This window comes from Nitrosomonas eutropha, assembly GCF_900116685.1.
GTDB lineage: Bacteria > Pseudomonadota > Gammaproteobacteria > Burkholderiales > Nitrosomonadaceae > Nitrosomonas > Nitrosomonas eutropha_A.
Map to the genome: position 1 here is coordinate 1 of NZ_FPBL01000012.1, position 40,876 is coordinate 40,876.

Below are 40,876 nucleotides of genomic sequence, written 5' to 3' on the forward strand. Positions count from 1 at the left end.
TGGCGCGGCCCGAGAGAAATTGGGGCGCAACGCTTGCAGCACGTTCCTGATCGTGGATGCGCAGAGCGCAGAGCGTGAAGAACACGGACACGGCGGGCCAGAAGGGCTATGACGCAGGCAAGAAGGTATCAGGCATCAAGCGTCATATCGCGGTAGATACCTAGGGTTTGCCGCATGCGATTGCGGTAACCACGGCAGAAGTGACTGATCGTAAAGGAGCGTTACAGGCTCTCAAGCGCTGCAAACCGAACTTGAAGCAAATCCAAAGTCTGCTGTGTGATAGCGGCTACGTCAGTCAGCCTTTTGCCCGGGACGTCAAGGACATCCTGGGCGAGCACGTGACAGTGCAGATTGCCAAGCGTAGTAAGTTGCACACGTTCAAGGTTATCCCCAAACGCTGGATCGTCGAGCGCAGCTTTGCCTGGCTGGAGAAGAATCGACGACTGTGGAAAAACTGTGAGCGCAAACTTAACACCAGCTTGCAGTTCATTCATCTATCTGGCCTTCATAGCACTGATACTCAGAAGATCATAAACAGATTCTTAATGATAAGAAAGTTATTACATTATTGATCGATAAATGGAATTAGATTTACTGCACGAGACCTACAGCTTTGTCGGCGCACCAGGTGCTGATCCGTCGCGTGCACTGCCTGCACCACAAGCAGACTTGATTTCGGCATTGGCACAAGGCGTGATCGAGAGCAGCATCGACTGGAATCTACTTGGTTTGGACGCGCTGATTGGAGTTGCGGCTGTAGTCATTGATGAACTGCTGTGCTGACACGCACCCAAACAGCTATCAGACTGCCACCACTGGGCGTGGGACTGGGAAATGTATCTGCCGACATCGACTACGCTGATAGTAATGTCAGGCGCTTTGGGCGACGCTGTATTCAATTATTGTGCTGAATGTAAATCGGGCCGCACACTGATACTATCAAACAACTAGGTGTGTTGCTGGCATCAGAGCTGATCGTAGGTGAAAGCCTGATAGGCGTGGTACTGGCAGCTGTTATTACATTTTCTGGCAGGGATGCGCTATTAGCATTGGTAAGCAACGGGTTCGGCACAACTTCGCTGTGGCTGGGTGGCATCACGTTTGTGTTACTGTTGGTTGTATTGTACTGCTGGATTATGCAAATGGAATCGCAAGCGACAAATCAAAATGAACACGGCATTACGTCGTCAGCTAATGTGCGGAAGTAATCTCCCGGGATCACCAGATCAAGCAGGCCACCTGCCTGGATTTCTGAATATGAATGCCCTTCAGACAGATAATTCCTGTAATACACATCTATTTTGAGATCGTAATCGGAATTCCCAGTGATTTAGCGTCGGTAATCGTCAGCCGGAACAACACATAAAGTAACTGGAAAGCATTTCGATTCCAATGAGTATCTGCGCCGGTCGTATCCACCGTGTAATACTTTCCGTGCGAATAAGCAAACATATCAATGTCGTCAGGCTGTTTATCAGCGACAATTATGCCCATGGTTTGAGCAGGATTCTCGTTACCGGCAATGGGGGGTGTGCGCGGGTCTTTTTCTACATAATATTCAGCTTCTTCTCCCAGTGCATGGCTCAGGAAGTTCAGTATGGTATGAAAACTCCTGAGCCTGAATGCACCCTGAATTGGCCATTCTCCCCCCGGATAACCCGGACGGATATCAAAAGCGACATCATTCTCAATCCATGGATTAATCAGATCATTCAGCTCCGCACGCTCCTCACAACAAAGAATATTGGGATCATAATTGGTGATAAGAATCGGTCCGGGCAACTGCTTACTCAATGTATAAGTATTTTTTTCCTGGTCATGCTCTACAGAGAAATCTTTTTCAATCGCCTGGAACAAGCCTTCTGCTGAAATACCACTGTCAGCAATTCGCCAGCTGCGCTCAAATATCAGAGGCTCGGCGTAGAGCCGGTTTTGATCCTGAATTGCGGAAAGATGGAGAACGATACGACGAAACATCTCATAACCTGCGCGATCAGACGGGCTGTTGCGGTAGGTGGTTTGGTGCTGATGTATACGCTGCCGATAGCGCATGCGGTGTTCCTGCTCACGGGTAAGCGGAAAATAAGAAAGAAAATGACCAGCTTCGTTCTCTTTTTTATCTCTTTCCCCCACTGTACCTTTTTTAGCTCCCAGACGTATTCTGGGATAATGGTCTCGTTTTTCCAGGGTTGGGGCATTCTGAGTAGTGCTATATAATCCGGAATCAAGCAAGCGGACTTCTTGCGCCATCATACGCAGCATCAAATCGATATCAAAATGCTGGCGCAGCAAAAGTGTTAATTTGTGCTGACTGAAGGGAGTCAGCAGACGTTTGGTAAATTCATCACTGGCAATCGGATCAATGCTGAAAGTGGGACTTTCCGACACGCTTCCACCGAAAACAGGAGTCAGCATGCCGCCACGTTCTCCGGTTAATGCCGGTGTAGCGCCTGCACTGGCACTGAAATCAAATGTTGCAGCAATGCTGGAAACTCGTGTGAAATGTAGTGGTTCATGATGCTGAGCTCGCGCGATGTTGATTATAAGTTGCCTTGATTCCGCACGCAGGGCAGCCTGATCATACAATTCAACTGCCCGATTCAGGGCGATTGGCGACAAACAGCCTGGAATTGTTGCAGCAATACATATAACCAGCCCTGTACGTACCAGCAATTTCATGAAGATCCTCGTCAGAGCAAGCATAATTCAGTAATTTGGGAAGCGAAACAGGTCAGCGCATCTATTCACACCACCTCATTGTGATATGAGGCATCATTCTTTCATGGTTGCCATATAATGTGCATGCAGATGCCTCAGCAGAACCAGCAGAACCGCGCTGACCGGCAGCGCCAGCAGAATTCCGATAAAGCCAAATAGCTGGCCAAACGCCATTAATGAAAAGATTACTGCCACCGGGTGCAAACCAATCCGCTCTCCCACCAACCGGGGAGTAATCAGCATACCTTCCAGCAATTGCCCTGATCCAATCACAGCCCAGACTATTATTACGCTGCTCCACTCCTGAAATTGTGTCAAAGCGGCGAGAGTCGCCAATGTCAGGCCGGTTATTGTTCCCAGATAGGGCACAAATACCAGCACACCGGATAGCAACCCGATCGGCAAGGCAAATTCCAGCCCAACCAGCCATAGTCCCGTCACATAATAGATACTCATAATGGTGATTACCGCTGTTTCTCCGCGCATGAATTCAGCCAGCACATCGTCTGTTTCTCTGGACAGGGTAAAGATTTGTTTTTGCCAGGCCGGTGGAATTAACTCTCCCACTTGTTTAATCAGAATATTCCAGTCTCGCAGCAGATAGAACAGTACTACTGGTACTAATACTAAATTTATTAAAAATCCCAGTATCGCCAACCCACCACTTTTCAAGGTTGGTAGTACCCTGGCAGCTACTCCACCTGCACTTTGCCAGTGTTCTGTCAGCAGCTGTTTGAGCATATCAACATCGATCTGCAATTCGATATCAAAATTTCCTTCCACCCAGGGAATGAGACGATTACTCAGCAGATCGAGAAAAGAAGGGATGCGCTCAATTAGGCGCGAAATCTCTTTTTCAAATAATGGCAGCATAATCAAAATCATGGCGATAAAAATACTGATCACCATAAGCATGACAAAAACGGTACACAGCGTCCTGGGAACTCTTCTGACTTCAAGCCAGGTAACCAGCGGATTACAGATATAAGCAACAACTGCTGCCAGAAGGAAAGGAGTAAGAATGGGACTAAGCAGATAAATCAGGGCGCTAAACATGCCAATAAGCACCAGATACCAGAGCACACGAGAATCCGGGGAATATTTGTTGTCCATTTACGGTAAAATCATGTCTCAAAAGCTGCACTCTAGCCTTAACACTGCGAGAACTCAACTTGACCGTATCCAATCCCACAGATTCTGACAAAAACCAGATTTCCTACCGCGCATCCGGTGTTGATATCGATGCGGGAAACCGTCTGGTGGAGATAATCAAACCCTTTGCGCAGCGCACCCTGCGCCCGGAAGCACTGGGAGGGATCGGTGGATTTGGCGCATTGTTTGAAGTCCCTGGAAAATATCGGCAACCGGTACTGGTATCCGGAACAGATGGGGTCGGCACCAAACTCAAGCTGGCATTCCAGTATGCGCGGCATGCAACTATTGGCATCGATCTGGTTGCCATGAGTGTGAACGATATTCTGGTACAAGGTGCTGAACCACTATTTTTCCTGGATTACTTTGCCTGCGGCAAACTGGATGTGGAAACTGCCGCGCAGGTGATTCAAGGCATTGCGCACGGCTGCGAACAAGCCGGTTGTGCGCTGATTGGAGGGGAAACGGCAGAGATGCCTGGCATGTACCCGGAAGGCGAATATGATCTGGCCGGTTTTGCTGTAGGCGTGGTGGAAAAAGATCGGATCATCGATGGTTCCAGCATCCGGGAAAACGATCTTGTGCTGGGTATCGCCTCAAGTGGTCCGCATTCCAATGGATTTTCACTGATCCGCAAAATACTTGATCGTCATGCGGGGCAACCTGATACCGGGCTTGACGAAACCTGGCTCATAGATGCACTGCTGGCACCCACTCGAATTTATGTGAAATCAGTATTGGCATTGCTGGCAGAGCTGCCCGTCAAAGGATTGGCGCATATTACCGGCGGTGGATTACTGGAGAATATTCCACGTATTCTGCCCGATGGTGCCATGGCCCATGTTGATCGCAGCACCTGGGTACGCCCTCCCCTGTTTGACTGGCTGCAACAACATGGCAATGTCACAGACGAAGAAATGCTGCGTGTTTTCAATTGTGGAATTGGCATGATTGTAATCGTGGCACCGGAACATGCTTTGACTGCCATTGATGGCTTGCGCAGCGGTGGTGAAATTGTGTGGCAAATCGGTGATATCAAATCGCGTAAACCCGGAACGCCATCGATCGTCATTACCTAAAGGAAAGGATCATGAGATCAATGGTGATCCTTATTTCCGGTCGCGGTAGCAATATGCAAGCGTTACTGGAAGCCGGGTTGCCGGTTGCAGCGGTGATCAGTAATAATCCGACAGCAGAAGGGTTGGCATTTGCCCGCGAACGTGGTATTCCGGCCCACGCCATTGACCATCACGCTTTCCCTGACCGGAAAACTTTTGACAGTTCTCTGGCGGAAATCATTGATTCATACCAGCCTCACCTGATTGCGCTCGCCGGCTTCATGCGTATCCTGTCAGAAACATTCGTTGACCATTACCAAGGCAGGCTGATTAATATTCACCCCTCCTTGTTACCAGCATTCCCTGGGCTGGATACGCATACACGAGCCCTGCAGGAAGGAGTCAAAATTCATGGGTGTACAGTTCATTTCGTCACTTCACAACTGGATCACGGCCCCATTATCATCCAGGCTGCTGTACCGGTACTGGCTAACGACACGCCTGCAACACTAGGAGCAAGGGTACTAACGCAGGAACACCGCATTTATCCGCAAGCAGCAAGCTGGTTTCTGCAAGGGCAATTAACCTTGATAGAAAATCGCGTTGAAACTGGAACAGCCCGTAATGAACAAAAAGTTCTATGTTCTCCCGAGATCACACCATGAAATTTTTATTACCTATAATTCTGTTCTGGATAAGCAGTATCACTTGCGCTGCTGATTTGCCTGAACGTATTGATCTTGACTACACACTCAAGGGCCTTATCGGCCAGGGCAAGGCACATGAAACCCTGCTCGTGCAGAATGAAAATGGGGGGCAGCATTACACCATTAACAGCGAAATTTCAGCCAGCGGATTTCTAAAACTGATCAAACGTGGCAGCATTCTTCGCCGCAGTGAAGGCACAATTATTCCAAATGAAGGAATGAAGCCTCTGCATTTTTCAGATCAACGTGGTGAAAAACCTGCACGCACGGTTGAATTTGACTGGAGCAAAGAGCACATCATTTATCGCCGTAAAAGCCGTGAGATGACAGAGAATCTGCCAAAAGGAACACTGGATGAATTAAGTCTTGCTTATCATTTTATGTTCGCTCCGCTACCTAAACAGACATTGATCGTATACGAAACTGACTACCGCGTTCTGCGCCCGATTCGTTATGCTGTTACTCATGAAACACTGGATACGCCAATAGGAAAACTGGCCACGATCGTACTGACGAAACAGCAAGAGCCAGGTGATTCATTCCGCAAGAAAATCTGGCTGGCAACAGATCATCACATGCTGCCAGTACGTATTATTTCGACAGAAAAAAACGGGATGGAAGTAGACCAGCTAGTTACGAAAATAAACTATAAGTCCACACAATGACCCATTTAAGCTGCTTATGCGCCTGACTCCCGAACGACTGAACCTGCTGATTACCGCCGTACGCAAGGTGTTACCTCTACAAGCTCCGGCAGATGCGCTACTGCGACAGTTTTTCCGGGATTATCCACAGATGGGACAAAATGACCGGAGCATGATTGCAGAAACTGTATTTGGAATCCTGAGACATCGATTTTTCCTGGAAGTACTGACCGGAAAGGCAACTGCTCGCGAATTGGTATTAGCCTATCTGGCCAGATTTCAAGGTATGAATCTACGGGAATTGATCCCACTCATCCGAGAGGTAGAATCCAAATGGATCCAACAAATCAAAGCGGTAAAGCTGGAGGAACAGCCACTATTCATACGGGCAGAGTTCCCGGAATGGCTGGTGGGAAAACTACAACAATCCTGGTCAGATGAGGATATTTTGCGCCTTGGCCAGGTTTTGCAACAACCCGCTCCCTTGGACATACGTGTCAACAGCCTGCTTGCAAAACGTGAAGAAGTAATTGCTGCACTGAAACAGGAAGGAATTGAAGCTCAGCCCACGCCCTTTTCTCCCGTTGGTATCCGTCTCACTGGCAATCCGGCAATCAACCGGAACGCATTGTTCCTTTCCGGAAAAATTGAAGTGCAGGATGAAGGCAGCCAGATTCTCGGTTTTCTGCTGGCACCCAAACGAGGCGAGATGGTAGTAGATTTTTGTGCCGGTGCGGGAGGCAAAACATTGCTGCTCGGCGCATTGATGCATTCTCGTGGGCGCCTGTATGCTTTTGATGTTTCTGAAAAGCGGCTCAACAACCTCAAACCCCGGCTCAAACGCTCTGGATTATCAAACGTTCACCCGCAACACATTGATAGCGAAAAAGATATCAAGCTAAAACGATTAGCAGGAAAAATTGACCGGGTATTAGTCGATGCACCCTGCAGTGGGCTGGGCACTTTACGCCGTAACCCTGATTTGAAGTGGCGGCAAAGTCCGGAAAGTATCAATGAGCTGCAGAAAAAACAAATAGCCATTCTTACGGCTGCCGCAAAATTGCTGAAACCGGGAGGGCGTCTGGTTTATGCAACCTGCAGTCTGCTGCCAGAAGAAAATCAGCAGGTAATTGAACGCTTTTTAGCAGATCATCCACAATTTTCCATACTTAATTGTGGAGAACTGCTTGCACAACAAAAAATCAACTTGCCTGATACAGGTGAATTTTTACAGCTCTCGCCGCTATACCACAATACTGACAGCTTTTTCGCTGCTGTTCTGGAACACTCCAAAATGGAACCTGAAAATTAAAAAGGGGCCTTTTTCTCTAAGGCCCCTTCAGAAGGCAAGCAGATAACTTGAGTTACTGCTTGCAGAAATTAATTATTATTGTTATTTCAGATCGTCAATACCGGCACCAAAATTGATGTGGAATGCCGCTCCGTCGATTACAAGCGCCGGAACCGATTTTACTCCAGCTGCTTCAGCTTCACCGATACGTGCTTTATCCGTACCCAAGTGTACATTTTCAACTGTATATTTTGAAGGATCGATAGCATTGGCGACAGCCTGTTCAGCAGACACACAGACAGGACAACCGGCATGATAGAAAATAGCTTTTGATGCCACGTGTTTCTCCTTAACTAAGATTCATTAAAACGACATTCCCCAAAGCGGAAATTTCCTGATTCCTGCTCGAAACCATACTGCATTTCGAACTGCTTGCAGGCATTCCAAGTTTTCATTTTAACACATAAAATCAATGAAATGTATTCGCTATGGCGTGCTAATGCAGATGTATCAGTACGGTGGCGGTGATGGTGGATAGCCCGGCGGCGGTGGGGGAATATATCTGCCCGAAGCAGCAGGTGGATAGGAATAAGTTCCCTGGTTTACATTCCCGCCCGACCCTTCAACCAGCCCGGCAGAAACCGGGACACGATGACCATTGGCATACATGCACTGGATATAGGCAATATCATAACGCTCCTGGCTAATGGAACCAGATGACTGCGCAGTACCACTACCTGCCAGTCCGCCTCCCAGCAGACCTGCTCCCGCACCAACAGCAGCACCACGCCCGCCACCAAACGCCGCTCCCGCAGCAGCCCCCAGCGCCGCACCAACAGCAGCACTCTCCATGCCGCTGGATGCCGCTGAACTCCTTGGTGTCTGGAAATCGGTTTGCTGGCTGGCAAACTGTCGACACAAATAATCATCACTGCGAAACTGATCAAAACTTTTACCATTACCCGGTAATATCATGACACTCGGCCCGGTTGGTACATTCACACAGGCCACAAGAAGGATCGCAGCTGGAAAAACAATTAATCTGGAGAAGTAGCGCATTGTATGCTCCTGTACTATTGGGCGGGTCTGGGAGGAACTTTTATCCATCCACCTGGGCAGCGTTCCACTTCCGGATAATAGCCGGCGGGATTCTCGCAATAATACCAATAATTCGTAACGGCTGATTCAGGGGATAGTGGGGGGGATACCGGCCGGACAGGCTGTTGCTGCTGGATATAAACAGGTGGATCAGGTGGCACAATCACAACCGGAGGGTATACGACGGGAGGATAAGCAGGCCAGTAAAAACGGTTGTCCAAGTAACCGTAGGGACGGTAGTAAGGTTGCCGGTAATAGGGATAATAATGCCGCCCGTAGGTAAAATCCCCATAAATCCCGATATTTCGGCCAGGATAGCTGAAATGGCCATAAGACCCGAATGAGCCAGCCAAGCCGATACCCAGAGAAAAATTAGGCCGACTCGAATAATGGTGATGTGAACTACTGCGATGTCCGTGAGAATATCCACTATGATTATGACCATAGCCATAACTCAGCGAAACGTCACTCATTGTTATTCCGGTTAAAATCAGAGGCAGATAAAGCCAATCGATCTGTTTCACTCATTGCTCCTCATCTATCCGTGATACAGTTATCTTGAGGTGTACAGCTCTTATATTGTCCATTAGGCTGCATCCTTTAATAAAGGTTTCAAGTATACGCTGCTCTGGAAAAACACATGGTAGGCGGGTATTTTTACGAAAATAGAAAAGGCCTGCACTATTTTAATTAGAAACTGTAGCGTACGTTTTTTGGATCAGGAGTTTTAATGTCTGACTCGGGAGATTTTTGATGTCTGGATTATTCAGCGCGCTTTCAAGAGCCTCAATTAACCTTTTTAATCCACGCATGTTATGGCTGTGGAGTTGGCCCATACTGGCATCGGCTATTTTCTGGTGGCTGATCGGGATGTTTTTCTGGACGCCGCTATCAGGCTGGCTGCTGACTGTCATCCCGGCAGATACGCTCCAGAACTGGCTGGAAACTTCACATCTGCAGGTTATCGCTGACGGGGTGGAGACTGTGATCAACCTGATCATTTTCATGACATTAACGATCACAACCAGCCTGGTGATTACCGCATTGTTTACCATGCCAGCTCTGGTCAGTTTTGTAGCACAACGCTACTACCCTGATCTGGCTCCGATGCGGGGTGGAACAGTCACCGGCAGCCTGCGTAATGTCCTATTGGCAATCGCGATTTTTATCGTGATCTGGATAGCAACCATTCCTTTATGGTTTACCGGAATCGGCCTGCTGGGGCCTCTGCTGGCGGCAGCTTATTTAAATCAGCGGCTGTTTTTCTATGATGCGCTGTGTGACCATGCAAACAATTCCGAGCTAAACAAGCTATCAACCACGAATCGACCAGCACGCTGGAGTCTGGGTTTTCTGACAGGGTTACTGCAATTCATACCATTGTTAAACTTTTTTGCACCCACTCTGACTGCGCTGGCTTTCATACACTTCGAGCTGGCACGGCTGGCAAAATTGCGTCACACAATGAACTGATCGTCACATAAACCAGATTTTTCACCCTCTTCACAGAATCAAGTTTTTCCTGTCCGGGTCGATACCGAAAGATATCACGCCAGGAAGAATCTGAAATGTCATATGGAAAATTAAAACTTTTGATCGTCGGTCATTCCGAAGCTGATGTAAATCAGCTAAGTGCCGATTTCAGCCGTAGCGGAAAACAGCTGATTTACCAACATGCAAACAGCCTACCCGACGTCCGGTCGGCATTGGATACATCAAGCTGGGATGCAGTCATTGCAGAATATTCAATGGCTGGATTTGATGCCTTGCAAGTGCTGGATCTGCTTAAAATCCGCCACCAAGCGACACCTTTCATTCTATATACCTCGATAACAGATGAGCAGGTAGTACTTTCAGCATTGCGCAACGGGGCAAGTGACTGTGTACCAAAAGGACATTCGACGCGCCTGATACTAGCTATCAATCGAGGCTTTGAGCTCATGGACCTGAAACGCAGGAAACGTCAGGCCGATAGCCATATTTACCGCATGACCTATTATGACGAACTGACCGGCCTGCCCAAGCACAATCTTTTTTGTGAAAAAGCAGCCGCACTGTTGTCAAACAACGCTGTGATTGATGGCATGATCGCTGCTGTTTATTTCATCGATATCAACCGTTTGTCACGCATTAACAGCAAATATGGCTACAGCATCAGTGATCAGCTGATACAACAATTTGCCAGCCGTTTATCTATTTATTCCGACAACAGCTGTGTTCTGGCACGCACCGAAGGAGGTAATTTTGTTTTTCTCAAAACCAGCCTGGCCAGCACCAATCAAGTACAGATATTTGCAAACCAGTTGCTAAAGCTCGTCACCACACCTTTTGTCATTAATGATCTTGAATTTCATATCACCCTGACGATAGGAATCTGCCTCTACCCTCGCGATGGCAGGGAAATTGAGGTGCTGCTGGCCAATGCCGAAAACGCATTGTCTTTTACCAGAAAAACTTGGCCTAACACCTATAGATTCTATGCCCGGGAAATTGGTGAAGCTTCATTACAAAAGGTCAAGATTGAACAATCATTGCAGCAAATCATTAATGACAAAGAACTCGTTCTGCATTATCAGCCGGTAATTGATCTCATAACCGGAAAAATTATCGGAGTTGAGGCACTGGTTCGCTGGTGTCATCCGGAACTCGGGCTCCTTCCCCCGGATAAATTTGTTCCTCTAGCTGTTGAATCCGGCTCCATTGTCAAAATAGGTAAATGGGTATTACACGAAGCCTGCAGACAAGCTAAATCCTGGCAAGATGCTGGTCTTGAGCCTGCTTTCATTGCAGTCAACCTTTCTGCCATAGAACTGGATCAGCTCCAGTTAATTAATCACGTCGCTGAAGCATTACATGCGACAGGGCTTGACCCCTCGAAACTGGAGCTGGAAATTAACGAATCTGTATTAATGCAGGATATAGATGGAAGTACCAGAATCTTGAACGAATTAAAGAGAATGGGTGTAAAAATCGTGATGGATAATTTTGGTACCGGCTATTCATCTCTCAACCATCTGCGGCGCCTGCCCATCGACACCATCAAGATCGGTCAATCACTCGTTCAGGATATCGCCAGCAAATCTGACAGCTCCGTAATCATTACAGCCATTATTGCGCTTGCCCGGAATCTCGGCATGCAAATACGAGCAGAAGGTGTTCAGTCACAAGCACAACTCGATTTTCTGAAACAAGCCAACTGCCATCACGTTCAGGGATTTTTACTCACTCCTCCGGTTTCGGCAGAGCATTTTTTACCGCTTATCGAGCAACGTAAAACTGGTACTTTTTCATAACCCTGATGCACTGACGCAGTATGGCGGCGGCCGCCATACGCATGAGGATAATACGAACCACCTCCGCCTGTCCTGTCCTGTTTTCAGAACAAACCTGACAAGTAGAAATTGCTTTATTATTTCTTGTTCGGAATGCTGCTGTGAAACGGATAAATTCCACCAGCAAATCTCGAATTGTCCAATCTACCCAGCTGTGAACACTATTTTTTAGAGGTAATAATGAATGTAAAAAAACTATTGGGCATCATTTTCTCAGGATGTCTGTTTTTATCGATAAATGCCCAGGCTACCGGAGAGCATATGGCACCACACTATGTAAATGTCGCAGATGTAACGACCCTGGAAAAAATAGATACCCAAGTTGGGACCGGGGAAGAAGCCGATATTGGCAAAACCGCCAATGTGCACTATACAGGCTGGTTGTATGACCCCACCGTGGAAGACCATAAAGGCATAAAATTTGACAGTTCTCACGATCGTGGCACTCCCTTTTCATTTCTGCTTGGTGCCGGACGGGTTATCAAAGGATGGGATCAGGGAGTACTGGGTATGAAAGTTGGTGGAAAACGTACCTTGATTATCCCCTCATCCATGGCATACGGCACCCATGGCGCCGGAGGTGTTATCCCGCCCGATTCCGCACTGATATTTGATGTGGAATTGATCGGACTGGAGTAACCAGAACCAGAGCCCAAGCCCGGCAGGAAAACAGGCAAAATGCCACCTGTCGGGTTATTTGTCGCCAGCTTCCTTTATCTACTTCCCTCCAGGGAGGGATTTCTTTATGCACTTCATCAACTTATGGTAACAAGCCAACCGGCGTGAATTAAGCACCCCTTCCTGCGCTGCTTGCAATAATCTGCAGCCCGGCTCTGTAACATGCCGACAATTCCGGAATTTACACTGTTTCAGAAAAGGACGAAATTCAACAAACCCCCACGCCAATGATTCTTCATCCAGTTGTTGTAGACCGAATTCCTGAAAACCAGGGGAATCAATGATGCTACTGTTCGTATCAAGATGAAAAAGACAAGCATGGGTGGTCGTGTGTCGTCCACTAGCCAGTGCATCGGAAATTTCTGCGGTTGCCTGTTGCGCCACTGGAATAAGTGCGTTAAGCAGCGTAGATTTTCCCACACCAGATTGCCCCGCTAATAGACTAATTTGTCCGCTCAGGAACGGAACAAGTGACTGAGCGCTGGTTTCCGCACTGATCTCCAGTACGGGATACCCCAGCTCCCGGTAAAACATTAGGCTCTGCGCAGCAGCCTGCCTTTGCGCATCCTTGTCAATCAGGTCGATCTTGTTCAATACAATAAGCGGCTTAATTCCCTGATTTTCGGCAGCAATCAGGCAACGATCGAGCAGTTCAAAATTACAAGCCGGAACAACTGCCAACACAAAGATCAACTGCGTGACATTGGCTGCGATCAGTTTTTCACGAAAGGGCTCGCTACGATAAAAGAGGCTTGAACGCGGCAGGATGGTTTCGATAATACCCTGTCCATCAGCTGTTGGAAGTATTTCAACCTGATCACCACACACCACTCCCTTTTTCTTGCCGCGCACAACACAGGGATAAATAGCATGGGCAGTTTCAACTTCGAAATGACGGCCATAGGCTGCAGCCACTCTGCCAAGTAATGGCGAACCGGCTTTATTCTCGCCAGCGTCACCGGCTCTCAAGATATGAGCAACATATCGACTTTCGCCGCACAGATAAAGTCATTTTCTGATAATCCGCCAATGGCATGCGTCGTATACTCTACACGACACTGGTTGTAACCAACCATCATATCCGGATGATGGTCTTCCTGATGTGATACCCAGGCAACCGCATTGACAAAAGCCATCGTCTGATAATAATTCTTGAAAGAAAAAATCCGGCTAATTTTGTTATCTGCCAATTGCCAGCCCTGCTTCAGCTGCTTCAACAGATTTTCAGCCTCTTCTTTTTTTAATGGCGGTATACCCCCTTCACACGGTTTGCATTTCCGGTCGGTCAAATCACATACATTGGTCATGCTGCAGCTCCCATTGCAATTATTTTATTGAGATGCGCAACCCGAATTGCTGCTGGCGGGTGTGAATCATAAAAAGTGGAGTGCAGTGGATCAGGCGTCAGTGTCGCAGCATTATCCTGATACATTTTGACCAGAGCCTGGATCATATCTGCCGCCGATGATTGCTGAGCTGCATATTCATCTGCCTCAAACTCATGTTTGCGTGAATAGATACTGGATAATGGCTGCAGCAAAAAGGTAAATACCGGCATCACCAGAAAGAACAGTAATAGCGCCATGGCGGTTGACGGCACCTCAGTCACCTGAACACCCAGCCCGTTATAAAACCACGGCTGCTGCATCAGATAACCCAGCACCCATAGAAACAGCAAGCTAGCTGTAAATGACAGCATAATCCGCTTAATAACATGATGTCGCTTGAAATGACCCAGTTCATGTGCCAGCACCGCTTCGATTTCCGCAGCTTCCAAACGGTTTAGCAACGTATCAAAAAACACGATCCGCTTGGTTTTACCAAACCCGGTAAAATAGGCATTGCCATGACTGCTACGACGAGAACCATCCATAACAAACAGCCCACTGGATTCAAAACCACACTTCTGCAACAGATTTTCAATACGGGCTTTGAGTAAATCATTTTCCAGCGGTGAAAACTTGTTGAACAGCGGAGCAATCCAGTTGGGATAAACCGCCAGCAGAAACAGGCTAAAGCCTATCCAGGTCAACCACGTATATAACCACCAGTTATCGCCTGTTTTTTCCATCAACCACAGGACACTCAGTAATAATGGTGCACCCAGCAGTGCTCCTAGCGCATACTGCTTGACAAGGTCAGTAAAAAACATGGCTGGCGTCATCTTGTTGAATCCGTATTGCTGCTCAATGATGAATGTACGGTAATAGTTAAAGGGGATTTCAACTATGCTTAACAGCGCTAATACGCTAAAAATAAGCACCATTCCATGCCACAGCGAATCGCTGAACCAGGAATGCCAGAAGTCCGACAGCAACTCCAATCCACCGCCCAATGTCAACACCAGCAACAATCCTGCGTTGAGCAGAATACCTGGATAACTCAGGCGTACTTTTGCACAGGTATAATCAGCTGCTTTCTGGTGAGCAGATAAATCAATTTGTGAAGCGAAAGCATCTGGAACCTGATCGCGGTTTACCGTTATATGGCGTATATGCCGGGTAGCCAGCCATAACTGCGCTAGTGTAGTCAACATCAGCACAAGAATAAAAACAATGGTAAAAATATGCATAAAACCACCTGGAAAATTAAGTATCTGAACAGGACATGCCGGGATTTTACTCCTCATGCGCGCTCCCCGGGAAACAGGAGAAACAGACCGATTACGGCGAGTATACTTGGATGTGACACAATCCGATCTTGAAAATTCACGCAACAAACATTCAGAATTATGGCACAAGACAATAACAACCTTATCTGGATAGACATGGAAATGACCGGTCTGAATCCGAATACTGACTGCATTATCGAAATTGCCCTGGTCATCACAGACGCGCAACTCAACACATTAGCTGAAGCACCGGTACTGGTCGTTTCACAACCAGACAGCATCCTTGACGGGATGGATAAATGGAACCAGTCCACACACAGCAAATCTGGCTTGATCGATAAGGTCAAGGCTTCAACATTGAGTGAAGCCGAAGCAGAAGCACGCATGCTGGCATTTCTGGTGCCACACGTCCCGGCCAGCATCTCGCCCATGTGCGGGAATTCGATCTGCCAGGATCGGCGTTTTTTGGCCAGATGCATGCCACAACTGGAAGCCTATTTTCATTACCGCAATTTAGATGTCAGTACACTTAAGGAATTGGCCAAACGCTGGAAACCTGAAGTTGCCCAGGGATTCAACAAGCAAGGTAAACATGAAGCGCTGGCTGATATTTATGACTCAATAGAAGAACTCAAACACTACCGCCAGTACCTGTTTAATATCTGAATATCCGTGATTCATCTACTACGGGAGCTCAATGAATGACTCAACGCACCGCATTTACACTTACCGTCAATCCCAAAATACCTGAGCGCCTGGCTCGCCTGGAGGAACTGGCAAATAATCTCTGGTACAGCTGGGATCGGGCCACACGCGCCCTGTTTTCGCGGCTGGATCCACAACTGTGGGAATCAGTAGGGCATAGTCCCAAGGCGTTTCTCAGGCGGGTGGATGAATCATTACTGCTCCAGGCGGCAGAAGATCTGTCCTTTCTCAGCCATTACAACAGCGTCTTGTCCGCTTATGATTCCTATCATTTGGAGCCTTCTCGCTACCAGGCCGTCAAGGGGCTCGATATACGCGATCAGGTCGCCTACTTTTGTTTGAGTTCGGTTTTCATGAAAGTCTGCCGGTTTATTCCGGTGGCCTTGGCATTCTGGCGGGAGACCACTGCAAAGCTGCCAGTGATTTATGCCTCCCTTTTGTGGCAGTTGGGCTGCTTTACCGGCAGGGATATTTCTTCCAGACTATCGATGGCCATGGTAATCAGCAGCCTGTTTACTGCGACTCGGATTTCGAGGATCTACCAGTAAAACCTGTACTGCACGACAATGGCTCTGAAGTTCGAATATCTGTGCAATTCCCCGGACGGATCATTATCGTCAAAGTATGGCGGGCACAAATCGGACATGTCAGTTTGTATCTGCTCGATACCGATCTGCCGGAAAACTCCGAATACGACCGCCTGATCACACACCAGCTTTATGGCGGAAACAAAACCATGCGCATCGAGCAGGAAATTATTCTTGGCGTAGGCGGAGTAGCTGCACTCAGGGAAATGGATATCAAACCCACCATCTGGCACAGTAATGAAGGCCATGCCGCCTTCATGATGCTGGCACGTGCTCTCGAGCTGGTACGACAAGGATTGGATTTTGCCAGTGCAACGGAAGCAGTAGCAGTCAATACAATCTTTACCACTCATACGGCTGTTCCGGCGGGCCACGATCATTTCCCGGAAGATATGATGCACCACTATTTTCAGGATATGTATCACGAACTGAAAATTTCCCAGGAAGAATTCATGAGGCTTGGTTACACTTCAAACAATCATGATTTCAATATGACCGCGCTGGCCATCCACATGTCGCGCATGCATAACGGTGTCAGTAGAATCCACAGAGATGTCTCTGCCGATGTCTGCCGGGATTTGTGGCCACAGATCGAGCCGGAAGAAAATCCGATTGACTATGTTACCAATGGTGTCCATGTGCCAACATTTTTGGCACAGGAATGGGCAGATCTGTTTGACCGCCGCCTGGGTTCGCAATGGCGCAATAAACAACATGATCCCGAATTCTGGGCAGGCATTCATAATATTCCGGACCACATATTCTGGAGTGTACGGCAGAGCCTGAAATCGCAGCTGTTCTACAGCATTCGTGCACGCCTGAGAGAGCAGAATTTACGTAATCATGGCTCTGAAGCTCATCTCGACCGCCTGCTTAGATTTGCTGATCCGATTAACCCGAATATATTGACATTGGGTTTTGCACGCCGTTTCGCTACCTATAAACGCGCCACGCTGCTGTTTCGGGATCTCGACTGGCTGCGTAAGCTGCTGCTTGATCCCGAGCGCCCGGTATTGCTGATTTTTGCCGGCAAGGCCCATCCAGCTGATCTGCCTGGCCAGGAATTAATTCGCCGCATCTACCAGGTCGCAGACATGCCGGAATTCAGAGGACATATCCTACTGGTGGAGGGGTATGATTTGCGCCTTGCCCGGCGCCTGGTATCAGGCGTTGATGTCTGGCTCAACAACCCGATCTATCCACTGGAAGCCAGTGGCACATCAGGCATGAAAGCAGGAATCAACGGCACACTCAACCTGAGCATACTGGATGGCTGGTGGGGAGAAGGCCATGATGGTAAAAACGGTTGGGGAATCAAACCTGTTTCGGAAAATATGGAAGCCTCATTACGTGATGCCGAAGAAAGCCGGGCTTTCCATGAAATTCTGCACGATCAGGTCATCCCGCTCTACTACGATCACGGCAAGTTTGGATACTCGGTTAAATGGGTAGACATGGCTAAACACTCAATGTCCTCTCTGCTGCCACAATACGGAACCAAGCGAATGGTTGGAGAATATATCCAGAAATTTTATACACTCGCCAGCCAGCAAGGTGCGGGCTACAGCCAAGATAATTTTGCAGTCGCTAAAGATATCGCCACCTGGAAAACACGAATCAATGCCGCATGGGACGGTGTAAGTGCACGACGACTTGACACGCCAGGCAAGCAGCTTGAATTTGGTGACGCCTTGCATTTCAAGCTTGCAGTCAAATTAAATGGACTGCTACCGGAAGATGTTGTCGTGGAATTGCTGCTCTCGCGGCAATATAACAAAGTCAGGCTCAATCAGTTTCAGCATTTCCGGCTGGAATGTACCGGCACTATCGGGACAAACGAACATCAATTTGAATTGAACCATATACCGGAACTGTGTGGCAGACAGCAATATTACCTGCGAGTTTATCCCCACCACCCGCTGCTGACTCATCCATTAGAAATGGGCAGGATGGTATGGCTATGACAGTCGGCTCATTGTTATTCTTGTTATGACAATATCAGCGGGAAATTATCGATCAGCCGAATTTTATCCAGCCACGCCGCGCCCAATATAACCAAATCGGAATCGCATGCTGTTGCCGGTAACAGCATGCATTGCTGTCGTACTGAAATATAATCAACTTTCCAACCCTGCATATTCAGCCTTTCGATGGCAGACCATTCCAAATGTGAGAAATTCCGTTCACCCGAAGCAATACTTTCTCCAATTTTCTTCAGATTACGAGCCAGCTCGCTCGCTTTCTGCCGTTGGATGTTATCAAGGTAATTATTACGTGAACTGAGCGCCAGGCCATCTTCTGCCCGTATCGTCTGGCCAGCAATAATTTCTACAGGCAAATTCAGCTGAGTAACCATCCTGCGGATAACCTGCAGTTGCTGATAGTCTTTTTCACCGAATATCGCAACCTGTGGCTGCACGATATTGAACAGTTTCAATACAACCGTTGTCACCCCACGGAAAAATCCGGGACGACAGGCACCTTCCAGCGTATCTGCCACAGGTGGAAGCAGCAACTGAAATTCCTGCGGGACAGGAAAAAGTGTTTTTTCACCTGGAATAAATACTATATCCACACCATTTTCTTCCAGCAAGCGACAATCGTTCTCCTGGGTACGTGGATAGCGGTCATAATCCTCATGCGGAGCAAATTGCAAACGGTTGACGAAGATACTGACGACAGTACAACCGGCATGCTGCTGCGCGATCCGCACCAGAGATAAATGGCCTGCATGCAGATTACCCATGGTTGGTACCAGGGCTATTGAAGCTTCATCTTGAAGCCGCGCACGCAACGATGCAATATCAGTAATTATTTCCACGTAAATGATTCGTATCGCGCTTGTCAGAACGTATGTTCATGCACAGGAAATTCTCCGGCTTTGACTGCTTTCACATAATTCCTAACCGCAGCCTGAATACTGTCTGCACCTATCATGAAATTTCTGACAAAACGCGGCAAAGTACCATTACTGATGCCTAACATATCGTGCAACACCAAAACCTGCCCCGAACATACCGCACCAGCACCAATGCCGATAGTCGGGATAGACAGTGACCGGGTAATTTCCTCTCCCAGTGCAGCTGGAATCAACTCCATCACGAGCATGGCCGCCCCTGCCTCCTGCAATAGCAGTGCATCCTCCAGCAATTGTCTGGCATCATCAGGTGTTTTCCCTTGAATTTTATAGCCGCCTAACTGGTGGACAGACTGGGGCGTTAGTCCGACATGGGCACATACCGGAATGCCACGACAGGTCAAAAATTCTATGGTTTCTGTCATATGCCTTCCCCCTTCAACCTTAACCATCTGCGCACCGGCAGCCATTAACCGGACTGCATTCCTGAATGCTTCCTGTGGAGACACCTGGAACGTGCCAAACGGCATGTCAGCCAGAATAAATACGCTGTGAGTGCCGCGTTCTACACAGCGAACGTGGTAGATCATTTCATCCAGCGTAACCGGCAAAGTACTGGTCTGACCCTGTATCACGTTTCCGAGCGAATCCCCCACCAGCAGAATATCAACCCCTGCATTTTCCAGTACCGCAGCAAACGTTGCGTCATAACAGGTCAGGGCCGCTATTTTTTCCCCTTCCCGGTAAGCATTCTGCAACGTTGAAACCGTTATGCATTTTGTAACCGGCCGACCCATCTATTAACTGGCTCCGACATTAAAATATTCACGTGCGCTGCGCATCTGGTCAATGCGTGTCAATAACAGATCAAAATCGGCAATACTGTTCGCTAGATCAATATGTTCGCTATTCACAATCATGACCGGTGCCCGATCGTACTCATGAAAAAATTGCATATAGCGCTCTGCCAGGCGTCGCAGATAATCCTCCGATATGTGCTGCTCCAGCGTATTGCCACGTTGCCGTATACGTTTAATGAGGACTTCGGGTGAAACCTGCAGATAAATCACCAGATCAGGCGCGGGTGCATCGAGGGGCATCTGTTCGCAGATCTGCCGGTATAACCCGTGTTCGGGTTCACTCAACGCAACAGCTGCAAACAACTGACCTTTCTCAAATAAAAAATCACTCACAACCGATTGTGAGAAACTATTTTCCTGCCTCATTGATTGCAGTTGTTGCCTGCGCTGAAGCAAAAAAAACAACTGGGTTGACAAAGCATATCTGGACATATCCTCATAGAATTTCTCCAGAAATGGATTAACCTCCGGCTTCTCCAGCATAAGTGAACAGTTCAACCGGGTTGCCATATTGCGGGCAAGGCTGGTCTTACCCGCACCGACAGGTCCTTCAACGACAATATAGCGGCAGCGCTCAAGATTCATGATGATGCAATATACTCCAATGGTTGTTCCATACACGCAGTCAGACAGGCAACAGCCGGACCTCTTCCCGGAATCACGCAATCTACTGCGATTTCCAGCAATGGTTGCAGTACAAAAGCGCGCTCATGCATACGTGGGTGTGGCAACACAAGTTTTGTATCACAGTGTTGCAGGTTTCCGAATAGCAGAATATCCAGATCAAGGATACGCGGGGCATTGGGAAAAGTACGCACGCGGCCGCAGGTACACTCTATTTCCAGCAGCGCATCAAGCAGGTGATGCGGTGTCAGACTCGTCTCCATTTGTACTACTGCATTGATAAAATCGGGCTGATCAATGTTGCCAATCGGAGCAGTACGGTAAAGTGAAGAACGTTTTATCAGACGCGAATGCTCTAGTCCAGCTAATAGCAACATCCCACGCCTGACCTGAGACAAAGGATTCTCCAGGTTGCTGCCCAAGGCAATAAAAACCTGGTTGCTAGATTCAGGATAAAAATCAGATGTCATGAGATGTCCTGATTAACGGAGGAGTCTACTTTTATGCTTTCCGATTTACTACTGCGGCGACGCTTTCTGCGACGTTTTGTCGGGGCCTCCTGCAGCAACATTGTTTCCCGAGCAGCATTATCGGTATTTTTGAATGTTTGCCACCATTGTCCCAGCTCTTCGTCAATTTCCCCACTTTTACACCGCAACAGCATAAAATCGTAGGCGGCAGGGAAATGCGGATGCTCCAGCAGGCGAAATGGCTTGCGACCCGCGCGCGCCAGAAACCTTGGCTGCAAGGACCAGATATCATAAATAACGCCATCATGCCTGCGCGGAATAGCCAATCGGCGGCGCTGAGCTGCCAGAACATTGCCCATCGCCTCATGTAATAATGCGGGAATATTTTTTTCATCCGCCTTCAGATGAACATTCCATACCGCCAGCACTTCATGCCACAACAATGCTGCAAATAAGAATCCCGGCGAGACCGATTTACCTTGCCGTACTCGCTCATCCGTATTTTTTAGCGCCAGAGAAATAAATCGTTCACCCAGAGGCTGCTCCAGAATTACATCCAGCATCGGCAACAATCCATGATGCAATCCTCGCGTTCGCAAATCAATCACAGCTGTCAGTGCATGACCGGAAAACAATAGTTTCAGCATCTCGTCAAACAAGCGCGCCGCCGGAACATTCAGCAATAATGGCGCAAGATCACCAATGGGTGCAGCCGTCCTGTCATCGATCTGAATGCCCAGCTTGGCAGCGAGGCGTACCGCTCGCAACATTCGTACCGGATCTTCCCGGTAACGCTGCTCGGGTTCTCCGATGATGCTCAACCGCTTTGCCATGACATCTTCGAAACCACTTAGATAGTCAATGATCTCCTCTGTAGCAGGATTATAGAACAAGGCATTGATAGTAAAATCACGACGTCTTACATCCTCTTCCTGGCTGCCAAAAAAGTTATCGTGCAACAACCGTCCGGTGGCATCGATATAAGCATACTCTTTATCAGATTGAATCAGATCACCAGCCGCCTTACCACGAAAAGTGGATACTTCCACGGTTTCTCCCTTGCTCATAACGTGCACCAACCGGAAACGCCGACCAATAATGCGTGAATGACGGAAGATTGCGCGTACTTCTTCAGGCGTGGCATCAGTAGCAATATCATAATCCTTGGGCTTCAGCCCTAACAGCAGATCACGGACGGCACCACCCACAATATAGGCAGAATAACCTGCCTGCTGTAAAGTCAGAGCAACTCTTAGCGAGCCGGAACTGATGCTGCTGCGCGAAATTCCATGACGCTCACATGCAATGGCCCGGAATGCCGGAGCAGCTGTAACAGAAGCCGTGGAACCGAAGGAAAAAATATGATGCAGAAATTTACGGATCATGCCTGGATGCAATACCTGTGAACGGCAAATTATACACTTGGTAACAAATTAGACTTTGATGAAACATCGGCCTACAAAAGAATCGAAATCTTGAACAGGTTCTTAGTCCCGACGGTACCCCAGCAACCCCCACACAATCCGGATAAAGTAATAGCATATCCAGTTCAGTGAACGTTTAATTCGCGACCGGTCTCTCCAGGAACGCTGTAACACCGGATAAGAGACTCCCAATGCCTGTTGTAGACTGCCCTGTAATCCCGCTGCAAATATCCGATCCAAGATAATGACATTGGCCTCGCGTGCCAGTAATAAACTGAACGGATCAATATTGGAAGAACCAACAGTAGACCAGGAATTGTCGATAACTGCCACTTTGGCGTGCAGATACCCTCGCCGGTACTCGTAGATACGGATACCGGCATCCAGCAGGTGGCCATACAAAGCATGCATGGCATAATGTTGCAAGCGATATTCCGATTTCCCCTGTAACAGAAGGATAACCGAGACACCACGCTGTGCAGCCTTGATCAGCGCCTGCCGAAAATTCTTTCCGGGAAGAAAATAGGCACTAGCAATAATAATTTCCTTGCGAGCAACCGCTATTGCCCTGAGATAACAACGCTCAATGCTATGTCGGTTACGTAGGTTATCCCGAATAACCAACGATGCACGCTGATGACCTGCCGGCAGATTATTACTTATAACAGATGAATAATTTGTCCAGCGCTTTTTGAAATAAACCCACGCAACCAACATCCACAGATGTCTTGTTGCAGCATGAATTTTTTCCAGTAATGGACCAATAATTTGAATAGCATAATCGAATCGTGGAAATAACGCATCAGGTTCGTAGCAATCATCGACAATATTGATCCCTCCCACAAATGCCACACTGGCATCCATAACCGCCAGTTTGCGATGCATACGACGCAAGCGGGAGCGCTTGAGCCGGAATGAAAAAAATTCCTGCCGATATATCAGTACTCGCACACCTGCTGACAGCATTTCCCGAATTACTTTCCCGGACAGGCCGAGCGAGCCAAATCCATCAATCAGCAGATGGACAGCTACCCCGCGTTGTGCTGCCCGTTTAAGCGCCTCAGCAATCCGGATACCAGTTGCATCGTACTGAAAAATATAAGTTTCGAGATAAATTTCCTGTCTGGCCGAATCAATGGCCGACTCCAGCACCGGGAAATATTCCGTGCCAGAATGCAATAGTGTTATACGATTTCCTTCGACAAAATCAGGCAAACTCATTTACGCATAATCTGAGCCGACAACGCGGCATGGTCTGAAATTCTGGACCAGGGGCGATTATGAAAAATCCGGGCATTTTTTACCTGAAAACCACGGATATAAATTCTATCCAGACGCAGTAACGGCAAAACAGAAGGAAAGCTGCGCGCCGCCTTACCCTGCGTATGCTGAAAAACCTCAACCAGATTCAAGCGATTAGCCAAAGCCTGATTCGCCACACCACGCCAGTCATTAAAATCTCCCGCGAGTACGAGCGGTGCATCAGGCGGCACCAGTTGCCGGATGCGTCGCTCTATAGCTTCCAGCTGTTGATATCTTCCGCGCTTAAACAGCCCCAGATGCACACAAATACAATGCAACGCATCTTTCCATCCGGGAATGGTCAACTCGCAATGTAACAATCCGCGACTTTCAAATCGATGTGCCGAAATATCTTCATTCTCCCAGCTTGATATAGGAAAGCGGCTGAGAATAGCATTGCCGTGATGGCCATGGTTATAAACTGCATTCTTTCCATAAGCAAAATCCGACCACACTGCATCTGCCAGAAATTCATACTGAGCATCTTTCGGCCAATCCTGGAAGCGGCTGGCGTGCAGCGTATGCTCCCCGATCACCTCTTGCAAAAAAATGATATCAACATTCAGGCTACGCAAATAGTCACGCAATTCATGCAATATCACACGCTGATTAAAAAATGACAGCCCTTTGTGAATGTTATAAGTGGCGATATGTAATGTCCGATTAGATTCACGCATTGCCTCATCCCCTGGCAAAGAAGCAACTCTGTCACTATCCGCAGACGAAACCGGTAGTTTCACCATCGACATTATTTCGAGACTTCAAGCATTTTTTCGAGCGTCAGCCTGGCCAGACCAGCCTGTGGTTCCGGCACGCTAATCTGATTAACCACGACGTGGCCCTCAACCAGATTTTCAAGCGACCAGGCCAAGTGCTGCGGATCGATCCGCGCCATAGTCGAACACATACACACCATCGGCGACATAAACTGAATGATTTTGCCTTCGGACTTGAACTCCTCGGCGATGCGACCAACCAGATTCAACTCCGTTCCGACCAGCCAGCGAGTACCGGCTTTCGCTGCCCGGATGGTATTGATGATGTACTCGGTCGATCCAACAAAATTAGATGCCTTACACACCTCAAAGCTGCATTCCGGATGTGAAATAACCAATCCATCCGGATACTGGTTGCGAAAGCGAAGGATATGCTGCGGCTGAAACATTTGGTGAACGGAACAATGCCCTTTCCATAACAGGATTTTGGCTTTTTCAATCTGTTCCGGTGTCAACCCACCCATGGGCTCATCAAAATCCCACACCTGCATTTCATCCGGCGATAGCCCCATCTTGTATCCGCTCCAACGGCCCAGATGCTGATCAGGGAAAAACAGTACTTTTTCACGTCGATCAAATGCCCATTGCAGAATCTTTACAGCATTACTGGAAGTACAAACGATACCACCATGTTGTCCGCAAAAGGCCTTCAGATCAGCACTGGAATTGATATAGGTGACTGGTGTCACCCTCTCATCCGGGTCGAGTACTTCTGCCAGTTCACGCCAAGCACGTTCTACCTTGGTGAGATTAGCCATATCTGCCATGGAGCAACCTGCGGAAAGATCAGGCAGGATGACGGTTTGTTCAGGGCTGGAAAGAATATCCGCTACCTCTGCCATGAAGTGCACCCCGCAAAACACCATAAAATCAGCATCCGTCTGTGCGGCAAGGTAAGAAAGTTTAAGCGAGTCTCCGGTCAAATCAGCATGTCGGTAAACATCTGCACGTTGGTAGTGATGTGCCAATATAATGGCGCGCTTTCCCAGCTTTTGTTTGGCTGCAACGATCCGTTGCGTACATACTTCATCTTGCAGTAATTCGTAATTCTCGAAATCGATTGCGTTTGCTTGCATAATCAATCCAGCTTTATTTATCGTGAAATACGACCATAATCACATTAAGATACTTATTCAAGTAAAAAGTGCAAGTTAAAAGACTTGTTTGTAGATCCACCCAATCCCTGCCGAAAACAAAGATACCTGGTTCTGAATGCTACAACCCTTGTAAAAAAGTAGCTCTGCTATAATCCCGAAAAACAGCGCATTAACAGCGCATTGCCTATCTCTAACTATACCGTTTGATCGAGAATGACCGGAAAAACGATTCATACTCATCATCAAGTCAGTGCGTAACATGTTTTAACATGACACGTTCATTATTTTCAAGACCGTCCGTATGGCTGATTGCTTTGCTTCTGCTTACTCTCTGGCTGGACAGCGTCCTGCAGCATCCACGCCTGCAACAGAACAACGATTTGCAACAAGAGGTAGACTACATCATTGAAAATCTTGAAGGAATACAGGTCAACCATGAATTAGAACAAAACCGTTTTTTCTCGGCTGACAAGCTGACCCACTATTCGACAGAAGATATAACGCAGCTGGAGCATGTACGCTTTACCAGCATAGAACCGGATAAACCGCTGCTCAGGGTGACTTCTGATCGGGCTGAGCTGACTAAAGACGGAGATGATATTTTCCTAACTGAAAATGTTTTTATTATCAGGGGAGGGGATCTGGACAAAGACAAGGTAACTATGCTGACTGATTTTTTGCACCTTATTCCGGATACTGATATCGCCAAAACCGATCGACCAGTTACCGTGATCAGAATGAACAGTGTTCTCAACGCGGTGGGATTGTTCATGAATAATCAGACCGGTGAGATTTTGATGCAATCCCGGGTCAAAGCACATGACGAACGTACGCCACGCTCATCCCGCTAAAGGATGCCACACCAACACGAATCTTGATTCTTCTGGTTTTCTTATTTTACTTTCTATATCTATCGGTTTATGCAATTTCAATATATGTTCCTAAGCTTGTTTCTCGTGTTTTTCTCAGCCATTACCCTGGCTGAACGCGCAGATCGCGACAAGCCGATTCATCTGGAAGCCGATCGCGCAACTGTCGAAGATTACAAGCAGAAAGGGGAATTTCGCACCAGCATATTTACCGGGAATGTCATATTGATCCAGGGAACGCTTATTCTTCGTGCGGATAAAGTTGTGATGAAGGAGGACAGCGCGGGCTACCGGCACGCTACAGCTTATGGCAATCTGGTCAGTTATCGTCAAAAGCGTGATGGTGTTGACGAGTACGTTGAGGCGTGGAGCCGACGCGCAGAATATGACAACAAAACCGACAAAATAGAGTTATTTGGAAGCGCGCGACTGAAACGTGGCACCGATGAAGTAGAAGGAGATTATATTTCCTACGATATTACCAGCGACTTTTTTCAGGTATCTGGCCAACCTCAACCGGAAAATGATAAAAATTCCGATCACAGGGTACGCGCCGTGATTCAACCAAAAGCGAAACAACCTGGCGCAGAAACAGAAAAATAAAACTATCAAAAAACGTATTACCACTGTATACCAGCCAATCTGGATTATGTATGAGTGAATTGAGAGCTGAAAATCTGAAAAAAAAATATCAATCACGCACCGTCGTGATGGATGTATCTTTCTCTGTTCGCAGCGGCGAGGTTGTCGGTCTGCTTGGCCCCAATGGTGCAGGTAAAACCACCTGCTTCTACATGGTGGTTGGACTGGTTCCATTGAACGGAGGGGAAATATTTCTGGATGAACACAATCTAAGCCAGCTGCCGATTCATCAGCGCGCCCGGTTGGGATTAAGCTATCTTCCCCAGGAGGCATCAGTTTTCCGTCGGCTCTCAGTCGAGGAAAACATTCTTGCAGTACTGGAATTACAACATTTTCAGAAAGATGAAATACAGCGGCATCTGGACGGATTGTTACATGACCTGCATATCGGTCATCTGCGCGAAAGCTTGGGTATGAGCCTATCGGGTGGCGAACGCAGGCGGGTGGAAATTGCACGAGCGCTGGCATCCCAGCCGCGCTTCATCCTGCTGGACGAACCTTTCGCTGGTGTAGATCCGATTGCTGTTATGGATATCCAGAGAGTCATAGGTTTTCTCAAATCACGCGGAATTGGTGTACTCATCACGGATCATAATGTGCGGGAAACACTGGGGATTTGTGATCGTGCTTATATCATCAGTGAAGGAACAGTGCTTGCCAGTGGAGCTCCTGCTGAAATCATCAATGACGGACGTGTCCGGGAAGTTTATCTGGGGGAGCATTTCAGGCTCTGAAAAATATGAAGCCGACTCTGCAACTCAAGCTTTCTACCGGCCTTACACTGACACCGCAACTGAAACAGTCAATTCAGCTGCTCCAACTATCTGCACTTGAACTCAACCAGGAAATCTCACGTATTGTCCAGGAAAACCCTTTGCTTGAGCTGGATGAAGGAATCAACCAAGAAGAATTCGAAACCGAAGGACGAGATTCCTCATTAGCATCATCAGATTTGTCTGCCACAGCTGAAACCGATGAGTCCCGGGATATCAGAGAAAACACGGAAATTCTGGACGACTGGTCAGATAACTCATCGTATTCAGATCAGGAATCTTTTTTCGACACGCGCAGACAGAGTGATGAGGAATACGACCAGGACTATTCCCGCCTGGTTAGCAAACCCGTCAGCTTGCGTGAACACCTGCTCATGCAAATCAGCTTGAGGCAGCGTTGTGAGCGAAAAAAGAAAATTACTGAACTGCTGGTGGATAGTCTGGATGATGATGGTTATCTTACTCAGGATCTGGAAGAGCTTGCCAAGTTACTTCCGGCTGAACTGGAAATCAGCACCACAGACCTGAAGTCAGCTCTTGCTTATATTCAGCAACTGGATCCACCCGGCGTGGGGGCGCGCAATCTGCGGGAGTGTCTGTCTATACAGCTTTCAGCATTACCGGATACAACACCACTACGGACGGAAGCACTCAAACTGGTCAATGAGCACCTGGAAAGTGTTGCTGCCAAAAACTTCCCATTGCTCAGGAAAGTTCTTGGCTGTGATGAAGCCTGTTTACAGTCAGTCTACCAATTGATCACTCAACTCAACCCCAAGCCTGGTGATGATTTCAGCGCAACAACAGCACGTTATGTCATTCCTGATGTGATTGTGACCAAATCAGTTAAAGGCTGGGTGGCACAGCTCAATTCCGATTCAGCTCCGCGTGTGCGTGTTAACCATTTATATGCCGACATTCTGAAGCAAAATCGTAATGAGGCAACCCGGCCACTCATGGAGCAACTGAAAGAAGCCCGCTGGCTGATCAGAAATATCGACCAGCGCATGGTTACCATACTCCGGGTCAGTCAAGCGATTATTGATTGCCAGCAGGCATTCCTGGAGCATGGCGAAACAGCTGTGCGCCCCCTTGTCATGCGTGAAATTGCCGAAGTTCTTGGATTACACGAATCAACCATTTCTCGTATCACAACCCAGAAGTATATGTGGACACCACACGGTATCTTTGAGCTCAAATATTTCTTTGGAAGCCACATTCCCGCTGAAACGGGTGAAGCACATTCAGCCATAGCTATTCGTGGACTTATTAAGCAATTGATCCAGAATGAAGATCGCAAAAAGCCGCTTAATGACAGTCAGGTTTCACAAATACTCGCACAACAGGGTATTGTTGTTGCTCGCCGTACTGTTGCAAAATATCGGGAGTTCATGCATATTCCCCCGACTAATTTACGTAAAATGCCCTAGGAAAATTCTGAAAAAATCGGCTGATTACTATGAAGTAAATCAAGGTGAAAAAGCGCAGTTTACAAATGACATATGTGCGCTTTAAACGCGATTTCAACTCAGCATAGCCAGGCAGATACTTTCAGGGCTTTCCATGGTACCCTTGAACACGACTCTCTCATATAAGGAGAAATAATGAATTTGAATCTCACCGGTAATCACGTGGAAATCACACCTGCCATACGTGACTACGTTACGTCCAAAATTGAGAGGAGTACACGCCACTTTGACAATATTATGACTATCAATGTGACTCTTTCCGTGGATAAACTCAAACAAAAGGCTGAAGCTACGGTTCACTTGCCGGGTAGAGAGATTTTTGTCGAGGCCGATGGTACCGATATGTATGCCTCAATTGATAGTCTGGCAGATAAGCTGGCCCGCCAAATCCTTAAGCATAAGGAAAAAAATATTAGACAGCGCAACGATCAGGGTGGGCTGAAAGATCAGGAATTTGAACAGCCCGAATAAACCCGTCCACTTCTCCTCATATATCTGTAAAGACTGCGGCAGCGATGCCAGAAGAATCATAAAAAACGGGACTGCACCTGATCAACAGCCAACTATAGCCATGTTGCCCACGAGGCAGAAAAGCTGGCCTGCAGAACATCAGCAAGCTCGGGCACATGACAACCAGCGGCATGAAAAGCAGTCCCGTTTCCGATAAGAAGAAAACACCGCCTAATTTCCTAAAGTGGTTTGAATCTCCATGAATCTCATTACTCAATTATTGCCGGAATCCAACATTATTATTGATCTGGATGTGACCAGCAAGAAGCGTGTATTTGAGCAGGTTGGTCTATTATTTGAAAATACTCTGCATATTGCGCGCAGTCAGGTTTTTGACAGCTTGTTCGCACGTGAGAAACTCGGGTCAACCGGGCTTGGTCAGGGAGTCGCCATCCCGCATGGCCGGATCAAGGGACTGCGCGAAGCGGCTGCAGCGCTGGTCAGAATGAAAGAGGCCATACCTTTCGATGCTCCGGACGGCCAGCCTGTCAGCATTGCCTGCATCCTACTGGTACCGGAAAAGGCAACAGATCAGCACTTGATGATACTGAGCGAACTGGCACAAATGTTCAGTAATAAAAGCTTCCGCGAAAAACTGCTCCACGGTCGGGATGCAAAAGAAATTCATCAGCTTATCTCTGAGTGGACTCCTGAACATGTCTCAGGTTAGCGTCACACAGCTGTTTGAAGAAAATAAGGAAAAGCTATCCCTGCAATGGGGTGAATCACCTCCCATTATAGACAGGCAGCTTGAGAATCACCTGATCACCAGCTCAACACAGGAACTGATCGGTCATCTCAACTTCGTTCACCCCAACTGGATACAGGTTCTGAACCAGACATCCGTCAAATATCTTGAACAGCTTGATGATTTTTCCCTGCAAAAAAGATTGAATCAACTGGCCAGAAGTCAACTGGCCTGCCTGATCGTAGCAGACGATGCGCCAATCCCGTATTCCATCAAACAGTTCGTAAATGAACAATCTATCCCGTTGATTCGTTCGGAAATTGCCAGTCTTGAAATTATCTGGGGATTACAAACCTATCTTGTACGGGTGCTAGCACCTGTTATCAGTCGGCATGGCGTGTTGCTGGATGTGCTCGGAATGGGTGTCATGATCACTGGAGAGAGTGGCGTTGGTAAAAGTGAGCTGGCTCTGGAGCTTATCAGCCGTGGACATGGCCTGGTCGCGGATGATGTCGTCGAATTACGCCGCATTGGTCCTGAAACGCTGGAAGGCAAGTGTCCGCCACTGCTGCGTGATTTTCTCGAAGTACGCGGACTGGGATTACTGAATATTCGTACCATATTCGGAGAAACTGCAATTCGGCGACATAAAAATATGAAGCTGATTGTACAGCTTGAAAAAACTGTTGGCAGTAGTACTAATGCTTATGAACGACTGCCACTGAGTAACCTCAACGAAATTATTCTGAATGTCAGTATCCGCAAGGTGACTATTCCGGTTGCTGCTGGCCGTAATCTGGCGGTATTGGTAGAAGCAGCAGTCCGGAATTATATTTTGCAACTACGGGGGATCGACAGTACCCAGGAATTTGTCCGTCGCCATGAATCAGAAATGAATGGGAACACTACGGAACACTTCGACGATCCTCATACCGAGTGAGGCGAGAATCTGCCATATAACCATCTTACCTCTACAGCCATCTCTATTATGAAAGCCCTAGGAAAAGAACAGATCACGGCAAAGTGGAATCAGACAAAAAATATATAATTTACAGGCAGTAACTGTGTACTTTAAACCCGATTTCGGCACAATACAGTCAGACAGCCACTCTTCAGAATCTTCTCCGGAAAAATATGAGTGAAAAGAAAATAATTACGGTTGCCCTGACTGGCGCGTCTGGTATGCCGTATGGAATTCGTCTGCTGGAAATACTTCTGCAGCAAGGTCATCGGGTTTATTTGCTTTATTCCCAAGCAGCCCAAATTGTGGCACAGCAGGAAATGGCCCTGACGCTATCCCCTCGTCCCAAAGAAACAGAAACTTTCCTGAATGGCTATTTTAATGTTGAACCAGGCTTGCTCAGGGTTTTTGGTCGGGAGGAATGGTTTGCACCGGTCGCTTCCGGCTCCAACCCCGCTGATGCCATGGTAATCTGCCCCTGTACTATGGGCACCCTATCCGCTGTGGCAGCCGGTTTGGGACAAAAACTGATAGAACGTGCGGCAGATGTCATGCTGAAAGAGCAGCGTAAACTCATTCTGGTCGCCCGGGAAACGCCTTTCTCAGTTATCCATCTGGAAAATATGCTAAAGCTCGCACGCAGCGGTGCGACGATACTTCCCGCCAACCCCGGTTTTTACCATCTGCCTGAAAACATTCAGGACATCGTTGATTTCATCGTCGCACGTGTACTTGATCAGCTCGGTGTAACACATACCTTGATGCCCCGTTGGGGGGATGATGAGTAAGTCAAAAACTCTTTTTTGACTTACTCCGTCAGAAACAAAGCCGGCTAATCCCCGATAAAACTATTTTTGGCTGCACAATCGGCCACTGCCAGTGGTACAAGGCCAGCATCTGTTCTGCATAAAATGGATTGTTCAGTCACAATATAATCCATTGGAATGTCATGTTGCTGTGGATGAATCGTTGGCAAGCGCAGCATCTCAAATACCACACCAATAGCGAGCGGACGCGGATTCATCGTTGCGAGTGTGCGATCAAAATAACCGCTGCCATAGCCAAGACGATAACCTTGCTCATCAAAGCCAAGCAGTGGAATGATAATACTGTCAACAGTTATTTCCCGGGTATTGTCAGGAAGCGGTATTCCGTAAATATCCTTTTTCATTGGAGCTCCCGGCCACCATTCGATGAACCTGAGTGGCTCCTCTTTACCAATTACCTCTGGTAAGGCAAGAGTAGCACCACGTGTTCTCAAGTCTGTCATGGCTGGTACCGGGTCATATTCACCCTGATGTGGCCAATAAAAACCAATCCGCTGATTCTTAAGGATGGGAAAACCTTGTGTCAGTGCAGCGGTAATTGCATCGTTCCAGAGCGCGCGCTGTACTGCCGGGATCTGCTGGCGTAATTCGCGCAGACGAGTACGCTGCTGTTGTTTCCAGTGCCGGGAAGTTACGTTACTCATGAATAAAAGATTGGAATAAGGACTGGGTCATTAACAACAATTTTCTGACAGGAGCGGGTATTGCCCGTTGCAAAGCCTCATCGATCGTCACCCAAAGACAGTCATTTTCCTTGCTATTTTCTTCACATTCGGGCAAATACATTATTGATCGCAGCAGTTGTGGCTGAATAGTCAATTTAAAATGAGTGAACGTATGTTGCAAATGAGGAAGCTCGGCAAATTTTATCACCTGTAGATGTAAATTCTTTTTACAGTAATCAACACTGTCCTGATCGATGGAAGTTTCTGGGAAACACCACAATCCACCCCAAATACCGGGAACTGGTCGCTTCTTCAGCAAAATCTGCCCTTGATCCAGGAGGATCAAATGTACAATTTCTTTGACAGGAAGCGTTTTCCTGGGCCTGGAAACAGGCAGAACAGCTGTCAGATCATTCTGATACGCATAGCAATCCACCTGTAGCGGGCAATGTTCGCAACGCGGTTGGGTACGCACACAGACCAGCGCTCCAAGATCCATTAATGCCTGGGTATAGGATGCTATGGTTTTATGATCTTCTTCAACAGGCAACAGACCTTCCGCCAATTGCCACAACTGTTCTTCAATCATTCTTTCGCCCGGGTGCCCGTTGACACCGAAGTAACGGATCAAAATACGCTTGACGTTGCCGTCAAGAATCGTGCAGCGCTTACCAAACGCAAAAGCAGCAATGGCCGCGGCGGTAGAACGACCGATCCCCGGTAATCGTTGAAGTGTAGCGGTATCCTGCGGAAATACACCATCATACTGCTCTATTATCATACGTGCTGCCCGGTGCAGATTACGCCCACGTGAGTAATAACCCAAACCACTCCATAGCGTGAGCACTTCTTCAACCGGCGCGCTGGCAAGTGGTGCAATATTTGGGAAAACAGTCATAAAACGCTCGTAATATGGAATAACCGTGCTGACTTGTGTTTGTTGCAGCATTATCTCGGATATCCATATAGCATATGGATCGCTGATACCCTGCCATGGTAGAGAATGTCGCCCGTATGCGAGCTGCCAGCAGATCAATCTGTCAGCGAAAAAATCTGGTTCAGCAGCTGAAATCTGAGGCCGTCTGGTTGCCTGTTGAATCAACAATTTAGCGGTACATCATATTTTCTAGTCATCATTTTTCTCCATGTATTTTCCCAACAGAAGAGCCTGTAGGATAATAAAGATAAACATCAGTCCCATGAAGCCAAACAATTTGAAATTTACCCAGGTATCGGTCGAATAGTTATAGGCAACGTAAAGATTAATGGCTCCCATTGCACCAAAAAAAACCGACCAGCTGGTATTGAGCCTGATCCAAGCCGGTTCAGGTAACTTGATCTGATCTTTCATCATAGTCTGGATCAGATTCTTTCTGAATCCTTTGTGTGCCAGAAAAAGAATGACTGCAAATAACCAGTAGAGCACGGTAGGTTTCCATTTAATAAAAGTCTCATCCTGCAAGATCAGTGTTGCACCACCAAAAACGACGATGATTGCAAGGCTCACCCATAGCATATTGTCAACCTTACGATGGCGCAGCCACACCCAGCCAATTTGTGCGAAAGTAGCAACAATAGCAACTGTGGTCGCGCTATAGATACCGTAAATTTTGTAAGTAGCAAAAAACAGGATTATTGGAAAAAGGTCAAAAAGAAATTTCATTCAAAATACCTCTAGTGTTGCCAATATAGTCATATTTATAGTTCTCGTTGTACCAGTGACATATTTATCTTAATGCAACATCATCAGAAATAGACGCTATCTGACTGAAGTCAGGTTGGCCGTGGATAGTGCATTCAAATTGCCGAGATCTAACTGCTGATCGGCAAGGCCAAGCATTACAGGACGCGACGAAAGGATCAGAGTCGTATGGCTATCGAGCAATAGGTGCAACGCGCGCATCAAGGCAGCACTATCGGTATCAAAACAGGCGGAACTCTCATCCAAAATGATAATACTTGGATTCTTCAATAGTGCACGAGCAATAAAAATACGCTGACGCTGGTCATCGGAAAGCACAACGTTACATTTTTTGAGCTTCGTTTGCAGACCATGTGGCAGCTTACAGATAAATTCCATTGCCTGACTAGCATGTGCTGCTGTAGTAATCGCTATCTCCTTACTGCAACGTAAACTACCGTAGGCAATATTTGCTGCAACCGTATCAGTTAAAAGATCTTCATCTGGAGTAATCCAGGCGATATTGCCACATAATTCAGCATGGCTTATCTGATTAATATCTTTATCATCCAGCAAAATTCTGCCGGTTGATGGTTGTTCGAAACCACAAATAAGATCGGCAAATAGTTTATTAATACGAGTATCATAACTTATTAATACAATTTTCTTTCCAGGAGCAATTTTAAGGTTAAAGCAGGGTAGCCAGGTTTTTTTCTGATAATCCTTATAACTGACACTCTCAAGCTGCAGCTTACCCTTGGCACGTTCAATCCGGGCAGTATAAGTATCTTCAACAGTCGTTTCAGAATCTCGATCCAACAATGAAAAAATAAAGTGCAATGCTTCATTACATTGTTGCAGTAACAAATTGATACGAGACAATCGCTTCAATGGGAAAACAAGCATCAGCCCCGCCGTAAAAAACGCAACGGCATCCTCCACAGTTAATTGGTTCAGAATAAGTTGTTGTAAAAAATAATAAAGAAACCCTGCAAATATCCCCATCAGGAAAATGGAGGCCAATAATTCCAGCAATCCTGTCTGACAAATCTGCCTCAGTAAAGTACGTTGTAATTGTTTGAACATATTCCGAATATGCTCAACCTCTTGTTTATAGCCCTTATCCAAGAAGATAACTCTACTATGTCGCAGTGTTTTGGATATCACTCTGGAAACTTCATGTTGTTCTTGATCCAGCATACTTCGCTGATAAGTATTTGCATAAAATATCTGCCTGATAAAAAGCGCTGCAGCCAGCACTGTCAGCATCAACAATGATATATCCGGATTCAGCCAGATCATTACTGAAAACAATCCGATTGCAACCAGGGAATCTCTATATAAACAGATTCCAAGCGAAATAGTATTGCGATATAACTTTTCTATGGATTCGAAGAAGTATAAGGAAATTGTATTAGCAGGAAGATCGGAACAAGCAGGCGGTAATATCAGTAATTTCCTGAATATCTCCACGCGTATATTCAGTATGAGCCCGTCAAGCAAGCGATGAATCACATAATATCCTGACCAGCTGGCGATAACGATTGTTAACAGAAGCACCACCAATATCAAAGGAAGTGATTGCAATAACTGCCGGTTACCCCCGGGTAATATTTGAGTAAATAATTGCCCTACTATCAATGGAATCAATGAAGCTGAGAAAGCAGCCAATCCACCAACAGCAATGATTATTATAAAGGATGTCCAGTGGGATCCATCCCAGGTTAAAAAGCGCTTCAACAGCTCAATTTGAATCACTAGCCGCTTATCTGGCATTGCACGAGGGTAAGATGATGGAATCAGCGAACGAGTAAAACTATATCAAATCACGATGATGCTGATAGTAACAAACATCGGATAATATTTGGAATAACGCCAATTATTCAGTATGGTTCGATTACTATAAATAAAAATTCGCTCAACTGATAATTGAATTAAGTAGGATGCTACGGATAGAATTTAGATAATACTCACAGAAAAACTTTGGCTTCCCAATTGACCTTAAAGACTAACTGCCTATCGTAATACCAACCAAACTTCCATTTTATGATATAGGAGGTTGCTTCAAATTAGCGAATAATTCAATAATATCTACTAGAAAACATGCGGTGTTATCGTAGGTTTTGCAAAGATGGGGGCACAGTAAGAACCGAGTAAAGCTCGCGTGAGTAACAGTCACCAAAGATAATTCGAGCTAAAAATACAGAAAAAGCAGGATAATTTAAATTACCCTGCTTTTTCTCACTTTTTAATTCTAAGTTAGAATTTTAGTATGAGTGATAGTATTCTCAATCTTCTTCGGTATTGCTCTCATCCTGTTCAGGAGAAGATTCGGGCTCCTGCTCAGTGGCATTTTCACTCTCAGTATCTCCATGATGATGTTCATGTGCCCCTTCTTTAGCATCAGCAGACGCTCCTTGAACTAACGATGTAAATCGAGCAGTATATGTTTTATTGTGCTCTGGTACTACGAAAACAGATATTACCTTTTCAGGAGTAATTTTAAAATCACCTGTTCCTTTCATGAAATTTGCAAATATAGGCGTCAGTTGTATTGAAACCTTGTTTCCATCTTTATCAAAAACATTTGCTTTTGCTGATCCGCCTTTAGAAAGGATTTGATCACGATCGTTTTGATCAGTAATATATAGACGTAATTCACCATCCTTAGCTAACAATTCAAAGTGATACGGTCCTGACGCGAGAACTTGCCCGCCATGTGCTCCTTTTGCTACTTTTATATCTTCACTTGAATGTGCCCACGCTGAACCTGTCAATAAAATAACTAAACTAGAAAAGATAATACCAACTAGAAATTTTTTCATTACCACTCCCCCTCACAGTTAAAAATTGCTCTACAAGCCCTACAATTTTATTATTAAACCTACTTAAATAGATCAACTAAAACCCTTTTTCCTGAAGCTTCTCTTGGCAAAGTTAATGTGCATGATTATGCGACTGTGGCAATATCTCCTTTTCCTGATTAAGTTGTTGAAGTTGATCTGTAAGTAACGCTAAGTTGCCCCAACCAGATTGGTCCAGCGAAGGTATCCAGCGCGCACGAAAATAGCCAGACCAATCAACAAGAAACTCCATATGATCCGGGATATTACCTTCTCCTAGAATATCAGGATCTTTAAGAGTTCGCCTATATAAAATATAACTGTCTCTTATTTCATACCATCCATCCCTTACTACTTCAATAGAGCTATTGACAGCAAAGTCAGCTATTGCTGTTGCACTGTATTCATCTAAAGGAATAGCGAGTATAACAGTATTTAAGTTTTTAAATTTTTCGTAATTTTCGCTTAACTCTTTCAATCTTTCTAAAGAAGTGGGCCAGTTAAAGAACGCCAGCAAAATATTTTGATGTTGTCGATATTCTTTAAGAGTACCAGTAGCGTTGGTATAGGTCGTAAACTGAAAATCAGGTGGTATCGCTGAAAGTTTATGTGAAGCAGCAGTAGAGCCCAGCCACCTTATCTGATAACCACTCGACATTGCTTGAATATAATTAACAATATCCCAACGATCTTCTTCCGCCAGGCTTTCAGAAAAGCCCGGCATACCTGCTTCTTCAATGCCATGACTTATCCAATGAAAAAAATCACCGGCAGTATGTCTCGACGTATATAAATCAGTAAGTAAATCTGTAGGCATCCTCGGTAAGGTTTTAGCAAGAATACCATTACCCCTTCCTTGAGGCCCATGACAACTTGAGCAAAACTCAGAAAAATGGGCCGAACCATTTGAAATTGAAATTACATCAAATGGAACAGGTGGATCTCGATACGTTTCAGTATATGCATCAACAGCGAACTGAGGTAACGCAACAGCTACACAACCTAATGCTAATACCATCGTCACTGTATTATGCTTTCTGGAACTCCTGCCTTTTTTTATCCCTGACAAGAATGAACCAATTGTTGCAATAAATAAAATTATTCCTAATATCAGAAAAAACTGAACACTTGGATCTTCCCATGTTCCGGCACCCAAGGTTCCGTCTATTGTAAAACGGAATGAATAAGGCCAATTCTCCACCATTGCATGCTTAGCAGGCATGGTGTTGGAAAGAATTGTTGCAAATAATACAAGTAGCAGTGCAAATACAAATTCAATTCGAACCCATTTTCTTAATTTCTCTACGCCAACACTAGAAAAATTCCCATCATAACCATGATTTCCTGCCTGAGTAGTTTTATGCATTGATTTTGAAAGTGGAAAATTTTTCCTTTCATTTTCCTTTTCAAGCCCGGAGGAATCAATCGAATCACAAACTCTTTCGAATGAAGGAAGCCATTTTGATCGTGCCTGGAAAGCTATCAATAAAATAATCACCAATAAAGAAATTTTGATGATCAATGCCCAACCATAAGTGCTCGCAACCAGTGCATGATAATAATTCTCAACCATTCGATCTGTCAGAATCAGACCTGTCAATATAATTACAGCCATAACAGGCAGAGCAATGAAAGAAAACTTCTTAAGGCTTTCTACATTCAAAACTAGTTGAGTGCCCTTTTCCTGACAATTACGCCGATCAAAAACAATAAACAAAAATGCTGGCAACGCACCAAACCACACTCCAGCCATCAAAATATGAATGGCATAAACAGGAACATAAAACAAGAAATTCTCGTCTGAACCAGCATGACTTACCATAGCAGAAGCTATCAAAGGCAAAGATGCCAAGCTTGCAATCATGACGTAATGCCATCTTACCCGCTCACGTTTTAACGAGATAAATGTAGCGGCACCCAGCAAAAACAAAGCTGATACCGCACGTACCGCCCACATGTGCCCCATATTGGTATGTTGGACAATTTTTATCCATGCATCTGGCCTCCATACATTTGATTCAATCCCCGTTGCTTTTCCCGTAGTTGTTGCCAAAACTCCCATAAGACCAATTAAAACTATACAAGCCAGCAACGGAAATAATTTTTCTAGACGTAAAACCCAAAAATTACCGAATAATTCTTTCCTTGCGCCCGCGATTGCCAGATAAGTACAGCTGCCAAGCAATATCAGATTAGCAACAAGCTGTGACCAGCGGGCAAATATCGCAACAACTTCCATTGTTGTTATTTAGTCTTATTGTCCTTAACGGTAAATTTATATTCCGAATCCAGCACGTGCCCATCTACTGATAACACCCGGAACTTAACCGTATACTGACCTCCTGCCAATTCTGGTAGCTCCAAATAAATAGATTTTGAATCGTCCGGATGTGCCATAGGTTTCTCTTCCGTTAAGATATTATTATCCGCATCAAGTAGAGAAAGTGAAGCATAGTCTGCTTCAATTTCTTCATTGAACCATAGTCTGACTTGTTTAGGAGAAGCAGCAAGGGTAGCCCTGCGTGCAGGCTCAGCTTTAACCAGCTCAGCATGTGCAAACACAGCATTGGGAGATACTAGTAGAGTTACTAATCCAAATCCTAGAATTACAGTACTTATCTTTACCGTAGTAGCTAGTTTTATCATAATAAATTTAAAATGATTATTTTTTATCATGTCGCCATCCTATTAATAATAAAGACAAATATATGAACAAGGATTATTGTTCCACCGAACAAAAACTTACTTTGGTATCGTTGCGTAAATGATCCTTCTAGGAGATGCCGACTTTTCCGCCATCATGGGAGGCATCACGACGTGGCAACCCAGAGTTCATTAATTTAATCAGTATTTTTTATGTATTTTTTTCTTTTTTACTTTTTGAGAAGAAGAAGTATCCGGCACCTATAATAACGATCAATAAAGGCCAGAGGAACATATTCAACTTGATTTTACCC

Annotated in this window: 42 protein-coding genes and 2 pseudogenes; 21 read left to right on the plus strand and 23 right to left on the minus strand. The window is 46.3% G+C overall.

Annotation, left to right across the window (positions count from 1 at the left end; all coding sequences use genetic code 11):
• The 4 genes and pseudogenes from BM331_RS09920 to BM331_RS11885 form a co-directional block, all read left to right on the plus strand.
• Positions 1-572, plus strand: a pseudogene (locus tag BM331_RS09920) (IS5 family transposase); the annotation flags it as partial.
• Positions 573-579: 7 nt separating this feature from the next.
• Positions 580-783, plus strand: a complete 204-nt coding sequence (locus tag BM331_RS11880; protein ID WP_074929241.1) for a hypothetical protein — start codon at positions 580-582, stop codon at positions 781-783.
• Positions 777-911, plus strand: coding sequence for a hypothetical protein (locus BM331_RS12280; RefSeq protein WP_256214895.1), 135 nt, complete (start codon positions 777-779; stop codon positions 909-911). The genes BM331_RS11880 and BM331_RS12280 overlap by 7 nt, the downstream gene beginning before the upstream one ends.
• A gap of 42 nt (positions 912-953) precedes the next feature.
• Entirely contained in the window at positions 954-1,208 is a 255-nt protein-coding gene (locus BM331_RS11885; protein WP_074929242.1) for a hypothetical protein, read from the plus strand.
• 88 nt (positions 1,209-1,296) lie between these two features.
• Here the strand turns inward: BM331_RS11885 and BM331_RS09935 are convergent, their stop codons facing one another.
• Both BM331_RS09935 and BM331_RS09940 read right to left on the minus strand, forming a co-directional pair.
• On the minus strand, positions 1,297-2,679 hold the full coding sequence (locus tag BM331_RS09935) for a hypothetical protein (protein ID WP_074929244.1): 1,383 nt from the start codon (positions 2,677-2,679) through the stop codon (positions 1,297-1,299).
• Between the two features lie 93 nt (positions 2,680-2,772).
• Positions 2,773-3,831: an AI-2E family transporter gene (locus tag BM331_RS09940; RefSeq protein WP_074929245.1), complete on the minus strand. Its 1,059-nt coding sequence runs from the start codon at positions 3,829-3,831 to the stop codon at positions 2,773-2,775.
• A 59-nt stretch (positions 3,832-3,890) separates the two neighbouring features.
• On the opposite strand from BM331_RS09940, the gene purM reads away from it, so the two are divergent.
• From purM to BM331_RS09960, 4 genes are read left to right on the plus strand one after another with little or no spacing between them, the layout of a single operon-like run.
• A complete protein-coding gene (purM, locus tag BM331_RS09945; protein WP_074929246.1) occupies positions 3,891-4,949 on the plus strand; it encodes a phosphoribosylformylglycinamidine cyclo-ligase in 1,059 nt (352 codons plus the stop codon).
• Positions 4,950-4,960: 11 nt separating this feature from the next.
• Positions 4,961-5,593 carry a phosphoribosylglycinamide formyltransferase gene (gene purN / locus BM331_RS09950; RefSeq protein ID WP_074929248.1) on the plus strand — a complete coding sequence of 211 codons (633 nt, stop codon included), beginning with the start codon at positions 4,961-4,963 and terminating at the stop codon, positions 5,591-5,593.
• Positions 5,590-6,300: a DUF3108 domain-containing protein gene (locus BM331_RS09955; RefSeq protein WP_074929250.1), complete on the plus strand. Its 711-nt coding sequence runs from the start codon at positions 5,590-5,592 to the stop codon at positions 6,298-6,300. Before purN ends, BM331_RS09955 begins: the two co-directional genes overlap by 4 nt.
• Positions 6,301-6,316: 16 nt before the next feature.
• Positions 6,317-7,591, plus strand: a complete 1,275-nt coding sequence (locus BM331_RS09960) for an RsmB/NOP family class I SAM-dependent RNA methyltransferase (protein WP_074929252.1) — start codon at positions 6,317-6,319, stop codon at positions 7,589-7,591.
• Between the two features lie 81 nt (positions 7,592-7,672).
• Here BM331_RS09960 and BM331_RS09965 read toward each other — a convergent pair whose 3' ends face one another.
• The 3 genes from BM331_RS09965 to BM331_RS09975 all read right to left on the minus strand — a co-directional run bounded on the left by BM331_RS09965 (position 7,673) and on the right by BM331_RS09975 (position 9,141).
• Entirely contained in the window at positions 7,673-7,909 is a 237-nt protein-coding gene (locus BM331_RS09965; protein ID WP_074929254.1) for a thioredoxin family protein, read from the minus strand.
• 171 nt (positions 7,910-8,080) lie between these two features.
• Complete coding sequence (locus tag BM331_RS09970) at positions 8,081-8,629, minus strand: glycine zipper family protein (RefSeq protein ID WP_074929256.1); 549 nt, start codon at positions 8,627-8,629, stop codon at positions 8,081-8,083.
• Positions 8,630-8,643: 14 nt separating this feature from the next.
• Positions 8,644-9,141, minus strand: coding sequence for a hypothetical protein (locus BM331_RS09975; protein ID WP_256214896.1), 498 nt, complete (start codon positions 9,139-9,141; stop codon positions 8,644-8,646).
• 280 nt (positions 9,142-9,421) lie between these two features.
• On the opposite strand from BM331_RS09975, the gene BM331_RS09980 reads away from it, so the two are divergent.
• From BM331_RS09980 to BM331_RS09990, 3 genes are all read left to right on the plus strand, one after another.
• On the plus strand, positions 9,422-10,141 hold the full coding sequence (locus BM331_RS09980) for an EI24 domain-containing protein (protein ID WP_074929258.1): 720 nt from the start codon (positions 9,422-9,424) through the stop codon (positions 10,139-10,141).
• 95 nt (positions 10,142-10,236) lie between these two features.
• Complete coding sequence (locus tag BM331_RS09985; RefSeq protein WP_074929259.1) at positions 10,237-11,961, plus strand: EAL domain-containing protein; 1,725 nt, start codon at positions 10,237-10,239, stop codon at positions 11,959-11,961.
• 219 nt (positions 11,962-12,180) lie between these two features.
• Complete coding sequence (locus BM331_RS09990) at positions 12,181-12,639, plus strand: FKBP-type peptidyl-prolyl cis-trans isomerase (RefSeq protein ID WP_177217860.1); 459 nt, start codon at positions 12,181-12,183, stop codon at positions 12,637-12,639.
• A 78-nt stretch (positions 12,640-12,717) separates the two neighbouring features.
• On the opposite strand, the gene rsgA is transcribed toward BM331_RS09990, so the two are convergent.
• The 3 genes from rsgA to BM331_RS10005 are packed head-to-tail and all read right to left on the minus strand — an operon-like array spanning position 12,718 to position 15,250.
• The gene (gene rsgA / locus BM331_RS09995) at positions 12,718-13,647 is read right to left on the minus strand and encodes a ribosome small subunit-dependent GTPase A (protein ID WP_074929260.1); all 930 of its coding nucleotides are present in this window, start codon (positions 13,645-13,647) and stop codon (positions 12,718-12,720) included.
• A complete protein-coding gene (locus BM331_RS10000) occupies positions 13,644-13,985 on the minus strand; it encodes a 4a-hydroxytetrahydrobiopterin dehydratase (RefSeq protein WP_074929261.1) in 342 nt (113 codons plus the stop codon). Before BM331_RS10000 ends, rsgA begins: the two co-directional genes overlap by 4 nt.
• Positions 13,982-15,250 (minus strand): M48 family metallopeptidase, encoded by a 1,269-nt coding sequence (locus tag BM331_RS10005; RefSeq protein WP_074929262.1) that lies wholly within the window; start codon positions 15,248-15,250, stop codon positions 13,982-13,984. The genes BM331_RS10000 and BM331_RS10005 overlap by 4 nt, the downstream gene beginning before the upstream one ends.
• A 159-nt stretch (positions 15,251-15,409) precedes the next feature.
• Here BM331_RS10005 and orn point away from each other — a divergent pair, with 159 nt between their 5' ends.
• Both orn and glgP read left to right on the plus strand, forming a co-directional pair.
• Positions 15,410-15,955 carry an oligoribonuclease gene (gene orn / locus BM331_RS10010; RefSeq protein WP_074929263.1) on the plus strand — a complete coding sequence of 182 codons (546 nt, stop codon included), beginning with the start codon at positions 15,410-15,412 and terminating at the stop codon, positions 15,953-15,955.
• 35 nt (positions 15,956-15,990) lie between these two features.
• A pseudogene (gene glgP / locus BM331_RS10015) lies at positions 15,991-18,545 on the plus strand (alpha-glucan family phosphorylase).
• 23 nt (positions 18,546-18,568) lie between these two features.
• Here glgP and panC read toward each other — a convergent pair.
• The 8 genes from panC to nadA all read right to left on the minus strand — a co-directional run bounded on the left by panC (position 18,569) and on the right by nadA (position 25,970).
• A complete protein-coding gene (gene panC, locus BM331_RS10020) occupies positions 18,569-19,402 on the minus strand; it encodes a pantoate--beta-alanine ligase (RefSeq protein WP_074929264.1) in 834 nt (277 codons plus the stop codon).
• 23 nt (positions 19,403-19,425) lie between these two features.
• Entirely contained in the window at positions 19,426-20,235 is an 810-nt protein-coding gene (gene panB / locus BM331_RS10025; protein ID WP_074929265.1) for a 3-methyl-2-oxobutanoate hydroxymethyltransferase, read from the minus strand.
• A gap of 3 nt (positions 20,236-20,238) precedes the next feature.
• Positions 20,239-20,883, minus strand: a complete 645-nt coding sequence (locus tag BM331_RS10030) for a deoxynucleoside kinase (RefSeq protein ID WP_074929266.1) — start codon at positions 20,881-20,883, stop codon at positions 20,239-20,241.
• Positions 20,880-21,392 carry a 2-amino-4-hydroxy-6-hydroxymethyldihydropteridine diphosphokinase gene (gene folK, locus BM331_RS10035; protein ID WP_074929268.1) on the minus strand — a complete coding sequence of 171 codons (513 nt, stop codon included), beginning with the start codon at positions 21,390-21,392 and terminating at the stop codon, positions 20,880-20,882. Before folK ends, BM331_RS10030 begins: the two co-directional genes overlap by 4 nt.
• Entirely contained in the window at positions 21,389-22,777 is a 1,389-nt protein-coding gene (gene pcnB / locus BM331_RS10040) for a polynucleotide adenylyltransferase PcnB (protein ID WP_074929269.1), read from the minus strand. Before pcnB ends, folK begins: the two co-directional genes overlap by 4 nt.
• Before the next feature lie 102 nt (positions 22,778-22,879).
• Positions 22,880-24,037, minus strand: a complete 1,158-nt coding sequence (clsB, locus tag BM331_RS10045) for a cardiolipin synthase ClsB (RefSeq protein WP_074929271.1) — start codon at positions 24,035-24,037, stop codon at positions 22,880-22,882.
• Positions 24,034-24,795 (minus strand): endonuclease/exonuclease/phosphatase family protein, encoded by a 762-nt coding sequence (locus BM331_RS10050; protein WP_074929303.1) that lies wholly within the window; start codon positions 24,793-24,795, stop codon positions 24,034-24,036. The genes clsB and BM331_RS10050 overlap by 4 nt, the downstream gene beginning before the upstream one ends.
• Before the next feature lie 71 nt (positions 24,796-24,866).
• Positions 24,867-25,970 (minus strand): quinolinate synthase NadA, encoded by a 1,104-nt coding sequence (nadA, locus tag BM331_RS10055; RefSeq protein ID WP_074929273.1) that lies wholly within the window; start codon positions 25,968-25,970, stop codon positions 24,867-24,869.
• A gap of 290 nt (positions 25,971-26,260) precedes the next feature.
• Here nadA and lptC point away from each other — a divergent pair, with 290 nt between their 5' ends.
• The 8 genes from lptC (at position 26,261) to BM331_RS10095 (ending at position 32,691) form a co-directional block, all read left to right on the plus strand.
• Positions 26,261-26,842 (plus strand): LPS export ABC transporter periplasmic protein LptC, encoded by a 582-nt coding sequence (lptC, locus tag BM331_RS10060; protein WP_074929275.1) that lies wholly within the window; start codon positions 26,261-26,263, stop codon positions 26,840-26,842.
• Positions 26,843-26,911: 69 nt separating this feature from the next.
• Positions 26,912-27,463 (plus strand): lipopolysaccharide transport periplasmic protein LptA, encoded by a 552-nt coding sequence (gene lptA, locus BM331_RS10065; RefSeq protein WP_074929277.1) that lies wholly within the window; start codon positions 26,912-26,914, stop codon positions 27,461-27,463.
• 50 nt (positions 27,464-27,513) lie between these two features.
• Positions 27,514-28,236 (plus strand): LPS export ABC transporter ATP-binding protein, encoded by a 723-nt coding sequence (lptB, locus tag BM331_RS10070; protein ID WP_074929279.1) that lies wholly within the window; start codon positions 27,514-27,516, stop codon positions 28,234-28,236.
• Between the two features lie 5 nt (positions 28,237-28,241).
• Positions 28,242-29,705, plus strand: coding sequence for an RNA polymerase factor sigma-54 (locus BM331_RS10075; protein ID WP_074929281.1), 1,464 nt, complete (start codon positions 28,242-28,244; stop codon positions 29,703-29,705).
• Between the two features lie 174 nt (positions 29,706-29,879).
• Positions 29,880-30,215 (plus strand): ribosome hibernation-promoting factor, HPF/YfiA family, encoded by a 336-nt coding sequence (gene hpf / locus BM331_RS10080; protein WP_074929283.1) that lies wholly within the window; start codon positions 29,880-29,882, stop codon positions 30,213-30,215.
• Positions 30,216-30,453: 238 nt separating this feature from the next.
• The gene (locus BM331_RS10085) at positions 30,454-30,924 is read left to right on the plus strand and encodes a PTS sugar transporter subunit IIA (protein ID WP_074929285.1); all 471 of its coding nucleotides are present in this window, start codon (positions 30,454-30,456) and stop codon (positions 30,922-30,924) included.
• Positions 30,911-31,882, plus strand: coding sequence for an HPr(Ser) kinase/phosphatase (hprK, locus tag BM331_RS10090; RefSeq protein WP_074929287.1), 972 nt, complete (start codon positions 30,911-30,913; stop codon positions 31,880-31,882). The genes BM331_RS10085 and hprK overlap by 14 nt, the downstream gene beginning before the upstream one ends.
• Positions 31,883-32,076: 194 nt before the next feature.
• On the plus strand, positions 32,077-32,691 hold the full coding sequence (locus BM331_RS10095; RefSeq protein WP_074929289.1) for a flavin prenyltransferase UbiX: 615 nt from the start codon (positions 32,077-32,079) through the stop codon (positions 32,689-32,691).
• A gap of 44 nt (positions 32,692-32,735) precedes the next feature.
• Here the strand turns inward: BM331_RS10095 and BM331_RS10100 are convergent, their stop codons facing one another.
• The 7 genes from BM331_RS10100 to BM331_RS10130 form a co-directional block, all read right to left on the minus strand.
• On the minus strand, positions 32,736-33,374 hold the full coding sequence (locus tag BM331_RS10100) for a 5-formyltetrahydrofolate cyclo-ligase (RefSeq protein WP_074929291.1): 639 nt from the start codon (positions 33,372-33,374) through the stop codon (positions 32,736-32,738).
• Entirely contained in the window at positions 33,367-34,497 is a 1,131-nt protein-coding gene (mutY, locus tag BM331_RS10105) for an A/G-specific adenine glycosylase (RefSeq protein ID WP_074929305.1), read from the minus strand. Before mutY ends, BM331_RS10100 begins: the two co-directional genes overlap by 8 nt.
• Before the next feature lie 24 nt (positions 34,498-34,521).
• The gene (locus BM331_RS10110; protein ID WP_074929293.1) at positions 34,522-35,058 is read right to left on the minus strand and encodes a septation protein A; all 537 of its coding nucleotides are present in this window, start codon (positions 35,056-35,058) and stop codon (positions 34,522-34,524) included.
• A gap of 96 nt (positions 35,059-35,154) precedes the next feature.
• Positions 35,155-36,852 carry an ATP-binding cassette domain-containing protein gene (locus tag BM331_RS10115; RefSeq protein WP_074929295.1) on the minus strand — a complete coding sequence of 566 codons (1,698 nt, stop codon included), beginning with the start codon at positions 36,850-36,852 and terminating at the stop codon, positions 35,155-35,157.
• Between the two features lie 512 nt (positions 36,853-37,364).
• Complete coding sequence (locus BM331_RS10120; protein ID WP_074929297.1) at positions 37,365-37,901, minus strand: hypothetical protein; 537 nt, start codon at positions 37,899-37,901, stop codon at positions 37,365-37,367.
• Positions 37,902-38,013: 112 nt separating this feature from the next.
• Positions 38,014-40,158 (minus strand): CopD family protein, encoded by a 2,145-nt coding sequence (locus BM331_RS10125; RefSeq protein WP_074929298.1) that lies wholly within the window; start codon positions 40,156-40,158, stop codon positions 38,014-38,016.
• 5 nt (positions 40,159-40,163) lie between these two features.
• Complete coding sequence (locus tag BM331_RS10130; protein WP_074929300.1) at positions 40,164-40,595, minus strand: copper resistance CopC family protein; 432 nt, start codon at positions 40,593-40,595, stop codon at positions 40,164-40,166.
• Positions 40,596-40,876 lie beyond the last annotated feature (281 nt).

Coding starts and splice junctions, on each gene's coding strand:
- BM331_RS11880 (WP_074929241.1), top strand. CDS start 580: ATGGAATTAGATTTACTGCACGAGACCTACAGCTTTGTCGGCGCACCA.
- BM331_RS09935 (WP_074929244.1), bottom strand. CDS start 2,679: ATGAAATTGCTGGTACGTACAGGGCTGGTTATATGTATTGCTGCAACA.
- BM331_RS09940 (WP_074929245.1), bottom strand. CDS start 3,831: ATGGACAACAAATATTCCCCGGATTCTCGTGTGCTCTGGTATCTGGTG.
- purN (WP_074929248.1), top strand. CDS start 4,961: ATGAGATCAATGGTGATCCTTATTTCCGGTCGCGGTAGCAATATGCAA.
- BM331_RS09955 (WP_074929250.1), top strand. CDS start 5,590: ATGAAATTTTTATTACCTATAATTCTGTTCTGGATAAGCAGTATCACT.
- BM331_RS09960 (WP_074929252.1), top strand. CDS start 6,317: ATGCGCCTGACTCCCGAACGACTGAACCTGCTGATTACCGCCGTACGC.
- BM331_RS09970 (WP_074929256.1), bottom strand. CDS start 8,629: ATGCGCTACTTCTCCAGATTAATTGTTTTTCCAGCTGCGATCCTTCTT.
- BM331_RS09975 (WP_256214896.1), bottom strand. CDS start 9,141: ATGAGTGACGTTTCGCTGAGTTATGGCTATGGTCATAATCATAGTGGA.
- BM331_RS09980 (WP_074929258.1), top strand. CDS start 9,422: ATGTCTGGATTATTCAGCGCGCTTTCAAGAGCCTCAATTAACCTTTTT.
- BM331_RS09985 (WP_074929259.1), top strand. CDS start 10,237: ATGTCATATGGAAAATTAAAACTTTTGATCGTCGGTCATTCCGAAGCT.
- BM331_RS09990 (WP_177217860.1), top strand. CDS start 12,181: ATGAATGTAAAAAAACTATTGGGCATCATTTTCTCAGGATGTCTGTTT.
- BM331_RS10000 (WP_074929261.1), bottom strand. CDS start 13,985: ATGACCAATGTATGTGATTTGACCGACCGGAAATGCAAACCGTGTGAA.
- BM331_RS10005 (WP_074929262.1), bottom strand. CDS start 15,250: ATGCATATTTTTACCATTGTTTTTATTCTTGTGCTGATGTTGACTACA.
- orn (WP_074929263.1), top strand. CDS start 15,410: ATGGCACAAGACAATAACAACCTTATCTGGATAGACATGGAAATGACC.
- panB (WP_074929265.1), bottom strand. CDS start 20,235: ATGGGTCGGCCGGTTACAAAATGCATAACGGTTTCAACGTTGCAGAAT.
- BM331_RS10030 (WP_074929266.1), bottom strand. CDS start 20,883: ATGAATCTTGAGCGCTGCCGCTATATTGTCGTTGAAGGACCTGTCGGT.
- folK (WP_074929268.1), bottom strand. CDS start 21,392: ATGACATCTGATTTTTATCCTGAATCTAGCAACCAGGTTTTTATTGCC.
- pcnB (WP_074929269.1), bottom strand. CDS start 22,777: ATGATCCGTAAATTTCTGCATCATATTTTTTCCTTCGGTTCCACGGCT.
- clsB (WP_074929271.1), bottom strand. CDS start 24,037: ATGAGTTTGCCTGATTTTGTCGAAGGAAATCGTATAACACTATTGCAT.
- BM331_RS10050 (WP_074929303.1), bottom strand. CDS start 24,795: ATGCGTGAATCTAATCGGACATTACATATCGCCACTTATAACATTCAC.
- nadA (WP_074929273.1), bottom strand. CDS start 25,970: ATGCAAGCAAACGCAATCGATTTCGAGAATTACGAATTACTGCAAGAT.
- lptC (WP_074929275.1), top strand. CDS start 26,261: ATGACACGTTCATTATTTTCAAGACCGTCCGTATGGCTGATTGCTTTG.
- lptA (WP_074929277.1), top strand. CDS start 26,912: ATGCAATTTCAATATATGTTCCTAAGCTTGTTTCTCGTGTTTTTCTCA.
- lptB (WP_074929279.1), top strand. CDS start 27,514: ATGAGTGAATTGAGAGCTGAAAATCTGAAAAAAAAATATCAATCACGC.
- BM331_RS10075 (WP_074929281.1), top strand. CDS start 28,242: ATGAAGCCGACTCTGCAACTCAAGCTTTCTACCGGCCTTACACTGACA.
- hpf (WP_074929283.1), top strand. CDS start 29,880: ATGAATTTGAATCTCACCGGTAATCACGTGGAAATCACACCTGCCATA.
- BM331_RS10085 (WP_074929285.1), top strand. CDS start 30,454: ATGAATCTCATTACTCAATTATTGCCGGAATCCAACATTATTATTGAT.
- hprK (WP_074929287.1), top strand. CDS start 30,911: ATGTCTCAGGTTAGCGTCACACAGCTGTTTGAAGAAAATAAGGAAAAG.
- BM331_RS10095 (WP_074929289.1), top strand. CDS start 32,077: ATGAGTGAAAAGAAAATAATTACGGTTGCCCTGACTGGCGCGTCTGGT.
- BM331_RS10100 (WP_074929291.1), bottom strand. CDS start 33,374: ATGAGTAACGTAACTTCCCGGCACTGGAAACAACAGCAGCGTACTCGT.
- BM331_RS10110 (WP_074929293.1), bottom strand. CDS start 35,058: ATGAAATTTCTTTTTGACCTTTTTCCAATAATCCTGTTTTTTGCTACT.
- BM331_RS10115 (WP_074929295.1), bottom strand. CDS start 36,852: ATGCCAGATAAGCGGCTAGTGATTCAAATTGAGCTGTTGAAGCGCTTT.
- BM331_RS10120 (WP_074929297.1), bottom strand. CDS start 37,901: ATGAAAAAATTTCTAGTTGGTATTATCTTTTCTAGTTTAGTTATTTTA.
- BM331_RS10125 (WP_074929298.1), bottom strand. CDS start 40,158: ATGGAAGTTGTTGCGATATTTGCCCGCTGGTCACAGCTTGTTGCTAAT.
- BM331_RS10130 (WP_074929300.1), bottom strand. CDS start 40,595: ATGATAAAAAATAATCATTTTAAATTTATTATGATAAAACTAGCTACT.